The sequence below is a fragment of the Nonomuraea sp. NPDC049129 genome, from assembly GCF_040648495.1.
GTDB lineage: Bacteria > Actinomycetota > Actinomycetes > Streptosporangiales > Streptosporangiaceae > Nonomuraea.
The window spans coordinates 56,092-112,037 of the sequence record NZ_JBEZDU010000018.1; the positions used below are offsets into that span (position 1 = coordinate 56,092).

Genomic DNA, 55,946 nt, shown 5'->3' on the forward strand with positions numbered 1-55,946 from the left:
GCGCGCGACCTTCTCCCCCAGGCTGAGGGACTCATCGATGGTCCCGCCCCCTGCCGCCTCCTTCTTCCCGCGCGTGTAGAGGGAGCAGGCCAGGTCGGTGCACAGGTAGTGCCCGACCGAGTTGCCCTGGCGGCCGGCTTCGCCGGTTCGGCGCGCGGTCATCAGCGCTACGCCGCCGTTGGTGTGCGTGGTCAGGCACAGCGAGCACATGCTGCGCGAGGTGAAGCCGCGCGACGCGCCGGATGTCACCCGCAGCGCGATGCCAACGAGGGGACCGTCGCGTTCGGCGACCAGGTAGGCGCGTTCGGGCGCACCCGGATCTCGCCACCCGAGGAAGTCGAGGTCTTCCCAGGGATGGTCCGCGAGGTCTTTGGGGACGCTCAGCCGCTTGGTCTCTCCCTTGGAACAGTTCACGAATGATGTACGGATGTCGCGCTCGGTTATTGCTCTCATGGGCGGGGAGGCTAGCTTCCTTACAGGTATTATGCAAATACTTAAAGCATGTAAGTTAGCGGAGAAGGGCGGCACATGGCACGCGCGGGATTGACCGCCGAACGCCTGACCCGGGCGGCGGCGGACCTGGCCGACGAGATCGGCTTTCAGAACGTGACCGTCTCGGCCCTCGCGCGCGGTTTCGACGTCAAGCCCGCGGCCCTGTACTCGCACGTCAAGGACGTGCAGGATCTCAGGGCCAGGGTGGCGTTGCTGGCCCTGGCGGAGCTCGCCGACAGGGCCGGCGCCGCCCTGGCCGGCCGCGCGGGCAAGGACGCGCTGGTGGCCTTCGCGAACGCCTACAGGGGCTACGCGAAAGAGCATCCGGGCAGGTACGCCGCGATGCAGATCGAGCTCGACTCGGACAGAGTGGATACCAGCGCGGGGCGTCCGCACGCCGACATGACTCGCGCGATACTGCGCGGATACGCGCTGTCGGAGCCCGACCAGACGGACGCGGTACGCATGCTGCACAGCACGTTCCACGGCTATGTGAGCCTGGAGACGGCGGGCGGGTTTCGCCGCCACCCTCGTGACGTGGACGCTTCGTGGTACAGAGCGCTGGACGCCCTCGACGCCGTTCTCCGCAACTGGCCGCCGGCCTGAGCTTTTTCGCTGGCTGCTTCAGGACGCGGGTGCGATCATGGAGCGATGGCGACGACCTGGGACGAAGCGTTCGCAAAGCGGTACCAGGAATGGTCGGGTCACATGACGGCCGACGTGGACTTTTACCTCGATCTCGCACGCGAGGCGGACGGGCCGGTGGTCGAGCTGGCGATCGGGGACGGGCGGGTCGCGATCCCGGTGGCGCGGGAGACCGGCCGGCGGGTCGTCGGGATCGACGTCTCACCGGCGATGCTCGCGCAAGCCCGTACCCGTGCGGCCGAGGCCGGTGTGGAACTCGACCTGCGCGAGTGTGACATGCGCGACTTCGTCCTGGACGAGCCCGCGGCGCTGATCTACTGCCCGTTCCGATCACTCCAGCACCTGCCGACCTGGGCCGACCGTCGCCGTACCTTTGAGCGGGTCGCCGCCTCGCTCCGGCCGGAGGGGCGGTTCGCCTGGAACGCCATCGCCTTCGACCATCGGATCGCGGTCCAGCTCGACGGCGCGCGGCAGGAGAAGCCCGTACCGCACACCGTCCGTTACGCGGTTGGAGACAACCGCGTCGACCTTGTCCTCGACGACGGTGCGAAGAGCTCCTTCTGGTGGGCGACGAAGAACGAGTGGCTCGGGCTTCTGGATGTCGCCGGTCTTGAGGTGGAAGCGCTCTACGGCGGGTTCGCCCGCGAGCCGTTCACCGAGGACAGCCGAGAGTATGTGTTCGTCGGCCGCCGCCGGCCCTCCTAGGGCTCTTGTAGTCGTGGAGACCGGCGCGCGAGCATCGTGCCCATCGCGAAAGCGCTGAGCACGCAGCCGATCTGCGCGACCGCGAGCACGGGCAGGGGTCACGCCATTCCCCCTCCTCAAGATCCTCAGCGATCAGGCCCTCTTCCTGCAGGCGGTCGAAGGCGGCGTAGAGGGTTCCGCGCGCAACCGGACCCGGCCCTTGGAGATCCGCGCCGTCCATGCCACACTCACTGTTATAGAACTCTATGAAGAGTTATAGAACGAGGTGAGCGTGAGATGCGAGAGATGTCGCCATGGCGGGAGCCCGTCCCGGTGGGCGGGACGATGGGCGAGCCCCAAGCGCGGGGCCGGTTCGGCGAGTACGGCGGGCGGTACGCGCCGGAGTCCCTGGTGGAGGCGTGCCGCGAGGTGGACGAGGCGTTCCGGGAGGCGCGGGCGGATCCGGGCTTCCGCAGCGACTTGGCGGAACTGCTCGCCTTGCACGCCGGACGGCCGACCCCGCTCACACCGGCCCGGCGCCTGTCGCAGGAGCTGGGCGTGCGGCTCTACCTCAAGCGCGAGGACCTCACCCACACCGGGTCACACAAGATCAACAATGTGCTGGGCCAGGCCCTGCTCGCCACCCGGATGGGACGGCGCAGGCTGATCGCCGAGACGGGAGCGGGTCAGCACGGGGTGGCCGCCGCGACCGCCGCCGCGCTGCTCGGGCTCGAGGCCACGATCTTCATGGGCGAGCGCGACATCGAGCGGCAGGCGTTGAACGTCTTCCGGATGCGCATGCTGGGCGCCGAGGTGATCCCGGTCACCACGGGCAGCCGTACGCTCAAGGACGCGACCAGCGAGGCCATGCGGCACTGGGTGGGCGTCACCGGCGACTCCCACTACTGCGTCGGCTCGGTCATCGGGCCGGATCCGTACCCGTGGATGGTCAGGGAGTTCCAGCGGGTCATCGGCGACGAGGCCCGCGCGCAGTGCGCCGCCGAACTGCGGACCGGCGTACCGGACCACGTGGTCGCGTGCGTCGGCGGCGGCTCCAACGCGGCCGGTACGTTCGCCGGCTTCGCCGACACCTCGGCGCGCTTCGTCGGTGTCGAGGCGGAGGGTGGCGCCGGTGCGGCCCGCGGCAGGCTCGGCGTCCTGCACGGCTGCCGGTCGCTGTTCCTGCAGGACGACGACGGGCAGATCGTCGAGGCGCACTCCATCGCCCCCGGCCTCGACTACCCGGGGGTCGGCCCGGAGCACGCCCACCTGCGCGAGCTGGGCCGGGCCCGGTACCTCACGGTGACCGACGAGGAGGCGGTCGGCGCGGCGCTACGGCTGGCGCGCACCGAGGGCATCGTCCCGGCGCTCGAATCGGCGCACGCCCTCGCCTGGGTGATCCGCGCGGCGGACGACGGCGAACTGGCCGCCGGATCGACGGTCCTGATGACGCTGTCCGGTCGGGGCGACAAGGACATCTCTACCCTGAAGGAGCTGCTGTGACGGACATCCTGGCCCTGGGCGAGGTCGAACGCCACCTGCGTGCCCGCCGGGACACCGGTCGCGGTCTGCTCATGCCGTACATCACCGGGGGCGTCACCCCCGGCTGGACGCGATACCTGAAAGCGTTCGCCGCGACCGGCGCGGACGCGATCGAGGTCGGCCTGCCGTTCTCCGATCCCACGCTCGACGGCGTCACCATCCAGCAGGCGAGCAACGTGGCGCTGACCCGGGGAGCGAGCACCCGCCGGATCCTCGCCGACCTGGCCGAGGTCCAGAGCGTGGGCGTGCCGCTGGTCGCCAGCACCTACTACAACCTGGTGCTGCATGACGGGCCCGAGGCGTTCTGCGTCGCGCTGCGCCGGGCCGGCGTCGGCGGCCTGATCGTGCCCGACCTGCCGGTGCACGAGGCGGACGAGCTGACGGACGTGGCCGCCGCCGCCGGGATCGAGCTGGCCCTGCTGGCATCGCCGTCGACGCCGCAACCCAGGCTGGCGGAGATCTCGCGCCGCAGTCGCGGATTCGTCTACGCGGTGTCGGTGATGGGCACCACCGGCGAGCGGGCCGACCTCGCCGCCTCGGCGGCCGAGCTCACCGCGCGGATCAAACGCGGCACCGACCGGCCGGTCTTGCTAGGATTTGGCATTTCCACGCCTGACCAGGCGCGGGAGGCAGGCCGGTACGCCGACGGCGTGGTGGTCGGCGCCGCGGTCATGCGGCGGGTGCTCGACGGGGCGGGGCCGGACGACCTGACGGCCTTCCTCGCGACCCTGCGCCGGGCCCTCGACCAGGAGTGACGCACCAGGATGACCCCCGACGCCGGGCATGAGGCGAGATACCGCGCCATCGCCGCCGACCTAGCCGCGAAGATCCGGTCGGGACACTACGCCCCCGGTGAGGCCCTGCCCCCGCAACGGGAGCTGAGCACCTCCTACGGGGTGACCCTCATGACGCTGCGCCAGGCGTTGCGGGAGCTCAGCGACGAGAGGCTGATCGTGCAGCGGCCCGGCAAGGGCACGTTCGTGGCCCCGGCCCATCTGGCGTACCAGCTCGGCTCGCTCCGCAGCCTGGCCGACGATCTGCGGGAACAGGGCCACGATGTACGCACCGTGGTGGCCGGGCGGGCGATGCGCCGGGCCCCCGCCCGGATCGCCGCGGAGCTGCGGCTGCCTCCCGGCGAGACCGCCCTGCGGCTGGAGCGGGTCCGTGAGTTCGCCGGCCGTCCCGCCGTACACCAGGTGTCCTGGGTACGCCGGCCGGCGGCCGACCAGATCCGCGACCGCGACTTCACCGCCGTCTCCCTCTATACGGCGCTCGCCGAGGCGGGAGTGGCGGTGGCCCGGGCGTCCGAGGTGGTCCGGCCCGGCCTGCTCGACCCCGCCGCCGCGCGCCGCCTGCACGAGCCCGAGGGCAGTGCCGTGCTCGTCAGCACCCGGATCGCCTATACGCCCGACGCCGTGCCCGTCGTGTCCGATCATGCCACCATCCTGGGCACCATGATGGAGATCCGCACCGAACGCGCCGCGACCGGCCTCTCCCTCACCTGGCGCGCCACCAGCTAGGCGGTGGCGCGACGGCGAGAGTATGAGCCCGAGTATTACGACGGGTAGCACTCTCAGCGCATCGGCCATAGCATACGGATCATGGCCAAGGAGAGAACGTCCGTCAGCATCGCCCCGTGGATCCTGGAGGCGGTACGCAAGCACGCCGAGGCGAACGGGCTCAGCGTTTCCACCGTTTTGGAGCGCGGAGCCCTTCGCGAGATCGCCGCCACCCACAGCGCGGCCGCCCGCGCCAAGGTCTACGGCGAAAGCGCCCACCAGGAAGCCGACGAGCGGATCGTCGCCGACGACACCGCGCGGGCCGCCGACGAGCACCGCGGCGAGGCCGCGTGAGCCACCGATTCGGCGAGCTGTGGACCGTCCAGCTCGGCGACCGTGAGGAAGTCCGGCTCGTCGTGACCGGCGACTTCTACCACACGCTCTACAACGACAACGTGCTCACCGCGCACGTCGAGGCCGCCGACCTGGCGCACGCCCTGACCGCCTTCGTCGTCGACGTCGGCGACGACCGAGCCGCCATGATCGACCGCATCAGCACCGTGGCGGCCACCCGGCTCAAGAGCAAGGTGGGCGACCTGCCCGAGGCCCAGCTCGCCGCCGCGCGCAGCATGCTGGGCACGATCTTCTCCGTCACGGGATGACCCGCCGACGCCGCCAGCGCGTCGCGGACCGCGGCGGAGGCCGGCCTACCTCACCCGCCGCCCGAGGTCGGCGACAGGGACCCGGCTGAGCTGCACATCCTCCTTGTTCGTGCCGTACGCCGCGTACAGAGAGCCCTTCCACACGATGCTCTTCGGGTAGCTGTACCCGGCGTTCTTGTACAGGCCCTCGTAGCGGCGCGGCTGCAGGTCCTCGGCGGTGCGCAGGTTGTACGCCTTGTCGAAGGTCACCCCGTCGGCGCTGGTCAGCACCGTCAGCGGGTACCGGTTGCGGGTGCCGGTCGGGTTGCCCACCAGGTAGGCGGTGCCGTCCGGCAGGTTCCCCGCGCTCTGCTTGGTGCGCGAGTCGGGCACGTTGGTCTCCACCGACGCCGACCAGGTCTCGCCGTCGTCGGTGCTCACCGCGGCGAGCTTACGGAGGGTTCCGCCGCCCTGGTCGCGGAAGACCATCACGATCGAGCCGTCCGGGCGCCGGTACCAGCTCGGCTCCAGCTCGCGGCTCATCTCCGGGGTGTTCGGCTGGTTGGTGAAGTCGCCCTGCTTCCAGCCGGAGACGCCGAGCGGGTCGTCGGTGTAGTACGGCTTGACGAACAGGCCGGGCTGCATGTGGAACGCGGTCAGCACCCGCCCGCCCGGTAGCGCCTTCACGTCCTGCTCGATGATGCCGTTCACCGGCTGCCCGTCGGCGCCGGTCACCCGGCGGGGGCTGCTCCAGTGCCGGCCGTCCCCGCTGGTCACGTACTCGGTGTAGCCGCCGCGCGGGGTCAGGGCGCGTGGCCAGACGTTGAGGTAGGCGACGAGGGTCCGCCCGTTGGTCCACCAGCCGCCGCTGGAGGTGTAGCCGTCGGTGCGCGGCGCGGTGAGCGGGATCGGCTTCGACCACCTCTTCCCGTCTTTGCTGGTGGCGTAGGTGACGATCGTGTCGGGCGCGTCCTCGTCCACGGCGGAGCTCTGCCACTGCGCGTACAGCCGTCCCTTGAACGGCATGAGCACGACGCCGTGGTTGTACTTCCGGTCTTCGGCGCCGGGCGCGAAGACCGTGATGGTCTCGGCGCGCGCGGCGCGGTCCAGGCCGAGTGTGGCGGTGTTGGAGGTGTCGATGAGCCCGTCGGGCACCTTCAGCGGCGGGCCGTCCACGGTGGCGTGCGCCGGGGCGGCGGACAGGGCGAGGAGGGCCGCCAGGGCGAGGGCGGCGGTGCGGACAGGGGGGTGTGAACGCGTACGCGTCATGGCATTCTCCCTTTGGCTGGATGCGAAGCGATCAAGGTGGTCAGTGGTGGAGCGGGAGGTCGCGGGCGAGCCGCCGCAGGGCTTCCTGGTCGGGTTCCGGGATCGGCATGCGGGAGCGGCCGACCGGCCGTCCGGCGAGGCGGTGCACGGCGAGCATCCGCGTCGGCTCGCCGCGGATCGCGTCCACCACCTCGTCCACGTCGCCCTGCAGGCGCGCCACCGCGCCGGCGTCCGCGCGCTCCAGCGCGGCCCGCATCGCGACGAACGGCTTGGCGAACGCCGACGCCACCCCGGACACGATCCCGTCGGCGCCCGCCGCGGCCGCCCCCGCGTAGTCGGCGTCGCTGCCGGTGTAGATGAGGAACCCTTCGGGCAGGCGGGCCCGGTACCCGGCGATCGTGTCGAGCGATTCCCCGCTGACCTTCACCCCCACGACGTTCGGCAGGCCCGCGAGCCGCACCAGCAGTTCCTCGTCCACCGCCACGCCGGTGCGCGCCTCGAAGAGGTAGACGAACACGTCCAGCCCGCCGGCCTCCGCGCCGACGTCCCGGAAGAACGCGTAGACCTCTTCTGGTGGCGTCGGCAGGTAGAACGGGGTGAGCACGGCGATCTCGCGGGCGCCGGCCGCCCGCGCGCCCGCGATGAGTCGCGACACCTCGTACCGGCTGGCGGCCCCGACGTGCACGATCACGCGGATGCCGGGCAGCACCTCCACGGCGAGCGCCGCGACGGCGTTGCGCTCCTCTATCGACAGGGCCGGGAACTCGCCGGTCGTGCCGAGCACGAGCGCCCCCTGGACCCCGGAGCCCGCGACGTACGCGAGGATCTCACGGGTCCCGGCCAGGTCGAGTGCGCCGTCCTCGGCGAACGACACGGGTACGGCGGCGATGATGTCATGTGACGAGGTTTCAGTCATGGATCTTTCGCGGGAGATGGGGAGATTGAGGGATTCCGGGGGCAGATGAGCGGATCACCCGGCGCCGTACGCCTCGTCCATCGAGGCCAGCACCTGCTTGGCGTCCGCCTGTCCGGAGAAGAGCTGCTGGATCCCGGCGAAGTGAGCGGCCTGCACCTGCGCGTTGGGCCAGCCGGAGTCCGGGAAGGGCGCGGTGTGACCGGCGGCGATGATGTCGATCGCCGCCCGCACGGCCGGTGCCGCCTCGACCTCGGCCCCCTGGATCGCCGGGATGCCGGGCGCGGTGTCGAACCAGACCTTGATGGCCTCCGGCGTGGCCAGCCAGTCGACGAAGCCGAGGCCGTTCACCCTGTTCTTGGCCTTGTCGTTGACCGCGAAGCTCACGCCGATGCCCCGCGGGACCGGATTGGTGCCGCTGTCACCGCCGGGCAGCGGGAAGAACCCGAACTCCGCGTCCTTCGGGGCGGTCGAGGTGATCTGCGAGTAGGAAGCGAGCACCTGCACCACGCCGACGGCCTTACCGGTGTTGACCAGGTTGTAGGAGGCGGTCACGTCGGTGCCGAGCGGATCGGTGTTGAAGCAGCCCGCCTTGTTCATCTCCAGGTACTTGGTGAAGGCGGCCTCCCAGCCGGAGCCGGCGAAACGCGCCTGCTGCTTCGTCATCTTGTCGTTGAACGACGGGTCGGCGGCGTAGACGGTCGAGGCGACCAGCGCGTACGGGATGAGCTGCGTGACCCAGTCGGTCTGGATCCCCAGCGCGAAGGCGACCTTGCCCTTGGCCTGGACGTCCGCACAGAACTTGAGCAGCTCGGTGTAGGTCTCCGGCGTCTTCAACCCGATCTCCTTCAACGTGGCGACGTTGTAGATCGCGCCGATCGCGTCGAGCTTGGATGGCAGACCGTAAGTCTTGCCGCCGATCCGCATCGTCTCGGCGGTGCCGGGCTCGATCTCGGCGGCCCACGGCCGGTCCGACAGGTCGGCCAGGTAACCGGCCTTCTGCAGGATGGAGATGGCGCCGGGATTGCCGCTGCCCGGCCACACCGTGAACACGTCGGGCGCCGTCCCCGACGACAGCTGGGTACGCAGCGTCGTCTGGTACTGCGCGGTGTCGGCCACGGTCACGTTGATGTCGAGGCCGGTCTTCTTCTTGTACGCCTCGACCACCGCCTGCATCGGCGCCTGGTTGTTCGACGTCGTGGCGATGGTGAGCGCGTTGGTCTTGTCGTTGCCCGGCGCCTGCGGCTGCGACCCGCAGGCGGTCAGGGCCAGCGCCGCCGCGGCGAGAGCGGCGATCTTCCGGTTGAACATGCTGGTGGTACTCCAAGGGGGTCGAAGGGAAATCAGTGGGTCGGCGTCGCGGCTCCGGCCGGGAAGCGGAAGGTGTAGCTTCCCGACGCCAGTCGCAGCTGGGTGCACCCCGGCCGCTCCGCCTGGAGGGTGACCCCTTCCGATCGGGTGACGGCCTCGCCGCCTTCCGTGATCGTCGCCGCCGAGGGCACCGGGAGCACGGCTACGGCAGCCGCTCCCGGCGGTATCAGGACCGACCATTCGCACCACCCCGCCTCGTCGCGGTGCCAGGAGCTGGCGACGCGCCCGCGAGGGGTGTCGATCGCGCCGCGCGCCCAGTCGAGGGAGGTGTGCGGCTGCGGCGCGAGCCGGATGTCGGCGTACCCGGCCGAGCCGGGCGCCTGCCCGATGCCGAGCACCCCGGTGAACAGCCACTCGCCGACCGCGCCGAGGGAGTAGTGGTTGAAGCTGTTCATCCGCGGCGACTGGAAACCGCCATCCGGCGTCCAGCCGTCCCAGCGCTCCCAGATCGTCGTCGCCCCGTTGCGCACGGAGAACAGCCACGACGGGTACCGGTCGTCGTTGATCAGCGCGTACGCCAGATCCGAGCGGCCGATCGCGGTCAGCACCGGGCACAGCAGCCCGACCGTGATGAAACCCGAGGTGAGGGAGACGCCGCGGCGTTCGATCGCCGCCACGAGCCGCCCGGCGACGGCATCGCGCTGCTCCGCCGCGCACAGGTCGAAGGCGAGGGTGAGCAGGTAGGCGCCCTGGGTGTCGCCGTGCACCCGGCCGTCGAGGCCGATGAACTCCGCCCGGTAGGCCGCGCGGACGCGCTCGGCGAGGCCGGCCAGTTCCCGCGCCTCGGCGTCGCGCCCGAGCACGGCGAGGCTGCGCGCGGTCAGCTCGGCGCTGTGCGCGAAGTAGGCGGTGGCCAGCACGTCCTTCGGGGTCTCCGCGCCGACCTGCAGCCAGTCCCCGTAGTTGTTGCCGACGCGTTCGCGCCAGATCAGTCCGGGATTATGCCGTTCGATGTGCCGTACCCAGGCGACCATCGCGTCCACGGACTCCCGCAGCACGTCGGCGTCGCCGCTCGCGCGGTAGAGGTGCCAGGGGATCGTCACCCCGCCGTCGCCCCAGGCCGGCGCGCCTTCCCGCAGGTGGATGAGGCGGGGCGAGAGGTCGGGGAACGCGCCGTCCGCGGACTGGCCGAGGCGCACGTCCCGCAGCCAGCGGCGCAGCAGCGGGGCGACGTCGGCCAGCAGCAGCGCGGTCGGCGTGAACACCTGCGCGTCGGCCAGCCAGCCGAGCCGCTCGTCGCGCTGCGGGCAGTCGGTCGGGATTGACACGAAGTTGCCCCGCAGGCTCCAGGTGATGTTCGAGGCCAGCGCGTTCAGGTCCGCGCTGGAGGTCTCGAACGCGCCGGTCAGCGCGAAGCCGTTGTGCAGCACGACCGCCTCGACCTGCTCGGGGCCGAGGTCCCCGGTCAGGCCGGAGACCTCGGCGTAGCGGAAGCCGTGCAGGGTGAAGCGGGGCTCGAACACCTGCGCCGGCGAGCCGTCGGTCCAGAAGACGTCCACGGGTTCGGCGGTGCGCAGGTTCGCCGTGTAGAGGTCGCCGTGCTCGTCGAGCACCTCGGCGTGGGTGAGCTGGACCCGGGTGCCGGCGGGCTGGCCCGTCAGGGTGAGGGCGACGCGGCCGACCACGTTCTGCCCGAAGTCGACCACGAACCGCCCGTCGCCCCGCGGCGTCACCGCGACCGCGGGCACCCGGCCCGTCACCCGCACCGCCGGGTCGGCCTCCGGGACCAGCGTGGAGGTGTCGCGGGAGGTCACCACCGCCGCCGACCAAGTCGAGGTGTCGTGTCCCGGCAGCTCCCAGCCCGGTTCGGCGCGGCGCGAGTCCTCGTACTGGCCCATCAGCAGGTCGGCGTACAGGATGTCGCTCGGCGACTCCTTCCACCCCTCGCCGCTGACGATCGACCGGCGCGACCCGTCCGCCCCGTCCATGTCGAGCTGCACCAGCAGCGCGGGCTCGGTGCCGTAGTGCTGCGCTTGGTGGCGCCGGTCGGTGCCGATGAAGCCCACGTACCAGCCGTCGCCCAGCAGCGCCGCGACCGTGTTGCGGCCGGGCCGCAGCAGGGCGGTCACGTCCCAGGTCTGGTACGTGATCCGCTCCCGGTACTCGGTCCAGCCCGGCACCAGCTCGTCCCGCCCGACCCGGCGGCCGTTGACGTAGAGCCGGTACACGCCCTTCGCCGACGCGTGCACCCGGGCCGACGCCGGCACTTCGGTCAGGTCGAAGCCGTGGACGAAGCGGCGCACCGGCTGCAGCTTGTTCACCGTGTAGCTGATGTCGGTGTCCTGTGGCGGCGAGGCCGCCTGGCGGTAGATCGGGTTGCGGCCGATCCACGCGGCCCGCCACTCCCCCGCGTGCACCACCCCGGTGCCGAACCGGGCCCGCGCCATCGCCCGCGCGCCCGTCTCGTCCTCGACCTCGACCTCCCATTCGTAGGCCGACGACGTCACCAGCGGCCCGCCGCCGTAGCGGGCGCCGACAGTGCTGTCCGACTGCACCACGCCGGAGTCCCACACCAGCACCGCGCCGCCGGTCGGCGGCAGGTGCCGCACCCGGACGCGGTAGGAGCGCTGGCGCGCGCCACGCCGGTCCGACTCCAGCCGCCAGGAGAACGAGGGCGCGGGAACGACGCCCAGCGGCTCGTGCTGCCCGCCGGTCCGCAGCTCGTAAGGTCGCAACCCGGTCATCCCTGAGCCCTCCCGCGAAACCGCTGATGATCCTGCGTTGCAGCAGGAAGTAGACGACCAGCACCGGCAGGATGCTGATCACCAGGCCGGCGAACACGACTCCGTTCTGCAGCACCGTGATCGCGAGCGCGAAGAAACCTTCCGTTCACCGTTAACGGTGGTCAGTTAACCGTTAACAAAGAGCGCGCGTCAAGACCGGGAGCCCCGGGCCGGACTCCTGCGATACCTTCGGCCGTAGCCGAATCCAAGGGGTCTCTGGCATGCTCACGGTGGCGTTCTCCGCCTACGACCTGACCTCCATCAGGTTCGCGTACTCCCCGCTCAGGGAGGTCTCCGCCGGTATCCAAGCGCTGCGCACCCCCGCCGGGCGGCCCCTGCATCTGCCGTGGTTCAAGCAGGTAGGCCCCCTGATCGGCGGCGATCTGGCCCCGCTGCTCGACCTCATCACCGGCGCCGGCTATATCCCCGACTTCCTGTGTCCCGTCCCCACCAGCCCGACCCCGGACCTGGCCGGCGAGCTGGCGGTCCTGCGCGCCACCCCGCACGAGATCATCCGCACGGACCTCGACCGCATGGCCGCCGAGATCCCCGGCTCGCTGACCGGCTGCGCCATGGAGCTGTACCAGGATCCGGGCCCAGGCCTCGAACGGCTGGCGCACGTCATCGAGGCCTTCTGGCGACTCGCCATGGCACCGCACTGGCCGCGCATGCGCAATCTCCTCGAAGGCGACCTGCTCTACCGCACCCGGCAGTACGCCGAACGCGGCCCCGCCGGCGTGTTCGCGGACATGCACGCGGCCATCCGCTGGGAAGACCGCACCCTCTACCTGGACGACCGCCCGAAAGAGCTGTCCCGGACGCTGAACGGCGAGGGCCTGCTGCTGGCCCCGTCCGTCTTCGTCTGGCCCAGACTGCTCTACCGCACCGACTCCCCCGGCCAGGCGGTCATCACCTACCCCGTACGCGCCGTCGCCACGCTGTGGGAACGCGGCACCGCGCCCGCCCCCGACGCCCTGGCCGCCGTCATCGGCCGCTCCCGCGCGCTGCTGCTGGCCGAGCTCGACACCCCCGCCTCCACCACGGACCTGTCCCGGCGCACCGGCCTGTCCCCCGCCAACGTCTCCGAGCAGCTCGCCCTGCTGCTGTCCGCGGGCCTGGTCACCAAGCACCGCGTCGGCCGGGCCATGCTCTACGTACGAACCCCGCGCGCCCAGGCCCTGCTGGACGACTGATTCGGCGCACGCCGAATGTGTCGCCCCGCCCCGAGGGCCGCCCGCACCATGCACTCATGACGATCACGGCTCCCGCCCCCACCCCTGTGTTCCAGGGGCTGCCCAAGGTGTTCTGGCTGCTGTTCTCCGGCCAGCTGGTCAACAGGTTCGGCGGGGTCGTGCTGCCGTTCCTCGTGTTCTACCTGACCGGGCGGGGGTATGCGGCCGCGCAGATCGCCGCCGTCATCTCCGCGTACGGGCTGGGCGGCCTGGGCGGGCAGCCGCTGGGCGGCTACCTGGCCGACCGGTTCGGCCGCCGCGTCACCCTCATCGGCGGACTGCTCGCCACCGCGGCCTGCCTGATCCTCATCGCGGCCGCCGGCAGCCTGGCCTGGCTGATGACCGCGGCCCTGGCCATGGGGCTGGCGGGCGACGTCTACCGGCCGGCCGCCTCGGCGCTGGTCGCCGAGACCACACCACCGCACCTCCGCGCGAAGGCTTTCGGGCTCATGCACTGGGCGGTCAACGTGGGCACCGCCGCGGCCGGCGCCGTCGCCGGACTCCTGCTCGCCCACGGCTTCTGGCTCCTGGTCATCCTGGACGTGACCACCAGCGTCGCCTTCGCCGTGATCGTGGCCATCGGCATCCCCCGCGGCCACGACAAGGCCGCCGCCAGACCGGCGCGCAACGGCTACGCGATCGCGGCCCGCGACCGGGTGCTGCTGGCCGCGCTGGCCTTCCTGCTGCTCGGCCTGATCCTGTACGCGCAGGCCTCGTACGCGCTGCCCCTGGCCCTGGCCGCCGACGGGCTCCCGGCGTCGCTGTACGGGCTGCTCATCACCGTCAACGGCGCGATCGTCGTGATCTTCCAGCCGCTGTTCATCTCCTGGCTGTCGCGCCTGCCCCGGCTGCCGGTCCTCGGCGTCTCCATGACCGTGGTGGGCCTCGGCCTGGCCCTGACCGGTATGGCCAGCCAGCCGTGGCACTATGTGGTCACGGTGGTGCTGTGGTCGATCGGCGAGATCGGCATGGCGGGCTTCGAGGCGGCGCTGATCGCCGACCTCACCCCGGACGGCGCCCACGGCACCTACCAGGCCCTGTACGGCTGGACCACCGCCATCGCCCGCTTCGCCGGACCGGCCGTCGGCGCCGTACTGTTCCAGGCGGGGATGCTGTGGTGGGCCTGCGCCGCGACGGGCGTCGTGTGCGTGGTGTTCGCCTTCACCCTGATGCCCGCGGTCACACGGCGGGAAAGGCCGTAGGGGGCTCAGACCTGCGGCTTGCGCCAAACGATGCTGTAGCGCAACAGCAGGTGGCGGCGGTACAGGGAACCGGGCAGGATCTCCGCGGCCAACGCGCGCATCTGCGGATATGTCACCGGCGGCGGCCACACGGTAGGGGACGAATGCTTCCAGAGGCCCTTCCTGGCACGGTGGAAGGTGCCGACCGCGACGCCGGCCAGGTCGCGCGGCAGGTCCCTGGGCATGGTGCTGCGGGCGAGGCCGACGATGGCCAGGACGCCACCGGGACGCAGCAGATCGCGCATCCGGGCCAGCCCGCTGGCGGCGTCCAGGTGATGCAGGGTGGCCACCGACGCGACGACATCGAACGAGGCGGGCTCGAACGGATGAGTGAGGAAGTCGCCGAGGACATACTCGACGTCGTCCGATTGCTCATGGGCCTGGTCGATGCTGGGCGCGTCGAGATCGATACCGATGACCTCCGGCACGGCCCGCCGCAGTTCACGGGCGAGCATGCCTTCGCCGCAGCCGACGTCGAGAGCCCGCTGGGCGCGATCGGGGACGGCGTGGAGGATGCGGGGGTGGTAATGAATGTTGTGATTCCATCGCTTGCGGCCCGTATCTGGCATTTGATCATTTTGCCAGAATGACGCACGCCTGATGGGTCAGCGTTGGCGCTCTTCGGCCGTCTGCGGAGCGTGGTGGGGGGTGGCCAGGTCCAGCAGGACCATGGCGTCGTAGTCGGGGGTGCCGGGCTCGGCGACGTACACGGCCAGGCGCTGGCCGGGAGTGCCTTCCAGGTGCATGCTCTGGACGTCGAGGGTGATCGTCCCGACGTGGGGGTGGCGGAAGGTCTTGCGGGCGTTCTTTCGGCCGGTGACCTCGTAGCGTTCCCAGAGCTTGGCGAAGTCGGGGCTCTTGAGCAGGAGCTCGCCGACGAGGTTGGTGAGGTCGGGGGCGTCGGGGTCGGTGCCGGCCTGGGCGCGCAGCCGGGCGACGCAGCCGCGGATCTGGTTCTCCCAGTCGGGGAACAGCCCGCGGGCTGTGGGGTGGAGGAACAGGTAGCGGGCCAGGTTGCGTTGCTTGGCCGGCCAGTCGTCCATCCCGGCGTACAGGGCGAGCCCGCCGGGGTTGCAGGCGAGCAGGTCCATGCTGCGGCTGACGATGTAGGCCGGGTTCGGGCGCATGGTCTGCAGCAGGAGCTTCAGGTGCGGGCGGACCGTACGGCTGGGCGGGGGCGGCGGTTCGGGCGCGTAGCGGGCGGCCCGGCCGGCGAGGCTGCGCAGGTGCTCGTGTTCGTCCTCGTCCAGGCGCAGGGCGCGGCCGAGGGCGTCGATGACGGCCGGGCTGGGCCGGGTCTCCTTGCCGCGCTCCAGCCTGGTGTAGTAGTCGATGCTGACGCCGGCCAGGGTGGCGAGTTCCTCCCGGCGCAGGCCCGGGGTGCGGCGCAGGCCGGGGCCGGCGGTCAGGCCGACCTCGGCGGGGGTGATCTGGGTGCGACGGGCGCGCAGAAAGCGGCCCAGCTCGCTGCCTCCGGCGTCGTTGTGCTGCTCAGCCATGCTTTCAGTGTTACAGCCGCCGGCCGCGAACCGCGCGGCCGAGGGGGGCCCTGTCACACCCCTGAACACGGCTCCCCGGCACAGCACGGTCTGCCATCGGGCGAATGCGCAGAGCACGATGGCTGTTGGTGACGATGCCGCGCCGCCCGCGATTGGACGCGGCATGACGCCTCGTCAGGGCCCTTGTGTCCCTTCGGTACCCGCCATCAACGTATCGATCCATCGGAGATAGCAACGATGAAGCACATCAAACTGCGTGACCTGGACGTTTCCCGCATCGGGCTGGGCGCGATGGGCATGTCCCACGGCTACACCGGCTCCGGCACCGATGAGGCCGAATCCATCCGTACCATCCACCGGGCCCTGGAACTGGGCGTCACCTTCATCGACACGGCCGAGATCTACGGGCCGTACACCAACGAGGAACTCCTCGGCCGGGCCCTGAAGGGCCGCCGCGAGGAAGTGGTGCTGGCGACGAAGTTCGGCCTGATCGCGCACGCCGGCGCGGGCCCGTGGAACCTCGACAGCAGCCCGGCCAACGTCCGCACCTCGGTCGAGGAATCGCTGAAGCGGCTGGGCACCGACTACATCGACCTGTACTACCAGCACCGGGTCGACCCGAACACGCCGATCGAGGAGACCGTGGGCGCGCTGGCCGAGCTGGTGGAGCAGGGCAAGATCCGCCACATCGGCCTGTCGGAGGCCGGGCCGGACACCATCCGTCGCGCGCACGCCGTGCACCCGGTCACCGCCGTGCAGTCGGAGTACTCCCTGTTCACCCGGGGCCTGGAAGAGCGGGTGCTGCCGCTGCTGCGCGAGTTGCGCGTCGGCCTGGTGCCCTTCTCGCCACTGGGGCGCGGCTTTTTGACCGGGAAGATCCGTTCCACCGACGGCTTCGCCGAAGGCGACTTCCGGCACGGCAACCCGCGCTTCACCGGTGAGAACTTCCAGCACAACCTGCGCCTGGTCGACGAGGTCCAAGCCATCGCCGCCGAGGCCGGCGCCACCCCGGCGCAGGTCGCGCTGGCCTGGCTGCTGGCCCAGGGCGACGACATCGCTCCCATCCCCGGCACCAAGCGCGTGAGCCGGGTCGAGGAGAACACCGCCGCCGACGGCATCCAGTTGTCGGATGAGCAGCTCGCGGCGCTCTCCAGCCTGCCCCCGGCCGCCGGCGACACCCACACCGAGGCCGGCCTGCGGATGCTGGAGCGCTGACCCGCTCACCTTCAGCTGTGTCCACCACCCTTCCCGAAATCCAAAGGAGCACATCATGCGTGCAGCCGTGATGTACGGTGCCGGCGACGTCCGCGTCGAGAACCGGCCCGACCCGAAGATCCAGCAACCCACCGACGCGATCGTCCGCGTGGTCCTGTCCTGCGTGTGCGGCAGCGACCTGTGGCCGTACAAGTCCATGCCCGCCACCGGCACCGGACGCCTGATGGGGCACGAGTTCCTCGGCGTGATCGAGGACACCGGCTCCCAGGTGAGCGCCCTGAAGACCGGCGACCTGGTCGTCGCACCGTTCACCTACTGCGACAACACCTGCGATTTCTGCCGCAAGGGCCTGCAGCCCTTCTGCCGCCACGGCGGCCGCTACGGCCTGGACGGCGTGGACGGCGGCCAGGGCGAGGCAGCGCGGGTCCCCCAGGCCGACGGCACCCTGGTCAAGCTCCCCGTGGAAGAGAGCAGCCCGCTGCTGCCGTCCCTGCTGACGCTCTCGGACGTGCTGGGCACCGGCCACCACGGCGCCGTCACCGCCGGCGTGACCCGCGGCGACCGCGTCCTGGTCATCGGCGACGGCGCGGTCGGCCTGTCCGCCGTGCTCGCCGCCAAGCGCCTGGGCGCCGAACAGATCATCCTCATGGGCAGGCACACCGACCGCACCGACCTGGGCCGCGACTTCGGCGCCACCGACGTCGTGGCCGAACGCGGCGACGAAGGCGCGACCCGGGTGCGCGAGCTGACCGGGGGCGACGGCGTCGACCGCGTCGTGGAGGCCGTCGGCGCCCTGGAGGCCCTGCGGACCGCGTTCGCCGCAGTCATCGACGGAGGCACGATCAGCCGCCTGGGCATTCCGCAGTACGAGGACGGCCCCATCGGCCCCGCCATGATCATGCGGAACATCACCCTGACCGGCGGCGTCTCACCGGCCCGCGCCTACATCGAGGAACTCATGCCCGACATCCTGAACGGCGTCATCGACCCGGGCCGCGTCTTCGACCGCACCATCGGCCTGGAAGAGGTCCCCGACGCCTACCGCGCCATGGCCGACCGCGAAGCCCTCAAGGTCCTCATCCGCCCCTGATCTTCGACAGAGCGCCGGGCAAAAGCAGCCGCGCCGTCCTTCCCGGCATCCCACATATGGAGGCATGACCATGCCCACGAAGTACCCCGCTCCGGCGACCGGTACGGCGCAGGGCGGCGGGCCGGCCAAGGCGATCTGGGCGTTCGACGCCATCGGCACGCGCTGGGAGATCGAGACCCGCCGACTGCTGGACGGGCGGGTGCGAGCTGAGATCCAGGACCGGATCGAGCGGTTCGATCTGGCCTACTCGCGCTTCCGGCCGGACTCGCTGGTCTCCCGGATCGCCGCCGCGCAGCAGGGTGGCCGGTTCGTCTTTCCCGAGGACGCCGCCGCCCTGTTCGACCTGTACGACCGGCTGGCCGCTGTCACCGGCGGCGCCATCGACCCGCTGCTGGTGGGCCGCGAGCTGGAACTGCTCGGCTACGACGCGGCCTACACCCTGCGGCCCGTCGCGCCCGCGGCCTGGCCTGCCGGGCCGCGGCCGGTCTGGGGACGCGACACGGTGCGGGAGGGGACGGTGCTCACCACTGGCCGCCCGGTCGTCGTGGACGTCGGGGCCGCAGGCAAGGGGTACCTGGTCGACCTTGCCGCCGCTCTGCTCACCGAATCCGGGATCGGCGCATTCGTGGTGGCCGCGGGCGGGGACCTGCGCCATGCCGGGCCGCAACCGATCCGGATCGGGCTGGAGTACCCCGCCGACCCGTCCCAGGTGATCGGCGTCGCCAACCTGCGTGATCGGGCGCTGTGCGCCTCGGCCGTCAACCGGCGCGCCTGGGGGGACGGCCTGCACCACATCCTGGACGCCCGCACCGGGATCCCGGCCGCGGAGGTGGTGGCCACCTGGGTCGTCGCGGACGACGCCGCCCACGCCGACGCCCTGGCCACGGCCCTGTTCGTCACCGACCCGCGCACGCTGGGCCGCTCGTTCGCCTTCGACTATGTCCGGCTGCTAGACGACGGACGCGCTGAGATCTCATCCCGATTCCCCGGCGCCCTGTTCGGCCCCGAAGCACAGGAGGACCGCTCATGACCGCCCAGAACCGCACCGCCACGGCGCTGCTCACGATCGCCGCCTCGACCTTCGCGTTGACCGGCGCAGGCTGCTCGGCCGGCACCGAACCCGAGGTCGGTACCGCACCCCCAAGGCCACCCTCGTCGGCCCCCTCGTCACCATCACCGCCACCGGCGTCCGCGTCGGCGCGAGGAGATTCCCAGTACCGCGACGGCGCCTACACCGCCACCGGCACCTACGGCGGCGGGCCCTCCCACATCACCGTGACGCTCACGCTCGACGACGACGTGATCACCCGAGTGGCCGTCGCACCGCACGCTACCAATCCGACCTCCCGCGACTACCAGGAACGGTTCGCCACCGCCGTACCCCAGATGGTCGTCGGCAAGAACCTCGATGACGTCCGTCTGTCCCGCACGGCCGGCTCCAGCGGCACTCCGGTCGGTTTCAACGACGCCTTGGACCAGATAAAGCAGCAAGCGGCGAACTGACCCGCTCGGGCGCCGGCGGAGCGGCCTTTGCCGAACCAGGAGCCAGGGCGATCCGGCGCAGCCAGGCGCCAGGGAGATAACGCCGCCAATGCCGCAGCCGGCCCGACCAACAACGCTGCCGGCGTTCTTCTCTCACTGCGGAGAGAACCCCGATAACAGCGGTCGTCGCACGCTCGCCGTCGGGAACTCGGTGTCCGTATCGTGAGCATCGGGCGCGTCCGGCGGTCCGTTTCTCATATGGAGGGGTAGCGATGTTGCGTGCGGTGTTCGTACGAACCTTGAAGGCGGGTGTGACGTATGAGCAGTTCAAGGAAGCTTGGGTTCCGGAGAATACGGACGGCTATCCCGCGAAGGTCAGCGTCTCGCGCAATGTCGCCGACGACCGGCAGGTGATCACGGTCCTTGAGCTGGACATGTCCCTGGCCGAGTTTGAGGACAAGCGTGCGGCGCTGACCCGTCCGGACGCACTGGAGCGGCTCGCCGAGATCGTGGAGACGACCGAGTTGGCGGGCCTGTATGAGGGTGTACTCGATGAGAAGGATCTGTGACGATCGGGGGTGAGTGATGTCGTTCAAGGCCGAGCAGGTCGCGCGGCTGGCCGAGTCCGGGTGGTCGTGCTGCGAATCCGTGGCCGAAGCGGTGGCGCGGGCGGGGCTACCGGCGGTGACGCCTGACTACCTGGCGGCCGCGTTCTCCGACGATCTGTGGGAGGCCGCCGGGCGCGCGGTGCTGGCGCTTCGGAACCACTTCGCCTCGGCTCGCTTCGCGGAGGAGACGACGTACGGGATCCTGCTGATACCCGACCCCGACCGGCTGGACACCCGGCGCCCGATGACCGCGGCCATGCGAGCGGATCAGCTCGGCACGCCGACCGAGGACGTGTTCGACGCGCGGCTGCCGGCAGGCGTCCTCGGCGTCCGGCCCGGCAGGCCGTGGACCATGGTCGCCACGGTCACCGGGGTCTATGGGCCGTCTCTGGGTAGTCACCACCAGATCGTGGACGGGCCGGCGGCGTCGTTCACGGTGGCGGGCACGGACACCAGGGCGCTGATGATCCGTCAGCTCTGGGGCGCGCGAGTCCTGCAAAGCGGGCGTGACCTGCCCGACTACGAATCGAACGCGAGATGGACGTTCACGCTGTTCCCCGGCGAGGGCCTCACCGAAGGCCAAGCCGAATCCGGCACCGTACTCAAGGGCAAGGTGCGTTTCCGGCTCGGCAAGCCCGACCGCGGCATCGGATCGGCGCGCGTGGCTCCCGCCATCGCCGTCACCTAAGGCGCCGGCGGCCCATAGTGACGCATCACCATATAAGCGTCAAACTAGACATATGGGACGTGAGTCGCGGAGTCGCCATGACGCGATGCCCGACGTCGAGAGTGGGCTCGGATCGTATCTGCGAGCCAGGCGAGCCCAGGTCGCCCCCCAGGACGCCGGACTCAGCTCCTGCGGCCCACGCCGGACTCCCGGTCTGCGCCGTGAGGAGCTGGCCGCGCTCGCCGGCGTCAGCATCGACTACTACGCGCGTCTCGAACGCGGCAAGGAGACCCATCCCAGCACCGCGATCCTCGACGCCCTCGCCGGAGCCCTGCGCCTCGACGCGTACGGGCACCAGCACCTGTACGATCTGGCCGCACGAGCCACCCGCGGCACGTCGGAGGCGCCGCCCACCCCCACGTCGCGCGAGGTTCGCCGAGGCGTCCTGGTGCTCCTCGAGGAACTGCGCCCCAACCCGGTCTTCGTGCTCAGCCGCACGCTGGACGTGCTCACCTGCACCCCGAGCGGGCTCCGGCTCTTCGCCGGGCTGGACGCGCAGCCGCCGCAAACACGGAACATCGCCCGGTACGTGTTCCTCCATCCCCAGGCCCCCCACGTGCTGGACGACTGGGACGAGCAGGCCCGCGCCTGCGTGGGCCGACTGCGGGTGCTGGCCAGCACGGATCCCACCGCCCCCGGCCTGACCGGCTTGGTCGAAGAACTTCTGGTGAAGAGCCGGGAATTCGCCGACCTATGGAGCCGCTACGACGTCAAACCGCACGCCCAGGGGGTCAAGACCTTCCACCACCCCGACGTCGGTGACCTTCGCCTCGGTTACGAATCGATGCCGCTGGACGGCACCCTGGCCCAGCGTTTCGTCATGTTCTACGCCGAGCCGGGGACAACCGATCACGACAAGATGGTTCTGCTCGACATGGACAGGTCCGAACCCGTGACGGCCGACCCGTAATCAGCGCGCGCCCTTGCCCGAGCCGGCCGACCCGTGATCATCACGCGCCCTTGCCCGAGCCGGCCGACCCGTGATCAGCGCGCCCCCTCGCCCGAGTCGGACGGCAGGTGGGTCTAAGCGTCGCCGGCCAAGGTGTAACCGCGGGTGACCGCGAGGAGGCCGCCGTCCTCTCTGGTGGCCGCGACCAGGTGCGGTGGCCTGGGGATGAAGCCAGGCACCGCGGTCAGCCCGTCGGTCTCGCCGATGACGGTGAGGCGAATCCGGTCCGCTTCCTGTATGCGCAGGGTGATCTGGACTCCCTGGGCGGGGATGCCACGGAAGCGGATCTCTGAGGGCCAGGTTCCGGCTCGCGTACCGGTCACGGGCACGCTCGCCGACCCGAACCGGCCGGCTGAGGCGGTGGCCCGGGTGATCGGCTGGTCGAGCCTCAGCGTCACCGAGCGCGCGCCCTTCCCCGCTGTCACCTGCAGCTTGAGCGTGCCCTCGCGGCGGGCCAAAACGGTGGCTCGCGGGCCGTCGGCGGCGATCGCGGGTGCGGGGCCGGTCCACAGCGTGCCTCGTGCGTACCCGGCGGGCAGCGCGGAGGTGTCGTGGCCGGACACATACTGCTTGGTCCACTGTGGCGGGTCCGTGTCGGCGCTGACCCAGTGAGCGGTGCGGGTGTCGGCGTCCATCACGTAGGCCAGGTGCGTGCGCTGCGGCTGGCCGGCGTCGAAGTCGTCCGCCGCGAGCCCGGTGGCGACCAGTCCCGTCGTCAGGAGAAGGGCCACCAGAGACACGGGGAGGAGGACGGCGCGTTTCGGCCGGATGGCGAGATCGGGCAGGCGCTGGGTGGCGGGATCCGGCAGGCGGCGGGTGGCGGGATCGGGCAGGAACAGTTCCGCGATCGGCACCACGGTCAGTCCGAACAGTGCCAGTATCAGCGCGCTCACCCCGCCGAGTGCCAGCCCCATCCCGTCGAAGACGTCCCCGGCCAGTGACGGCAGCAGCATCGCGGCCGTGACCGGGCCCAGCATCGCCGCGGCCGCCCGCGCCCAGGCAGGTCCGCGCGACAAGGCGGCGGCCAGGCAGCCGAGCGAGCCCAGCAGCGCCGGCAGGGCGAACAGGAAGGACGCGCCGGGAGCGACCTGAGCGCACAGCACGCCCAGCCCGGCGAGCCAGGTCAGCGCCCCGACGGTCAGCGCCGCCGGACCGAGCCTGCGCCGCAGCACCAGATACCAGCCGAGAACCGCCAGCGCGCACAGGACCGCGATCGCCGCCTGGTACGGCCGCGGGCGGTGCAGCAGCCCGCCCATCAGGTCGTAGGCGGGCCGCCAGGCCACCAGCAGTTCCCACAATCCCTGCGCCAGGGCGGCCGACAGCACCAGGGGCACCACGGCCGAGACCGCGGCCATGATCAGCCGGGGCAGGCTCAGCAGCCGCCTGAGGCGGCCCAGCAGCGCCAGGCCCGCCACCGCGAGGAGGGCCAGCACCGCCAGCGGCCAGACGAGCCGGGCCGGGTAGGTGATCATGGTGCCGAGCGCGCGGAAGTAGGTGACGTCCTGATCGGAGGTCAGCGTCCGCAGGTCCGCGTTGCCGAGGGCGCGCGTCAGCGCCAGCATGTTGGTGCCGTGGTGTTGCAGGCTGCCCCGGTTGAGGTTGGCGATGGAGTCGCCCGCGGTGTGATACAGCGAGGAACGCTGGATGTAGGCGAAGTTCATGCCGGTGAAGCCGGCCTTGGTCAGCGGGGTGAAGTCGGTGTTGTTGGGCAGCAGCCGGTACACCTCCACCATGGCGGAGTGACCACGCGGCGCGGGGACGGCGTGGACGAAGGTCTCGACCAGGCGGGAGTTGCCGGCGGTGGTCTCGAACATCAACGAGGGGCCGCTGACTCCGCGGGCCTCCCAGTTCAGCAGCACACCGCCGGCTTTGCCCAGGGGGTGGTCGCGGACGAAGGCCTCGGCGCCGAGCACGCCGTCCTCCTCGCCGTCCGACATGAGCAGCACGATGTCGTTACGCATGCCGGGACCGGTGCGCAGCGCCCGGACGGTCTCGATCATCGCGGCCACCGCGGCGCCGTCGTCGGAGGCGCCCGGTCCCATGGCCGCGGAGTCGTAGTGCGCGGCGATGAGCACGGTGCCGGTCGAGCCCGTCCCCCGCAGCCGGCCCACGATGTTGTCGACCTGGCCGAACGTCGCCAGCCCCGCGGCGGACCGGCCGCCGACCGAACGCTGGATCTCGACCTGAAGCCCCGCCGCGCGCAACTGCCCGGCCAGGTAGTCCCTGGCCCGGCCGCTCGCCGGGCTGCCGATGGGCCGCGGTTCGGCGGCGAACTCTTTCAGGTGCGCCAGCGCGCGTTCGGCACTGAACTGCGCGCTCGGGGCGGTGGCCGGCAGGGGTTGCATGGTGCTGTCGGCCATGGCGGACAGCATGATCACCGCCATCAGGGTGAGCAGGGCCGCCAGCCCGGCCGGCAGCCGCCGTGGGACGTCGAACAACTTTCCGATCATGGCCAGGAAGGCTAAGCCCGGCCACTTGCCCCGCGGAATGAGGCGCTCACCCGCCCGTACCTGCGGTTTTCCGCAGCCCCCGGTCGAGCAGGGCAAAGCCACACCGGTGACCTGGAGATCGAGGACCGCATCGTGCCCGCCGATCCGGACGTGCCGGTGCGGATCTACCGCCCGCACCACCCGCAGGGCGCAATCGTCTGGTTGCACGGCGGTGGATTCGTCATGGGTGACCTGAACACCGAACACCCCTGGGCCGCCCGGCTCGCGAACGTCTCCGGCGCGGTGGTGGTCTCGGTGGGTTACCGGCTGGCCCCCGAGCATCGGTTCCCGGCCGCCTTGGACGACGTCTACGCCGCGCTGACCTGGACGGCCGAGAACGCCGCAGACCTCGGCGTCGACCCGGAACGGATCGCGGTCGGCGGCCACAGCGCCGGCGGCGGACTCGCCACCGCGGTGGCGCTGCGAGCGCGTGACGAGCAAGGGCCGCCGATCCGCTTCCAGCTGCTCAACCAGCCTGGACTCGACGACCGGCAGGAGACGTGGTCGGCGCGGCACTTCACCGACACCCCGTGGATGAATCGCGACAAAGTCACCGCAATATGGGGGCACTACCTGGGCTCCGCACCCGCCACGCCGTACGCCGCCCCGGCGCGAGCCTACGACCTGTCCGGCCTGCCACCCGCCTACATCGCCACCGCGGAATTCTGCCCGAACCGCGACGAAGACATCACGTACGCGCTACGGCTGCTGCAGTCGGGCGTGTCGGCCGAGCTGCACCAGTGGCCCGGCACCTTCCACGGGTCACAGGCGATCCTGTCCGCCGAGGTGTCGCAGCGGCAGATCGCCGAACTCGGCGCGGCCCTGCGCCGCGCCCTGGCCGAGTGAGGTGGCCCGCTCGGGTGGCCGATCGCGGACGGGAGAGGCATCGCTCCGTCAGAGTGACCTGCTCGCCTTGACGTTCTCGATTCCGAGGACATTCAGCAGAGCCAGGGCTTCGGCGCCGGGGGATCCCGGCGGCGCGCTGTAGAGGCCCGTCCGTAGTTTCCAGACCAAAACAACGCCAGGCAGTTGATCTAGGGCCGTACCTGGGATGACTGCCCTCAAGATGGCGGGTTGCCGGGAAGCACTTCGCCGTTTTCCGTGGTCCTGGCAGGTGGGATGCGAGATCAGCGCCGGTGCCGGCGGTGGTGCTCGTCGTTCTCGGCGGTGATGCGGGCGGCGGTCTCCTCGCCGAGCCGGACGTAGAGGCCGAGGGTGGCCAGGTGCCGGTGGCGGGAGTTGGCCTGTAGGTCGGCGGTGCCGCGGCCCTTGACGGCCAGGTGGGTCAGCCCGGAGTGGCACAGCTGGTGCAGGGTGTATCCGGTGCTGTGCGGGTGGTGGAGCTTGGATGCCTGTTTGAACAGGTACTCGGCGCGTGGGTAGGACAATCGGCCTCGGCCGGTGTCCGGGCAGATGTCGCCCAGGGCCGGCGCGCGGCGTCCGGCGGCGGGAGCGCGCCGGCCAGCGAGGAAGAGCGGGCCGCGGGTCCGTCCCTTGAGCAGGCGGGGCAGCAGTTGGGCGGTGCCGGGCCGGTCATGTCCGAGCGGGATCACGTCGGCGGCGATCAGGCTCACGCGTCCGCCCCTCCTCTGCCGCAGCAAATCCGGTATTTACCGCGGTCGCGATGGGGGCCGTTGCACTGAGGGGAAGTCGCAGCACGAAGCAAGCCCCGCCGCTTGGGGACTTCCTGGCGTGGAGGGTGCCCATGTGCGCCTGGGCGATGTCGCGGGCGATCGCCAGACCGAGGCCCGTGCCCTTGCGATCCAGGCGGCGTGCGGCGCCGAGGCGGGTGAAGCGTTGGAAGATTCGTTCCCGCTCGCACTCCGCGATGCCTCCTCCGTCGTCGGCCACCGTCATCTCGGCGTTGTCGCCCGCGCGGCTCACCCGGACCTCGACGATCCGCTTGGCGTGCCGTTGAGCGTTGTCGAGCAGGTTGGTGAGCAGCCGGGAGATCCGGATCGGGACGGCCTGGACGGTCACGCCCCGTTGCAGGCGGAGCTGGACCGGGAGGCGATCGACTCGTCGACAGACCTCGTCCCGGACCAGTTCTGCGAGGTCGACCTGCTGCGGCTCCACGGCCGGACCCGCCTCCATTTCGCCGAGCACTCGCAGATCGGTGAGGATCGCGTCCAACCGGTCGACGCCTCTCAGCGCCCTGGCGAGAAGGTCGTGGAGATCGGTCTGCTCGGGATACAGGTGGGCCGCCTCCAGCTCCACGCGCAGTCCCGCGAAGGCCGCGCGCAGCTCGTGTGAGGCGTCGGAGGCGAACTGCCGGTTCTTCTGAAGCTCCTGCTCCAGCTCTCTCAGCATGTCGGGAACGATCGGGATTGTCGTAGTTCGGCGCGCACAGAGCGAGTGTGGATCCTCGCAGCCATGCCGAGATGTTGGACACGTGATGGCGGTCGATCCTTTGTCTCGATCAGGATCGGCGAAATCGGGGCTGTTGGCGGGCATATTCACCGGCAAGCTGCTGCCGCACACCGCGCATCGTCCAGGTGCAGTACCGCTTTCATATATGTCCGGGGCGGTTGAGGAATCGGGGTTGGTCATGTCGCTGTCGTTTCTCTTCGGGCGCTCGGAAAAGTGACAAAGGACGAGGCCCGCCCCCACACGTGTGCGGGCCGGTCGTCCTCTGCCGTCAGGGAACGAGGATGAGTCGGATCGGGTCGCCGATCTTGTGCTCCAGCCGGTGGATCGCCTCGGCGGCGTCAGCGAGCGGGATGTGGTCGGAGATGGAGGGAGCCAGGTCGAGCCGGCCGTTGGAGGCCAGCCGCACCAGCTCGGAGACGGACTCGGGGGTGCCGCCGTAGTGGCCGCGTATCTGCTTGCCCATGTAGTTGAAGGTCAGGCCTTCGCTGAGGGTGAGCGGCTTGGGGGTGATGCCGACCAGGATGAGGGCTCCGTTGAGGCCGAGCACCGCGGCGGCCTGCTCGCGGACGGCGGCCACGCCGGCGCAGTCGAAGGCGAAGTCCAGGCCGCGGCCGGCGGTGGCCGCACGTACCTGGTCGGCGAAGTCCTCGGCGGCCGGGTCGAGCGCGATGTCGGCTCCGAAGCCCAGAGCGCGTTCCCCGGCGCCGGGCATGGGGTCGACGGCGATGATCGGGGCGGCTCCGACCAGGCGGGAGACGCGGAGGCTGTGCGCGCCCACTCCGCCCACGCCCCACACGCCCACGGCCTGCGCGGGGCGCACCCCGGCGGTGGCCACGACGGCGGCGTAGGAGGTGGAGACCGCGTCAGGGATGATCGCGGCCTGGTCGAACGGCAGCTCGTCGGGGATGGGGACGAGGGTGTCCTCGCGGGCGATGGCGTACTGGGCCCAGCCACCGTCGTAGTCGATGCCCCGGGTGTGGACCTGGGTGCAGGGGCGGCGGCGCGCGCAGTCCGCGCACTGCTCGCAGCTCTGTCCGGCCTCCAGGATGACGCGGGTGCCTACGGTCAGGCCACGCCGGAGGCCGGGGCCGAGGGCGTGGATGACACCGGAGACCTCGTGGCCGATGGTGACGGCGTCGCGGGCATTGGGGTACAGGGGGACGAGGGTTCCGTCGATCAGGTGGAGGTCCGACAGGCACACGCCGGCGGCCTTGACCTCGATGATCCTCCCCTGACGGCGCTCCTTGATCACGGTCTCGACCAGCTCGCGCATCAGCTGGATGTTTTCGCGGTACGTCTTGTCGCGGGTTTTGCGGAGCTTGGTCATCACCGGAAGCTCCTGCGAGCGCCGCATCGACTCCACCAGCGCGTGCAGCAGCGCCGTGAGAAAGGGGTGCAGTTCCTCGTCGCGGAAGGAGTCGGACCGGTAGCCGAACCCCGACAGGGCGATGGTGTCCAGCGTCAGCCGGGTGTAGTCGTCGGTCACCTTGACCAGCCGTCCCTGCCTGCGCTCCCACTTGCCCACCAGGTTCTGGGCGATCTCCAGCATCTGCCCGAAGTAGCTCTTCATGGCCCGCTGGCTGAAGGCCGGCATGAGGATCCGGTGCGCCATGCCCCAGACCTCCTCATCGTCATGGGCGGTGAACAGGCCCGCGCCGGCGTAGTCCCGGACGTGGCTCAGCGGCGGGAGGATCGGCTTGCCGAAGCGGGTCTCGTCGCAGACCTCCGCCACCAGGTCAGGGTCGTAGACGAAGACGTTGTTCTGGCCGGCGATGTCCATGCTGAAGAGGCCCTCGGGGAACTGCTTGGACAGCTCGCCGAAGTAGGCGACTGGATTGGTGCCGGGAATCTGGGGCGTGTGGCCGAGGATCGGGATCCCGCGCGGGGACCGAACGGGACGGAGCCCGGGCGCGGGCTGAGCGATAGGCAAGGACTTCTCCTTTCTGACGATTTCGTCATTTATGGACACTACCGTCAGTCATGTAATGAATTGTCAAAACAGAAGTGAGGAATCCGTCACTGTTGACGGTCTCTACTACAGTGGAACGCGCACCACCGCCCAAGGAGACATACAGATGGCCGACCCCGCACCGAGCCGCCTGGACCGGCGCAAGGCGCGCACCCGCGCCGCGCTCATCCGCGCAGCCCAGACCTTCATCGCCGACGGCAGAACCAACACGGCGATCCTCGACCTCACCCAGGCCGCCGACGTCGGCATGGGCTCCTTCTACAACCACTTCTCCAGCAAGGACGAACTCTTCCGAGCCGCCGTCGAAGACGCCCTCGGCCGACACGGCGCCGCGCTGGACGAACTGACCCGCGATATGGACGACCCCGCCGAAGTCTTCGCCTTCAGCTTTCGGCTCACCGGCCGCCTGCACCGCCGCCAGCCCCAGCTCAGCAAGGTCCTCCTCAACACCGGCCTGGCCATCGCCACCTCAGAACACGGCATCGCCCCACGCGTGCGACGCGACATCCAGGCCGGCGTCCAAGCCGGCCGCTTCACCGTCGGCGACCCCGAACTCGCCTTCACCATCGCCGCGGGCACCGCCTTGTGCCTCGGCCAACTCCTGCACACCCAGCCGGACCGCGACGACGCCCAGGCCACCGACCAGATCACCGAAGACCTCCTGCGCACCTTCGGCATCCCCGCCGACGAGGCGCACGAGATCTCCCGGCGTCCCCTGTCCGACCTGGACCGGCTCCTTCCCAGCGTCGTCGCGTAACCGAACCCGTCCGCGGCATGTGCGCCGCCGTTCGGCCGTCGTGCCTGCTGTCCCATATCGGGCGGCATGCACCGCAGGACCTGCTCGGCCTCCGCCGTCCCGAGCCGGAGAGCAGTGGCGTACTTGACCATCTGGTCTACTGCTGCTCGATCAGGTCCCAGCGGATCGGGCGGGTCAGTGAGGAGCCGAGGGCCGGCCAGCCGGGCGGGGTGTCGTCAAGGCGGTACAAGCGGATGCTGCCGATGTTCTTCAACCGGGGCAGCAGCCGGAATTCGAGCAGCTCGGTGAAGGCGAACCCAACCACGCTCGCGCCGTGCGTGTCGACGTAGTTCGACTCGATCTCGGCGTCCGTGCAGCGCCGCAGCAGGCCCTCGATCATCGCCGCGACCTCGGACGACGAACAGCTCTTGAGCTGGGAGTAGATGCAGACCTTCTTGCGCTCGACGTCCCAGTAGATCATCACGCCGTTGCCGCCGTAGCGAGCGTGGTATTCGGTCATGAAGTTCGAGGACCAGGACCCGAACTTCTTCGAGTCCGACGCGCACGCGGTGCCGCGACCCCACCATGCGGTGGCGCGGGCGGCGAAGGTGGCGTTCACCAGCCTGGTGACGGCGGCCCTCAGGTTGTCGACAGTGATGAAGTGCCGACGCACATGCCGCAATGCGGCCTCGCCCTCGCCGTGCTCGCCGGTCGCCGCAATCGCCCGGATGCCCATGTTCGTGCCCAGGGCGAAGAAGGCCAGCAGCAGGCGGCGCTGGAGGACGTCACGCTCGATGGTGATCCACGCTCGCCCTTGCGACTAGTGACCTTCACGCCGCCCGCCGAGCCGTCCGCGAGCGCGCCGGACAGCTGGTCCAGGCCCGCGGTCATGCGCTTCTTCAGATCTGCGATAAACGCCTTCGGGTTCAGCGGCTACCGGATCGCGGCGTAGTGCACGACTCGGGTGGCCTCGAAGTCACCGGGCAGGTCGTCCTCCGCGACGACCGCCTCGCGCCAGTCCTTGCGCACCACGCCGTCCATGGGCGCTTCGTCACCGGCGTCGTAGAAACGAGTCTTGCCGTCGACATCGGCGTACTTCTTCAGCAGCCTCATCGCGTCCATCACCGGCCGATACGCGGTGTTGTTGCACTTGAAGCCCAGCGTGTTCAGCAGCGGCGGCAGCATCTGCCGGTAGTACGAGCTGTAGGAGGAGCGCAGGGTGGTGCGGACCTTGGCCTAGAAGACCTTCTCGTTCGCCTTCGCCTCGGCCACCAGCTCGCGCAGCGTCTTCTCCCCGGCCACCGGGAACAGCGCCCGGCGTACGACCTCGTCGGGCTTGTCGACGGCGGCCGTCACCAGCTTGAAGAGGATGCCCTCCTTGCCGCGGACCTTCTTCAACTCGGCAGTGAGCTGCTTCTCCACCCGACGCTCGGCACGGGCGTTGATCTTGTGGACCAGGGCGTCGGTGATCTCCGCCTGCCGGGACGAGCACAGCGCCGCGAGCAGGGTGATCCGTACGTCCTCGCTCGTGTCGCGGAAGTCCGAGGGGTACATCTTGATCGCCCGTGCCCGCCAGGCGGCCACCAGCTTCTCCGAACAGTCCGTGAACAGCCCGTCGGGCAGCCCGAGCTTGCGCGCGTCGTTGAGCTTGGTGATCTCCGTCAGCAGGGAGTCCAGACCGACCGCGCCCGGGTCGCGCTTGAGCGCGGCCAGCAGCGCGGTACCCGCCTCGTTGTCCTCGGCCACCAGGGACAGCAGCCGAGCCGTGCCCGCCTCGCCGAGGCGGCCGATCGTGCGGGCGCAGAACGTCCTCTCCCACTTGCCGCGCGCCGCGACAAGTACCTTCTCGACCCGGGTCCGGCCCGGCGGCTCGATCTTCCGGGCCCGGCACTCGACCAGCAGGGCATCGCGCTGCCGGTCCTCCACCAGCTCGACCGGACAGACCTCCACGGCCAGCCACTCAGCCAGCACCTTCTCATCCGCGACCGTCGACGGCCTAAATCCCAGGGCCTCACGGATCTGCTTGCGGTGGTACTCGGCAGTCCGGCCGACCAGCGTGTACTTCGCGAAGTCATCCTTTGAGACGCGGGCAGTCGACGGTCAGCGGAGTCGCTGCATCCACAGCGAACTGATGTACTGGCCGTTCTTGGTGGCGTACTCGCGGAAAGTACCGACTTCTGTGAAGCCGAACTTGCGATGGAGGGCGACCGACGCGTCGTTTGGCATGGCGATTCCCACGACGATGGCGTGGATCGGCTCGTCGGCGATGCTTTCGAATAGGGCTCGATACAGCGACGTTCCCACGCCCCGGCTTCGGCAACCAGCGTCGAGAGAAACGCTGAGCTCAACAGTGTCCCGGAACGCCTCGTGATTCCGGTAGGGCTGACTGCAGGCGTAGCCGACTATCCGACCGTGACGCCGAGCGACCAGCAGCCGGTAGGGGCCTGTCGAGGAGAACTGCTCGAACCAGGCGCGCCGCTCGGCCACGCTGGTCGGTCGGGTATCGAAGGTTGCGATCGAGCTTGCCGCCACGTCGTTCAAGATGTCGACGATCCCGGAGAGATCGGTCTCATCCGCAATGACGATCTCAACGGGCTCTTGATCCGCAATCATGCGCACAGTGGTCATTCGTCACATCATGTCTGACTAGCCACCGCCCCGCTACCGCTGAAGCAGAAGCGCAAACCGATCGCCGCGCTCCCCGCATCGTCCGGCTATGCCCGAGCGGCCGCGACCTGGCGGGAGCACGGTTCCGCTCACCCCGTACCAGGACGACCACGGCCCGCAGACCCCGCAGTCCCGCAGCCGCATCCTGCAGATCCTCATCGGCGATCGGGGAGGTGGCCGCGTCGTCGGTCCGATGATCGGAGTCAGCCGCGGGTTCGGCGTCGATGACGGCCAGGTGCTCGATGAGTACCTGGGCGCTGGTCTCGGCGACGGCACAGATCGAGCCCAACGCCATCATCGTGGTCTCGTGCCGGCAGGAGGCGACCACACGCCGGCGGGCCTTGTCGTCACGATGTCCGCCGGCACCTTCGACCATGCCAGCCGCCAGGTTGCACAGGTCGACCGCGCAAGCCCGCTCGCGTGGCTCCCCGCTCGGGTCGGAGCGACCAGCCCTCAAGTAACTTTGGGTAACGTCTCAGAATCGCCACGTAGCGGTAAGTCGGGCTTTCGTGTCAGACCGCGTGGGATGGCCCCCGCGGCGGTCGCGGGGGCCGGTTTTCGGTGGGGCGACGGTCTCGCCACGGCCGCTACGGGCAGCTGATGGGGCTGCCGCTCGTGGGGGCGAGCGGCGAGCCCTCCAGGGTGGTGCAGGTGTCGGTGCCGTTCCCGCCGTCGCCCCCGTCGCCGCCGGTCGATGGGTTGGCCTCGCCGCGCAGCGTGTCCCTGCCGCCGTTGCCGTACAGGGTGTCGGAGCCGTTGCCGCCGAGCAGGGTGTCGGGGCCGTCCCCGGCCGCGCCGCTGCCGCTGCTGGTCTCGTCGCCATAGAGGGTGTCCGCGTTGTCGTCGCCGGCGGCGCCGTAGAGGGTGTCGGCGAGCGCGGTGCCGTAGATCCAGTCGTCGCCGCTCGTGCCGTTCACCACCGACTGCCCCTCGTAGACGGTGTAGCCGGCCGCGGAGGCGGCGGCTGCCGTCATCCCGCCGCACGTGGGCGCGGGTGGGACGGTGGCGTGGGCGGTCTCGGCGCCCAGGAGGGCTCCGGCTCCAGTCAGGGCCAGGCGGCGGTAGATGTCCAGGCTGGTGCGGGAGTCGTGGCCGCTGTAGGGCTGGATGAGGGCGTCGATGCCTTGGGTCTTGAGCCAGGCGAACAGGAAGTGCCCCAGCCGGTGCGGCGGCATGGTGAGGGTCAGTCCGGCGCTCTGGGCGTAGCGGGTGAGCATCGCGCGTACGCCGCGGGTGGAGTAAGGGGTCAACCAGCATCGAAACGAAAAGTCACGGTAGGCGGTCGCCTGCATTGACGCTGGCGTGACTTTCGTTCCGATGCGTCCGGGGGTTCCCGCGTTTCGAGGCTGATGTGGCAGCCGAACGAATGTCCCGCTCAAGGCGCCGGGTGGTCCGCCTTGCGGGACTGATCGTTCTACGTGCCCGGTAAGGGTCCTTGGGGCGCGATACGGCGGTGGTCTGAGGGCTTTCAGTCCAGCAGGGTGCGCAGCGCCAAGTCACCGATCTGCCGCAGCTCGTTGTGGCTGCGGCCGGCTGCCGCCTGGACGGCGATGCCGTCGGAGATCGTGTGAATGAGTGCGGCCAGGGCGGCCGGTTCGTAGCGGGAGGGCAGATCGGTGGCCTGCTCCAGCCGCCTGCGCAGCGCCGCCTCACCGGCTTTGCGCACCGCGATGGCGTCCTGGCGTACGGTGTGCGCGTCGGGTCCGCAGGCGTGCACGCTGTTGACGCACAGGCAGCCGTGGGGCGTGTTCTCGCCCGCGGTCAGGTCCACCGCTCCGTGGATCAGCCGCTCGACGACCTCGCGGCCGGTGGGCGCGTCCAGCGCGTCGGCGGTGTAGCCGCCGGGGCCGTCGAGGTAGCGGGCCAGGACCTTGCCGAACAGTTCCTCCTTGTTGCCGAAGGCGGCATAGAGGCTGGGCTTGTTGATGCCCATCGCGGCGGTCAGGTCGGACAGCGAGGTGCCCTCGTAGCCGTGCCGCCAGAACACCTCCAGCGCGCGGTCGAGTGCGGCGTCTGCATCGAACGAGCGTGGGCGTCCGCCGGGCATGCCGTCCTCCATGCTCTCTCCCGAATTTTATACCTCTCGGTACGTTACCTCTTGCCGGAGAGCGTCACGCTGCCCTAGTTTCATACCGAAAGGTACACAACTAAGGAGTGACGCATGATCCGAGTCGGAGTTGTCGGGGCCAGCGGTTGGGCGGACGGCTCGCACCTACCCGCGCTGGCCGCGCTTGAGGAGTTCGAGGTGACCGCGGTCGCGACCACCAACCAGGCCAGCGCGGACCGGGCGGCCGCCGCCCATGGCGTGCGGCACGCCTTCGCCGACGCGGGCGAGCTCGCCGCGCACCCCGATGTCGACCTGGTCGTCGTCTCGGTGAAGGCCTCCGGGCATGCCGCCGTGATCAGGGCCGCGCTCAAGGCCGGCAAGCACGTCGTGTCCGAGTGGCCGTTGGGTGTCGACGCCGACGAGGCGACCGAGCTGACCCACGCCGCCACCGCCGCAGGCGTCGTCCACGCGGTCGTCCTCCAGGGGCACCACTCGCCGAGCGCCCGCTTCGCCGCCGACCTGCTGGCCGCTGGCCGGATCGGCACGCTCGAATCGGTCGCGCTGGTGGCGGAGGGCGCCCCCTGGGGCGGCAGTCGAATCTGGCCGAACCTGGTGTTCGGCCTCGACCCCTCAGAGGGAACCAACATCCTGACCATCATGGCCGGCCACTTCCTGGCCACCCTCGAACGGGTCGCGGGCCCGCTGGCCGAGGTCTCGGCACGACTGCCCCGCACGCACGATCGCGTGCTGGTCGACGGGACGGAGCGGACCGTGCCCAACGCCACACCCAGCCACGTGCTGCTACACGGGTTGCTGACCAGCGGCGCCACCGCATCCGTCGCCGTGCACGGTGGCAACGGACCCATCCAGGACGCGTTCCTGCTCAAGCTCGTCGGCAGCGACGGAACATTGACCGCCACCCCGGCCCAGCGCGGGACGTTCATCCACTGGGGCGACTGGGACATCAGAATCGGAGACGACGTCCTAGCCATGCCCGACACCTACCGCACCGTCCCCGCCAGCGTCCGGTCCGGCCCGCCGGCCAACATCGCGGCCCTCTACCGGGAGGTCGCCCAGGCCATCACCGAAGACCGGCAGCCACACCCCAGTTTCGAGACCGCCCTGCGCCACCACCGGCTCCTTGCCGCCATCGAACGGTCCGCAGCCGATGGAACCCCCCGGGAAATCTCGTAACTCGCTCGGCTCGGCGCACACCGGCAGCGGCGAGGGCGACGGCAGCTGGGCGCAGATGCTCAACCCTGGACGGCATCGAGTTCTTCGTGCAGGACCCGGTAGCGGGCCTGATGTTCGGTGGCATGTGTTTCATAAGCGTTCACCTACGAAACAGCGGCCCGGCGTCCGACCGTCCAGGGCGTTCCCGCCCCGATCCTGTTCCATGAGGTGTCGATTTCCGAAGTCGACTGCACGGATTTCCGGAGTCTTCTGCACAAGCACTCGCATGGTCGGACCAACCCGCCGGAAACGGAACACCGGCCAGGACCGAGCCCGGCCAGTCCCGTCACCGTGCCGGACCGGCTCAACCCACTCGCGCCGCCTGGCCGACCCCTGATGGGCTTCGTCGCGCGCCGAACCAGCATTCCCGGCGGCCTCGAACCTTGCCCCGGACAGAAAGCCGCCGTCCGATCCGCTGCAGCCCGGACCGGGCGAACGTTGCCCGACGCGGCATTAGCGTTCGTCGATGATCTCGGCGGTCTCAGCGGTGGCGTCCGTGGTGACGGCGAACGCCGCCCCGGCCTCCGGCCAGCTCGGGGCGATGGCCATGACATTTTCCAGGTCCTGGATGCTCGACCAGTGCCAGATGTCCTGGTAGGTCCCGTCTTGGAGCCGGGTCAGCCGGGTTTCGGTGAGCTCGGGGTGGTCGGCCCGGATTCGGTTGATCAGCGCGGCGCGCCGGGTGAGCAGTTCGGCGAGGTCGACGGTGGCGGTGTAGCGGGTGGTCCTGATGACCGGCATGACTGACTCCTTGCTGGTGGCGATGAGCTGGAAGCCGAGCACCGACTCGCTGTCATAGAGCGCGTTGTTCTCCAGGTAGCGGTGGAGGTAGGGGACCCGGCTGAGGGTGTCGACGTTGAAGCGGCGCGTGATGGCGTCGATCATCGTTGCGCCCGTGTGGAGGTCGCGGTGGTGCTCGCGCCAGCGGGCCAGCGACCCCGCAACGCCGAAGTAGGTGTCGGCGATGGCCGCGTCGGCGCGCTCGTAGGCGAACTCGTCCACCAGAAGCGTTCCCCCGGGCTTGAGCAGAGCGGCGGCCCGGTCCAGGGCCATCTCCAGAGAGTGGACGTGGTGGAGGGAGAGCGAGAAGACGACCACGTCGAAGGGGTCGTCCTGGTAGGTGCAGATGTCGGCGACGCAAATCGACGGCCCCTCCAGGGCCGGATCGATGTCGATCGCGGTGACGTGATGGCCTGCGCGCCTCAGGCGGTCGGCGAGTTCGCCGTTGCCGCAGCCGGCGTCCAGGATCCGAGCTGGAGCGGGTGGAAGGTTGTCGTCGATGAACTCCATGCGCTCTACGGTCGACCACGAAAGCCATAAGGACAACTGCAGGCTTTGCAGATCTGGTATACGTTCAGTGCATGCCTGAAGCGTGGTCATTGCGAGTGCTGGTGCAGGTCGCGGAGCAAGGCTCGTTCTCGGGCGCCGCACAGGAGCTGGTCATGACGCAACCCGCCGTGTCCCGGCAGATCGCCTCGTTGGAGCGAGAGCTGGGCGTCGATCTGTTCCGGCGGGTCCCGCGCGGGGTCACGGCGACGGCCGCCGGGGACGCGGCGATCGAGGAGGCGCGGGAGATCCTCGACCGGCTGGACGGGTTGAAGGCCCGGATGAGCGCTTTCACCGCACTGCAGACCGGCCGCGTCCGGATGTCGGCGTTCCCGTCCGCCAACACCGCGTTCGTCCCGGAGGCGATCCGCAGGTTCCGGGCGGCGTACCCGGGCATCGAGGTCAGCTTGATCCAGGCCGGCGCCGAGGCGATCCGGACCGGCGATCTCGACCTGGCGCTGGTCACCGACTGGGACGAGATCGGCGACGAGATCGACCTGGTCCCCCTGCTCGAGGAGGAGCACCGAGTGGCTCTGCCGTCGCGGCATCCGCTGGCCCGCCGGTCCACCGTGCCCCTCCGGGAACTGCGGGACGAGACCTGGATCGAAGGCGCGCACCCCGACTGCCTCGGGCCGCTGCACCCCCTCGCCGAGGCCCTCGGAGGCCCACCGCGCATCGGCTTCACCTGCGACGACTGGACCGGCAAGCAGGCCCTGGTCGCCGCCGGGCTGGGCATCACCATCATGTCCACCCTCGCCGCGGCCGCGGTCCGCCCCGACCTGACGCTACGCGCCACCGACCCGGAACTGCCCCGGCGCCACGTCCTGGCAGCGGCGGACCCGCCGCGACTGCGCACCCCGGCCACCGCCGCCATGCTGACCCTGCTCACCACACTCGCGGCCAGGCGACCGCGTTCCGAGCAGGCCCTACCGCCAGAAACCGATGAAGTCGGCCGGTAAGGCTCCCCACACCTCCACTCCAGCCGCGGCCCCAGCCCCTGGCGAACCGGGGCGATAGACAGACCGCACAACCGGCCCACCGCCGTCAACCGCTGGACTGATCAGTGGGCCGCCGCTGATGATGCCTTTGACTGCAAGATGATCTTTGGGTTGACCTCTGTATCAACAGGCGGACGGGCACGCCTGAAGACCGCCACAGCGACGGGGACGCCTGGAAGCTGGCTGAGGCGCTGGCAGGGGCGGGCCGCATCGAGGAGCTGCAGGCGCGCGCCTACCGCAGCGACCAGCTCGCCAAATACGGGACGGTCGGTCTACCAGTTCCATGTCATGCGAGACACATCCGGCCGTGGGCTCATCCTTCACCCCCGGTTGCCCTTGGTATCGGTTGGCGTTGGTGCTTGTCAGCGTCCGACCGGCTCATCGCCGTTGTCAGTGGCGGCGAGGTAGCGGTGAAGAGAGGTCTTGGGGATGCCGGTCTTGGTGGCGATGATGCCGAGGGAGTCACCCTGGGCCTTCAGTAGCCGCGCGTATTCGATCTTGTCTTCCGGGTGGGCCACCGGCTGGCCAATCTGACGGCCGCTGGCCTCGGCCACGGCACGGGCGTGAGCCGCGCGTTCGGCGGTGAAGGTGCGTTCCATCTCGGCGAACAGGGCTAGCAGCAGGAAGGCGCGTAGTCGGCTCAAGCCATCGCGGTCGATGGTGGTGCCAGTCTTCTTGTCCATGTAGATCCGCTCGACAGGGATCCCCGCCGAGGCGAGCGCGTCGAGTTGCCGTTCGAGGGATTGCTTGCCGACGATGCGAAGCAACGGCCGTAGTCCCTGGCCGGTACCCGAGCCGCGAACTGTCCTTGGCCATGATCCAAAACCGTGATCATACCGAGACGCCAGTCGGCGGCTCCTGCGTTATCGCGGGTCAGACGCAACTTCGTGGAAAATTTCTGCATTGCTACCGGGACCCCTGAGGGCGCCACGACGGCACCGCCGGAGCCCAGTCAGGTTGCCGCACCTCGATGGGGAGGTGCCAGGTCCGCACAGCATGGCGTTGTGCCGGAAAAGCGGCAGGTCTTGCGGTGCCGAGGCGGGGATCAGCGCTCCAAGTGAGATGTGGGCTTCGATCGGCTCGTGGAACCGTTTCGGGTCGCGGTTGCCAAAAGCGAGCTTGAGTACCAGGGACGCGCCTTCGGGGAGAGGCTGAGGCTAGTCGGTGGCCCGCGCTCGCCACGTCCAAGATTTGATCAGCGGAACGGACTCCCCGACCGAGCGCGTCGCAGTCAACGGTGATCTCCCCGACGACGGCCTTGGTGCCGGAACTCCGTGGCGTCGGAAAGCGGCCGTCTGCGGCAGCCGCTCGAGGAGCGGGAGGATGCTCGGGCGGACGTCGCGCCGGTGCATTCCGGAACGGCTCGGCGCGATTCCCGCGAGGACGTGGAGGTGGTCGGACTCGGCGTACGTGAACCCGGCGAGCGGTATGCGGCCGACGTCGCGCTACTTCGCGATCGCCTCGCGGACGGCCGGGACGATCTCCTGTGCCCAGCGGGCCAGGACGGTGAGGTCAACGGCGCCGTGGCCGTCGGAGAAGAGCGTGAAGCCCGACGCGCCGTGCTCCAGCACGGCTCCGGTCAGCTCCTCGACCCACTGGCCGACGGAGCCGCCGAGCCAGCGGCCGTCGCGGTCGCGGGTGGCGGGCAGCGGCCGGTCGGTGATGCGTCCGGGGAAGTTGAAGACCGTACGGATCTCGCTCGGATCGCGGCCCACGGATGCCGCCGCCTCGTCGATGATCGGCCGGGAGGTTCGGTAGCGTTCGCTGAGCCAGTCGGCCGCGTGGCCGGGGATCCAGCCGTCGGCCACCCGGCCGGTGGCGGCCAGGGACTTCGCGCCGACCGAGCCGGTCCACACGGGCGGCGCGGCGACGGGAGCGGGCTCGATCTGGTGCACCTGGTAGTGGTTGCCCTCGTAGGTGACCGGCGGGCCGCCGCCCGACAGCAGCTTGACCAGGACGATCGCCTCTTCGAAGGCGTCCACGGCCGCGCCGGGCGTCAGCCGCGGCACTCCCATGTCGGCGATGCGGTCCCACAGCCCGCCCGCGCCCATGCCGAGCACGATCCGGCCGTCCGACAGTGCCGACAGCGACGTCACCGTCCTGGCCAGCATGGCGGGCGGCCGGGTCGGCAGGTTGGTGACGTTGGCGAAGCCGGCGATGTGCCGCGTACGCCCGAGGATGAAGCCGAGCGCGGCATAGGCGTCCAGACGCTCGCCTATGTAGGGATGGTCGGACAAGGTGAAGATGTCCAGCCCGTCCTGGTCGGCCTGCTGGACCATGCGCAACAGCTCAGGCATGTCGTCAATGCTGGAATGCGCGCCAAAACCGAAGACGACGTTATGTGCGGACAACGTTCCGCCTTTCTCTGCGAATGATCGTCAGCGCGCCCTGATGGGCCGCGGCGAGTTGAGTTCGTACTACGAACCATATTAGTTCGCAGTACGAACTGCAACTCCCCCGCAGGGGTTCAGCGCGGGCGATCCGGTTCCACGAAGACGGTGGGCACCTTGTTGTCCGCCACGATCCGGCCGAGCAGCGCGGCGAGCGTGTCGCGTTCGGCCGGGGCGAACCCCGAGGTCAGCTCCTCGACGCGGCGGCAGGTCTCGGCGTAGAACTCATCGACCAGCTTGGCGCCCCGTGGGGTGAGCGCCACCCGTACCGCGCGGGAGTCCTGCGGGTCGGGCCGGCGTTGGACCAGGCCGTTGCGTTCGCTGCGGTCCACCAGGCCGGTCAGGCTCGACTTGGCCAGGCCGAGCATCGCGCCCAGTTCGCTCATGCCGTACGGCTGCGGCATCAAGACGCACAACAACTGGCCCTGCTGCTGGGTGAGGCCATACTCGCGGGCGGAATTCGCGTACACGGCATTCACCAGAAAGGTAGACCGTACGAGTGCGGCCACCGTCCCGATCTGGCCGTCGACATCTTTACTCACCGGCCCAGGCTAACAAACTTCGTGGGACGAACTACCGCTACGGGCGAGCCGCCTGGTAATCGGGAAGTGCGGCCGGGGTGGTCCGGGGCGCCGGGCGCATGGTCAGCATCAGTACGGCCAGCCCGGCGAAGATGACCGCGGCGATGACGCCGGTGACGTGCACGCAGGTAGTGAACGCCTCCCGCGCGGCGTGCAGCAGTTCCGCGCCCTGGCCGGCGGGCAGGTGCCGGCTGGCGGCGACCGCGCCCGCCAGCGAGTCGGACGTGCCGTCCATCCGGCCGCGGTAGACCGCCGCGGCCACCACGCCGAGCAGCGCGAAGCCGAGCGAACCGCCGAAGTAGTTACTGGTCTCCGACATCGACGCCGCCGATCCGGCGCGCTCCGGCGGTACGGCCCCGACGACCAGCCCCGTGCCCAGCGCGAACAGCGGACCGGTGCCCAGCGCCAGCACGGTGATGCCGATCATCACCAGCGGCAGGGCGCTCGCCCCGCCGACGCCGACCAGCAGCAGGCTGCCCAGCGCTGACACCACCAGCCCGCCGGCGATGGCGGTCGGCTGCTTCATCCGCCGGGCCAGCGCGGGCGCGGCCATGGTGCCGACCGCCGTGCCCAGGCCCATGGGCGCGAACAGCAGCGCCGACGCGACCGGCGAGAAGCCCAGCACGCTCTGCAGGTACTGGGTCACCAGCAGGCCCGTACCGGCCATGGCGATGCCGGCGAAGACCAGCGCGATGAGTACGGCCGTGAACGGGCGGTTGCGGAGCAGCCGCAGGTCCAGCAGCGGCGTCTCCAGCCGCAGCTGCCGGCGGACGAACAGCACTCCGATGGCCGCGCCGACGACGAGGGCCACCGCCGGGACGACCGGCATGCTCTCGACCGGCAGCTGCTTGATCCCGTACACCATCAACAGCACCGCCACGAGCGAGAGCCCCACGCTGGTCAGGTCCAGCCGGCCGGCCCGGTCGGTACGGAACTCTGGCAGCAGGACCGGCCCGGCGAGCAGCAGCAACGCCATCGCCGGCACGGCGACCAGGAACACCGATCCCCACCAGAAGTGCTGAAGCAGGAATCCGGCGAGCACGGGCCCGAGCGCGCCGCCGGTGAACTGGCAGGTCGCCCAGATCGCGATGGCCTGCCCGCGCTGCCGTTGATCGTGGAACATGTTGGTGATCAAGGCGAGTGTGGACGGCATCAGGGTCGCGCCGGCGACACCCAGCAGCGCACGCGCGACGATCAGCATCAGCGGGCTGACCGAGAAGGCGGCGACGACCGACAGCACCGCGAACGCCGCTCCCCCGATCATCAGCAGCCGGCGGCGGCCGATCCGGTCGCCGAGCGTTCCCATCGTGATGACCAGGCCGGCCACCATGAATCCATAGCTGTCACTGATCCACAGTTGCTGGACGTTGGTGGCGCCCAGTCCGGCGCTCAGCTGTGGGAGCGCGAGGAGCAGCGCCGTCATGTCCATCGCGACGAGCAAGGTCGGCAGCACCAGGACGATCAATCCCAGCCACGCCCGGTTGACTCGCATATCCGAAACTCCCTGATTGTTCGGTCGACGTTTCGCCGGGTGGTCGGAGCGGTCGCGAGCTTCTTGACATCGCCGCGGTCGCGCGCCAGTGAAAAACTCGCGGGTAAGTTTTGGCGGGGGGATGTCAAGACGACGGCGGCGGCTCCGACCAACCGGTCGAAGGGCCCCGGCCGGGGCTCGCGACCACAAGGAGTACGAGATGAAGTTCCTGATCAGCATGCACATCAACCCGGCCGTGCTGGACGCGCTGACCGACGCGGAGAAGGCGGCGATCGGCGACGGCCACGGCGCGTTCATCGAGGCGCTGAAGAAGTCCGGCGAGCTGATCACCACCCAGGCGCTGGTCGACCCGTCGCAGGCTGCCGTGGTGTCCGTACGCAACGGCCAGCCGGTCGTGACCGACGGCCCTTTCCTGGAGGCGAAGGAGTATCTGGGCGGCTTCTACCTGATCGACTGCGAGAACAAGGAGCGGGCGATCGAGCTGGCGACGCAGATCCCGGACACCGCGATCGAGGGTCTGGGGGTAGAGGTGCGGCAGGTGATGTTCGCTGACGGACAATTGGAGGCATGACGACATCGGCCATCGAGGACCTGCTGCGTGAGCTCACGCCGCAGGTCCTCGGCATGTTGGTACGGCGGAACGGGCAGTTCGAGGCGTGCGAGGACGCCCTGCAGGAGGCCGTCCTCGCCGCCACCGTGCAGTGGCCGGCCGAAGGGCTGCCGGAAAACCCGCGCGGCTGGCTGATGACCGTCGCGTCCCGGCGGCTCATCGACCAGATGCGCAGCGACCACGCGCGCCGCGAACGGGAGTCGGCGACAGCCACCGAGGTGGTGCCCGAGGACGTGCCGGACACCGACGACACGCTCGTCCTGCTGTTCCTGTGCTGCCATCCGACGCTGACCGCGGCCTCCCAGACCGCCCTGACGCTGCGTGCGGTCGGCGGCCTGACGACCGCTGAGATCGCCCGTGCGTTCCTGGTGCCGGAGGCCACGATGGCGGCCAGGATCAGCCGGGCCAAACAGCGCATCAAGGCGGCCGGCAGCTCGTTCAGCCTGCCGGAAGGCGCGGAGCGCGAGGAGCGGCTGCGGGTCGTCCTGCACGTGCTCTACCTGATCTTCAACGAAGGTTACACCGCCTCCTCGGGCAGCGAGTTGCACCGCACCGACCTCGCGCACGAGGCGATCCGGCTGGCCAGGAGGGTGCACGCGCAGCTGCCCGAGGACGACGAGGTGACCGGGCTGCTCGCCCTGATGCTGCTGACCGACGCCCGCCGGGAGGCACGTACGACGGCGACCGGCGACCTGGTGCCGCTGGACGAGCAGGACCGTACGAAGTGGGACCGCGCGCTGATCGACGAGGGCACCGAGCTGGTCAAGGCGTCACTGGCCGGCCCGGCGCTGGGGCCCTACCAGTTGCAGGCCGCCATCGCCGCCACGCACGACGACGCGGACACGGCCGCGGCGACCGACTGGGCTCAGGTGCACGCGCTGTATCTGGTCCTGGAACGGATCGCGCCCAACCCGATGGTCACCCTCAACCGGGCCATCGCGCTCGCCGAGACCGAGGGCCCGCAGGCCGGGCTGGCCCTGCTGGCCACATTGGACAGTGACGAGCGGATGGCCGGGCATCACCGGTTGCTGTCCGTACGGGCGCATCTGCTGGAGAAGGCGGGCGACACGGCGGGGGCGTACGAGCACTTCCGGCTCGCCGCGAAGTCCACGGCCAGCATCGCCGAGCAGCGCTACCTGGAGTCCCGGGCCGGCCGGTTGCGCACGTCCTAGGCGGCATGTCACAGATGGGCGGGCTGTCTCGTCTCGGGTTCCGAAGACAAGCTCTGGGATCCGGAAGGTGATGGTCATGCGGGTGTTCGTGGCGGGCGGGGCCGGGGTGTTGGGGCGGCGGCTGGTGCCGCAGCTGGTGGCGCGTGGCCACGAGGTGACGGCGACGACGACGAGCACGGCCAAGCGGGGCCTGCTGGAGCGGCTGGGCGCCGAGGCGGTCGTAATGGCCGGGCTGGATGCGATGTCGGTCGGTGAGGCGGTGGCCCAGGCCCGGCCGGACGTGATCGTGCACCAGATGACCGCCATCTCCGGCAAGCCGGATATCAAACACTTCGACCGCTGGTTCGCCACCACCAACCGGCTGCGCACCGAGGGGACGGACCACCTGCTGGCCGCCGCCGAAGCGACCGGCGTGTCCCACTTCGTCGCGCAGAGCTATGGCTCCTGGAACGGCATCCGCGAGGGCGGATGGGTGAAGACCGAGGAGGAGCCGCTGGACCCGACGAGCACGGGCAAGGGGGCGGCGGCGATCCGCCACCTTGAGGACGTGGTCGTCAAGGCCGGCGGCGCGGTCCTGCGCTACGGCGCGTTCTACGGGCCGGGCGCCACCGATGATCAGGTCGAGCTCGTGCGCAAGCGGCAGTACCCGGTCGTCGGGAACGGCGCCGGCCACAGCTCATGGGTGCATCTCGACGACGCGGCGAGCGCCACGCTCCTGGCCGTGGAGCGCAAGGTGAAGGGCGTGTTCAACATCGTCGACGACGAGCCGGCCCCGGCCCGCGAGTGGCTGCCCTACCTGGCGGCGTGCGCGGGGGCGAAGCCGCCGATGCGGGTCCCGGTGTGGCTCGCGCGGCCACTGGCCGGGAGTACGGCGGTGGCGATGATGACCCAGGGGCGCGGCTTCTCCAACGCCAAGGCCAAGCGGGAGCTGGGCTGGCGGCTGCGCTATCCCTCCTGGCGGCAGGGCTTCAAGGAGGAGCTGGCGTGACGCGCGCGGAGGAGTTCGTGGAGCTGCGGCCGCTGCTGTTCTCCATCGCCTACCGGATTCTGGGCAGCGTGAGCGAGGCCGAGGACGCGGTCCAGGAGACCTGGCTGCGCTACGAGGCATCCCCGACGCGACCCGCCTCGACCAAGGCGTTCCTGTCGGCCACGGTGTCCCGGATCGCGATCGACGTGCTGCGCTCGGCACGCGTCCGGCGGGAGGAGTACGCCGGGCAGTGGTTCCCCGAGCCGCTGCTCGCCGACCCGTACGAGGATCCGGAGCGGTCGGCGGAGCTGGCCGACTCCGTATCGATGGCGGCCCTGTTGCTGCTGGAGCGGCTCAGCCCGCTCGAACGGGCGGTCTTCGTGCTGCGGGAGGTGTTCGGGTTCGGCTTCGGGGAGGTCGCCTCGGCGGTGGGCAGGTCGGAGGCGGCCTGCCGCCAGCTCGCCGTGCGGGCGCGCCGCCACATGGACGCGGGCCGCGCCCGGTTCGCGGCCGATCGACGGGAGCGAGCGGCGCTCGCCGAGCGATTCTTCGACGCTTTCCGGGAAGGGGACGTCGACGGCCTGCGGAAGCTGCTCGCCGCCGACGTACAGATGATCGGCGACAGCGGAGGCAAGGCCCCGCTGTGGGGCAAGGGCGTCTTCGGCGCCGCGAACGTGGCCCGGACGCTGGCCGCGATCGTCGCGCCGTTCGCCCGGATCGGCGGCGTCGTGGAGCCGCACGAGGTGAACGGCCGGCCGGGCGCCATCTTCCGCGACCGGGACGGCAACGTCGTCAACATCCTGGCGCTCGACACCCTCGACGGGCAGATCCAGACGATCCGCGCGGTGCTCAACCCCGACAAGCTGCGGCACCTGGGCCCGGTGGCGGACGCCTGGGCGGTGGTTCGCGAGGCGAACCAGGCCCGCCGGCCCACGAACTGACCATACGCGCCGACCTGATGCTGTCGTAACCAAGGAAGGACAGCCGTCATGTTCATCACAGTCTTCGGAGCCAACGGTCCGACCGGCCGCCTGTTCACCGGCCAGGCACTCGCGGCCGGGCATCGGGTCACCGCGGTCACCCGGCAGCCGGGCTCCTTTCCGCTGCGCCGGCGCCGCGGGGACCCGGCCGCCGGGCAGCGCGTGGCGCGGGACGGCCACCTCCGTGCTGGTCGCCGCCTCGCCCCTGCTCGACGGGGTCAGCGGCCGGTACTTCGAGGACTGCGAGGAGGCCGAGCCCCGCCACCCGGACGACCCGCACGGAGGCGTCGCGGACTACGCGCTGGATGCCGACCAGGCCGCCGGCCGGCGGGAGGTCTCCGTCACGTCGCCGGATTCCCGGAAGAATGGCCCTGACCTGCGGGGGAAGTGGGTTCCTAAGGCTGTACCGCGAACGCCCGAAGGAGTACATCGTGAGCGCCACCACGCCCCGCTCGTCCGGCCGACCGCTGGCGCTGGTGACCGGCGCGTCGGCCGGGATCGGCTACGAACTGGCTCGGTTGTTCGCCCGCGACGGCTACGACCTGGTGGCCACCGGCCGCAGCATCGGCGCGCCTTCCTCGACACCGACCTGGACGACGAACTGGACCTGATCTCCCTGAACATCGCCTCGGTCGTCCACCTGGCCAAGCACGTGGCCCGGCACATGGCCGCCAACCGCAACGGAAGGATCCTGATCGCCTCATCCCTGCCCACGCCGTACGAGACCGTCTACGGGCCCTCCCGCGCCTTCACCTAGCCGAAGGCCTGCGTGAGGAACTGAAGGAGCACGGCGTGAGCGTGACCGCCCTGCTGCCCGGAGCCACCGACTTCGCCGGTGAGGCCGACGCCCAGGACGCCAACACCTTGTCGCGCTACGACCCAGTCAAGCAGGTGGCGTTGCTGGCCTGTCTGACGCACACCGCCCGGATGCGGGCCCGCGACGACCTGGCCGAGATGTTGTGCAAGCGGATGGCCTCCCACGTCAAGCGGGCCAAGGCGGAGCTTGAGGAGATTCGCGCCCGCCAGCGCGCGACCAGCGAGCGGCTGATCGGCACCTACCGTCAGGTGCTGGAACGTCTCGACCCCGGCAGCGAGGCCTCGGCCGCCGGAGTCGAGGCGGTGGCGCGGGCCATGGAGGCGGTGACCTCGTGCGCCGGTAACGCCGGGCAGGTCCAGGCGCTGGGCGAGATGCTGTCGGCGCTCGTGGTGCAGACCCACAGCGTGCAGGCGGTGCGGGCGGCGGTGGAGCAGGCCGGCGGGTTCGCCGCGTAGCTGGCCGACATCGAGGAGGTGGCCGCCTTCCACGGCGAGGCGCACGAGCTGCTGGTGTACCGGTTCTTCAAGAAGGACCGGCCGGCGCTGTTCGAGCTGGCGGGCAAGCTGCGGCTACCTGGCAGAGGAACCGCGTACCGGTGACGTGGCCGTGCTCGGCTCGAACGAGTACGCCGACTGGGGTGCCCACCTGCTGCCCTGGGAAGAATGCCAGCCGAAGCTGGCCGCCTTCTGCGAGAAGGTCGGCCTGCCCGACACCCCCGCCGGCTTCGTCGCCCACCTCAAGGACGCCCACCTGAGCGCGGCCGCGCACCTGGACGCCGGCTACCTCGACAACGCCGACCTGGTCATCGACGAGGGTGGTGTGCCCACCCTGAAGCGCCGCCGCGGTAAGGGCAGCGATGCGGAGGCCGAACGGCTGACGGCCGCGATCGAACGGCGGATGCCCGAACGCTCGCTGCTGTCCATCGTCGCGCGCACCGCCCACTGGCTCACCTGGTATCGCCACTTCGGCCCCGCCTCCGGCTCCGACCCCAAGATCAAGGACAAGCTGGGGCGGTACTCACTGGCAGTGTTCACCGGCGGCATCAACATCGGCCCGTACGAGGCGGCCAAGCACATCGCCGGCGTCACCGCCCGCGAGCTGTCCATGGTCCGCAACCGGCACATCACCCTGAAGAAACTGAACGCCGCGATCGCCGATGTGGTCAACGCCTTCGCCGAGCTGGACGTGGTCAAGGCCTGGGAGGACGGCAGCACGGTGGCCGCCGACGGCACCCAGGTGGACACCTACATCGACAACCTGCTGGCCGAGACCAGCATCCGGTACGGAGGATTCGGCGGCATCGCCTACCACTACATCTCCGACACCTACGTGGCGCTGTTCTCCCGGTTCATCCCGTGCGGGGTGTGGGAGGCGGTGCACCTCATCGAAGGGCTGCTGGCCAACACCTCCGACATCCAGCCCTCCACCGTGCACGCCGACACCCAAGGCCAGAACTTCCCGGTCTTCGCCCTGGCGACCTTGTTCGGGTTCGACCTGATGCCGCGCATCCGCAACTTCAAGGACCTGATCTTCTTCCGCGCCTCTGAGAAGATCGTCTACCCGCACATCGACCAGCTGTTCGGGGAGAGCGGCCGCAACGTGATCGACTGGAAGCTGATCGACAAGCACTGGATCGACCTGATGCAGGTGGCGATCTCCATCAGCGAGGGCCGCCTGTCCTCGGCCACGCTGATGCGGCGCCTGCGGTCCAACTCCCGCAAGAACCGCATCTACAAGGCCTTCCGCGAGGTCGGCCGCAGCGTGCGCACCGTCGCCTTGTTGCGGTATCTGGCCGATCCGGCGCTGCGGGCGCGGGTCACCGCGGCGGCCAACAAGGTCGAGTCCTACAACGGATTCTCCAAGTGGCTCGGGTTCGGCGGGGTGCTGGCCGACAACGACCCCGAAGAGCAGGAGAAACTGATCAAGTTCAACACCCTGCTGGCCAACCTGGTCGTCTTCCACAACGCGCTGGACATCTCCGACATCGTGCGGCAGCTGGTGGCCGAGGGCTGGAGTATCACCGCCGATCAGCTCGGCCAGATCGCTCCCTACCTGCGGGCCCACATCAGCCGCTTCGGCGCGTACGCCACCGACGAGCTCCGTCAGCAGGCGGATCCGTTCGACCCCCTGCTGAAGGAGGTGGACTTCACCGACGTCGAACTGGCCGCTTGATCACTGAGGTGTTGGTGTCGGTTGGCGAACTGTCTCTGTGTGGTGAAGACAGGGCGGGCGGTCTTGTCGTCCCGATCGCCGCCCCGGCCCGATCTCCTTGGCAGGGCTACTTGGAGCGCTTGTTCTTCTTCCTGGATGCGGCCGCGTTGGAGACCGCGCGTCAGAAGCGTCGGCGGCACAATCGGCTGGGCTTCGCGGTGCAGTGGCGGACGGTGCGGATACTCGGCACGTTCCTGGAGGACCCGGTGGACGTGCCGCGTGTGGTGGCCGAGTACGCGGCGAGCAACTGGGTGTCGATGATCCGTCGTGCTTGAAGGAGTACAGGGAGCGGCTGCAGACCCACTATGAGCACGCGTGGGAGATCTGGGACCTGCTGGGATTTCGGGACTTCGCCGATGCCGAGGCGCAGGTCACGGCGTTCGTCGCCTGGCGGGTGGCCGCGACGCGGGACTCGCGACGGGAGCTGTTCGATCGGGCGGTGCTGTGGTTGATCGAGGAGCGGGTTCTGTTGCCGGGGATCTCGACGCTGGCGCGGCTGGTGCGGGAGGTCCAGCAGTCCGGCCTGGAGAACATCAACGCCGCGGTGGTGGCTCCGGGTACCGGCGCACATGCGGCGGGAGTTGATCGGCACGCTGGAGGTGCCGGACGGCAAGCGGGTCTCGACGCTGGAATGGATGCGCACGCCGGTGACCGAGCTGTCGGGGACAGGGATGAGCGACGCGCTCGATCGCACCTCCTACGTGCTGGGGCTGGGCGCCGGGGTGGTGGATCTGTCGGCGGTGGCGCCGGTGAAGCTGGCCGAGCTGGCCTCTTATGGACTGCATGCCAAGGCCGCGAAGATCAAGCAGTTGCAGGGTGAGCGGCGGGTGGCCACGCTGGTGGCCACCGTGCGGGAGCTGGAGAGCTCGTCGGTGGACGATGCGTGGGGCTGCACGGCGGCCGGTTCGCCGATCCTGGCGGCGCTTGCGCGCGCTGCCGAAGCTGATGGCCGCGCGCAAGCCCGGCACCGAGCACATCAAGGGCTTGCAGGTTGGTGACCACCTCCGGGCGATGGGAGGTGACACGCATCCCATCGCCCGGAGGCCCTCGTCAGGTCAAGCACTCAGCGGAGTGTCACCAACCTCCGGCCTCGATGCGAAGCGGCCCTCGACGATGAAGAGCGCCTTGCACACGGAGAGCAGGCGGCGCCTACGGCAGGGAACGCTTCGTCTGGGTGCGCGAAGTGGCCTCCTCCAGCTCACCTTCCACCACCTCCAGGTCCTTCAGCGCAACCGTCGCTCGCAGCGTCTTGCTGCCCGTCTCCGGGAGCGTGAAGTAGACGGCGAGGCAGACAGCGACGACCACGATCATGTAGAGAGCGACGTACTTGGGTTGCCCGGCGCCGACGAACGCGGCAGCAATCAGGGGGGCGGTGCCGCCGAAGATAGCGATCACCAGCTGGTGGGAGAAGCCGATGCCGGCCACCCGGACCGACGCGGGGAACAGCTCCGCCTGGATGGTCGGGTACACCGCCTGCCAGATGCCCAGGACGAGCCATCCTGATGCGGCCACCACGACGTAGACCCAGAAGCCCGGCCGGTCGAGGAGGAGGAGCAGAGGGTAGAAGAGCACGATCATGCCGGCCGCACCCACGATGGGGAAGATCTTGCGCCGACCGAGCCGGTCCGACAGCGCGCCGCAGATCGGCACGACGATGACCAGAAGGGTGAGCCCGATGACGCTGCCGACCAGGGTGGAGCTCTTGTCCCGTCCGCTGGTGAGCTCGGCGTAGGTGGGCAGGAACGTCGCCCAGGTGTAGTAGGCCACGGCCGGCGCGGACAGCGCCGCTGTCTGCAGCAGGGCCTTCGGATGCTCACGGAGCAGAGCCAGCATCCGTGCCGGTGCCGACTTCTTGTCGACGAGGGAGCTGGCCTCGAACTCGGAGGTCTCGTCGGCGCGGGCCCGCAGGACGAGACCGACCACCCCCAGGAGGCCGCCCACGAGGAAGGGGATGCGCCAGCCCCAGGCCTCGAGCTCGTCCGGAGCGAGGGCTGTGGCGAGGATCGCGGCGGCACCGGTCGCGGCGAGGGTCGCCAGGCCGCTCGCCATGTTCGAGATGGACCCGAACAGACCTCTCCTGTTCGGCGGGGCGTGCTCGACCATGAACGAGATGGCGCTCTGCTGCTCGCTGCCGGCCGATATACCCTGCAGGATCCGGGCCACCACGAAGAGGATGGGCGCCGCGTAGCCGATCGTGCCGTACCCGGGGGTGAGCGCAATGATCAGGGAGCCGAGCGCCATCCCGGACACGGACAGGGTCAGGATGGCCCGCCGGCCGTAGCGATCGGCTAGCGGCGAGACGATGACCCCGCTGAAGGGGCGGATCACGAACCCGATTCCGTATGTGAGCAGCGCCGCCATGAGCGAGGCGAACGGGGAGTGGCTCGGAAAGATCTGCGGGGCGAACACCGCACTCAGCAACCCGTAGAGGTACCAGTCGTACCACTCGACGAAGTGGCCGATCGTGCCCGCCACCATGTTGACCGGGCGGCGAGGGCGATCCAGAACTTCAGAGGGCCCCGGAGGGCTTGAAGGCCCGGAGCCGTCTGGTGAGTTCGTCGTCATTGAGAGCTCCTTGGAGGGTGTGATGCCGTGCTGGGCATCGTCAGGGCTTGTTCGTCGAGGACATCGCCGTTCCCGTCAGCAGGCCCCTGTCGAGGGGGCGAAAGTCAGCGGTTGGGCAGCGCCTTGGTGTTCCTGGACCGGTCGAGCTCGTCGAGCCTGGCTCCGGCCGTACGAGTCGTCATCGGCACCCGTCCAGGTCAGCACAGGCCGCCTGGCACCGATCTGCCACGAGACCCGTGCCGGGGGTGCGGAACCCGGCGAGGCGGATCTCAGGGGCCGAAGGTTCTGCGAGCTCCATGAGCGTCTCCGATGAGATCGGTTGCTGAGATCGGTTGCAGAGACAGTAAGGAGCATGCGACCATTTGTCAATCACACTCTCGGCCAAGGGAAACAGGTGTTCACCAAGCTTGCGACACTGCGCACGATCGACGAGTCAGGCGCTGTGCTCATCGTTCGGCTACCCGACGCGGACAGCGCGGAGCGCGTTGCGCACGCCGCGATCGAGGGCGGATTCCGCGCCCTGGAGATCACGCTCTCCATCCCAGGGGCCGTCGAGCTCATCCGACGGTTGGCCACCCGGTACGCACCGGACGGTGTCGCCGTGGGAGCGGGAACCGTCCTCGACGGCCACGCCGCGTACGAGTGCATCCGAGCCGGTGCTGCCTTCTTGGTCAGCCCGCAGCTCAACTCGGAGATGATCCGGGTCGCCAACCGCTACCAGGTGCCGACGATCAGCGGGGCCTTCACCCCGACCGAGATCCTCGAGACCGCTGAGGCGGGTGCGGACATCGTCAAGATGTTCCCGACCGAGAACGCGGGTATCCCGTACGCCAAGGCCGTGCTCGCGCCGCTGGCGCACCTGCCGATCATGCCCGCCGGTGGTGTAACTGTCGAGAACGTCAAGGAGTGGTTCGCCGCCGGTGTGGCGGGCGTCGGTGTGGGCAGCGCCGTAACCAAGGCGTGGCAGCCTGACGGCGACTTCACCCGGGTGACCGCCGCCGCCCGCGACCTCCTGGCAGCGGTGCGGGAAGCGCGCGGATGAACGCGCCGATCCTGCGCATCGTCATCGGCACGGCGGGCTCCGGCAAGTCGACGATCGCCCAGCGCCTCGCCCGGCAACACGGCGCCGCCTACCTCGACAAGGACACGATGAGCGCACGGTTCGTCGAGTCCGCCCTGGTGTCGGCCGGGTACGACCCCGGCGACCGCGAGGCCAACCAGTTCTACCGCGACAACATCCTGCCCCTCGAGTACGACTCGCTGCTCGACGTCGCCGGGGCCAACCTTCGCCTCGGTTGCCCCGTGGTGATCGACGCACCCTTCAGCCCCTACCTGTCCGACCCAACCTTCATCACCGCGGCCGCGGAGCGCTTCGACTGGCCGCCGGTCGACGTGGAAGTGGTACGGGTCCGCGTCTCCCCGAGGACGCTGCAGGACCGACTGCGCAAGCGTGGCCTCAAACGCGACCAGGTCAAGCTCGCCCATTGGGACGAGTACTGGGCCGTGCACGGCGGGCTGCGGTGCGCGTGGACCGGCGTACGGCTGTCAGAGCTCTCCAACGACGCGCTGGAGGCAGGGACCGCCTCGGACGTGACGGCCCCCTCGGTTGACTTCGAGCACGGAGGACGCGGCACGGACGGAGGCAACCGATGATCAGCGGAACTACCACACTCATCGCGCACCTGGGCTACCCCACGCACACGTTCAAGTCGTCGCTGATCTGCAACCCCTGGTTCGAGAAGAACGGCATCGACGCCGTCGTCGTCCCGATGGGGATCAAGGCCGAGGACTACCCGGACTTCTTCCGATCGATCTTCACCCTCAGCAACATCCGCGGTGCGCTGGTCACCATGCCGCATAAGGTCACCACCATGGAACTGGTGGACGAGATCAGCCCGGCCGCCGCAATCGCCGGCGCGACGAACGCCGTCCTGCGACGGGAGGACGGGTCGCTCATCGCCGACCAGTTCGACGGCGCCGGCTTCGTCCGCGGCATGCTGCGCAAGGGGTTCAATCCGAGTGGGAAACGCGCGCTGATCGTCGGCAACGGCGGGGTCGGTTCTTCGATCGCTGCGTCGCTGGCCAGCCTCAGCGTGGCCGAGATCGGCTTGTTCGATCCCTACGCAGCCGCCTCTGAAGCGCTCTCTCAGCGCATCGGCCTGCACTACTCGGACGTGAAGGTCGTGGTGGGGTCGAGGGATCCCGAGGGCTACGACCTGATCGTGAACGCCACCCCCATCGGAATGGAGGACGGCGATCCTCTGCCTGTCGACGTCGACCGCGTCGCCCCCGATTCGTACGTCGGAGATGTGGTGCTCAAGACCGACATCACGCCGTTCCTGCAGGCAGCCAAGAACAAGGGCTGCACGATCCAGGTCGGCAGCGACATGTTGTTCGAGCTGATTCCCGCCTATCTGGAGTTCTTCGGCTTCGACGACGCCGCACCGGACGACCTGCGCAGCCAACGGTGACGACCACGGCTTATGGAAGGTGCGCGTTGCCAAGGAAATAGGGGTGTAACCAAGGTAAGCCCAAAAGCCACAATCGTCGTATCAGCGGATGGGCTGCTTTCCCAAGCTGGCCGATGTCCCGGAGATGGTGGCGGAGTTCGTCCGGCGCGTGGTGGAACTGCCGGAGGGAACCATACCGGTGCATGCTCGCCGCGCACCAGCGAACAGCACCGGGCGTTGATCCGCCAGCGAGTCGGTCTCACCTACGATCAGGCTCAGGCCCGCAAGGTCGCCGACGAGGTGATACGGACCGAGGCCGCGGCGAAGAACGACCCGGCCGACCTGATCAACACCGCGTTGGAGAAGCTGGTCGAGACCGGGCTGGAGCTGCCCGCGTTCTCGACGCTGGATGCGATGGCGTCGGCGCTGCGCGCCGAGGTGAACAAGGTGATCTGCGGGATAATCTACGAGCGTTTGAGCGAGGCGCATCGCGAGCGGCTGCTGAAGCTGCTGACTGAGCGTGGCCTGGACGGCAAGACGCTGTTCAACCGGCTCAAGCAGAGCGCCGAACGGGCCAGTTGGTCGCATTTCAAGGACCTTGCCAAGCATTTGGCCTGGGTCGATGGCCTGGGCGACAGCACGGTGTGGGTGCAAGAGATGGCCGCGGGCAAGGTCGCCGACTTCGCCGGGGAGGCAGCCGCGGCCGATGCCGGAGTGCTGGGCGATTACGCGGTGATGAAGCGGGCGGCGGTGCTGGCTTGCCTGGTGCACAAGGCGCGGATGCGAGCCAGGGACGAGCTGGCCACGATGTTCGTCAAGCGGGTGGCGGCGAAGGTCAAGCGGGCCAAGACGGAACTGGAGGAGATCCACCGCCGGCAGCAGTCCCTGGTGGAGACATTGATCGCCAACTACCACACGCTGCTGCGGCAGGTCGATGACGGCGGTCCAGTGCAGGCCGGGCGTGCCGAAGCCGTAGAGCTGAGCGGTGAGGTGGTGCAGGCGCTGGCCGGACTGGACGATGGGGCTGACGTGGCCGAGGCCGCGCGCCGGTTGAACGGCCGGCTGGTGGCGGCCCTGATGGCGTTGACCGGCGCGGTGCGGGTGCAGGCCGGCGCGCTGGGCGCGGTGAGCGCCGCGGTGGACGGGCTGGGAGGGTTCGCCCAGCAGTATGAGCAGATCGAGAAGGTCTCAGCCCATCATGAGGACAACTGGGAGGTGCTGCTGTACGGGCAGTTGCGCAAGGACCGGGCGGTGATGTACGAGCTGACCGAGCTGCTAGAGCTGCGAGCCACCAGCGCCGATGACCGGGTGCTGCGGGCGCTGGAGCACGCGCGGCGGCATCGCACTGCCCGCGACTACCTGCCCGAAGTGGACGCCGACGGCCAGATGATCGACGTCTCCTTCGCCGCCCAGAACTGGCAGAAGGCGGTGCGGGACCGGCACCGGCCCGGGATGCTGGTGCGCCGCCATTTCGAGGCGATGGTGTTTTGCTACCTGGCCGAGGAACTGCGCACCGGGGATGTGGCGGTGATCGGGTCGGAGGAGTACGCCGACTGGAGCCGGCAACTGCTGAGCTGGGAGGCGATAGAGGCCAAGCTGCCGCAGTACCTGGTGGACGTGGGCCTGCGCGAGGCCGGCGATGCGCGGCCGTTCGACGCCGCCGCCTTCACCGCCGAATTACGCGAAAAGCTGACCGCGGCGTCGGCCGCGGGCGACGGTGGCTATCCCGATAACGAAGACCTGTTCATCGACCCCAAGACCGGCGTGCCCACGCTGGCCGCCCACCGAGCCGACGAGCAGCGGCCCTCGGCCCGCAAGCTGGAGCAGGCGATCAAGGCGCGGATGCCGGAACGCTCGCTGCTGGGCATCGTGGCCCGCACCGCGTACTGGATCGAATGGTGGCACCGCTTCGGCCCGGCCTCGGGCAGCGATCCCAAGCTGACCGACCCGTTCGGCCGGTACGTGATCACCATGTTCGTCAAGGGCACCAACATGGGCCTGTACGAGGCCGCACGGCACATCCCCGGGGTCAGCGGGCACGAGCTGTCCATGGC

General features: G+C 69.9%; 56 protein-coding genes and 3 pseudogenes (2 of these 59 only partly in view). 36 read left to right on the forward strand and 23 right to left on the reverse strand.

Annotation, left to right across the window (positions count from 1 at the left end; genetic code table 11):
- A protein-coding gene (locus tag AB0B64_RS41435; protein WP_357955124.1) for an FBP domain-containing protein crosses the window boundary here: on the reverse strand, positions 1-453 show its 5' portion. The gene continues 51 nt to the left of window position 1, outside the view; the window shows 453 of its 504 coding nt (coding positions 1-453); the start codon lies at positions 451-453; its stop codon lies off the left edge, out of view.
- Positions 454-528: 75 nt separating this feature from the next.
- Here AB0B64_RS41435 and AB0B64_RS41440 point away from each other — a divergent pair, with 75 nt between their 5' ends.
- From AB0B64_RS41440 to AB0B64_RS41470, 7 genes are all read left to right on the forward strand, one after another.
- A complete protein-coding gene (locus AB0B64_RS41440) occupies positions 529-1,098 on the forward strand; it encodes a TetR-like C-terminal domain-containing protein (RefSeq protein WP_357955126.1) in 570 nt (189 codons plus the stop codon).
- 45 nt (positions 1,099-1,143) lie between these two features.
- Positions 1,144-1,842: a class I SAM-dependent methyltransferase gene (locus AB0B64_RS41445; RefSeq protein WP_358184959.1), complete on the forward strand. Its 699-nt coding sequence runs from the start codon at positions 1,144-1,146 to the stop codon at positions 1,840-1,842.
- A gap of 276 nt (positions 1,843-2,118) precedes the next feature.
- A complete protein-coding gene (trpB, locus tag AB0B64_RS41450) occupies positions 2,119-3,324 on the forward strand; it encodes a tryptophan synthase subunit beta (protein WP_358184962.1) in 1,206 nt (401 codons plus the stop codon).
- On the forward strand, positions 3,321-4,118 hold the full coding sequence (gene trpA, locus AB0B64_RS41455) for a tryptophan synthase subunit alpha (protein ID WP_358184964.1): 798 nt from the start codon (positions 3,321-3,323) through the stop codon (positions 4,116-4,118). The genes trpB and trpA overlap by 4 nt, the downstream gene beginning before the upstream one ends.
- A 9-nt stretch (positions 4,119-4,127) precedes the next feature.
- Entirely contained in the window at positions 4,128-4,883 is a 756-nt protein-coding gene (locus tag AB0B64_RS41460; protein WP_357955132.1) for a GntR family transcriptional regulator, read from the forward strand.
- Between the two features lie 81 nt (positions 4,884-4,964).
- Entirely contained in the window at positions 4,965-5,216 is a 252-nt protein-coding gene (locus AB0B64_RS41465) for a hypothetical protein (RefSeq protein ID WP_357955134.1), read from the forward strand.
- Positions 5,213-5,524 carry a type II toxin-antitoxin system PemK/MazF family toxin gene (locus AB0B64_RS41470; RefSeq protein WP_357955136.1) on the forward strand — a complete coding sequence of 104 codons (312 nt, stop codon included), beginning with the start codon at positions 5,213-5,215 and terminating at the stop codon, positions 5,522-5,524. The genes AB0B64_RS41465 and AB0B64_RS41470 overlap by 4 nt, the downstream gene beginning before the upstream one ends.
- Before the next feature lie 45 nt (positions 5,525-5,569).
- Here AB0B64_RS41470 and AB0B64_RS41475 read toward each other — a convergent pair whose 3' ends face one another.
- Genes AB0B64_RS41475 through AB0B64_RS41490 form a run of 4 tightly spaced genes read right to left on the reverse strand, consistent with a single transcriptional unit; the run spans position 5,570 to position 11,740 of the window.
- On the reverse strand, positions 5,570-6,772 hold the full coding sequence (locus AB0B64_RS41475; RefSeq protein WP_358184969.1) for a sialidase family protein: 1,203 nt from the start codon (positions 6,770-6,772) through the stop codon (positions 5,570-5,572).
- A 40-nt stretch (positions 6,773-6,812) separates the two neighbouring features.
- Positions 6,813-7,688, reverse strand: coding sequence for a dihydrodipicolinate synthase family protein (locus AB0B64_RS41480; RefSeq protein ID WP_358184972.1), 876 nt, complete (start codon positions 7,686-7,688; stop codon positions 6,813-6,815).
- A gap of 54 nt (positions 7,689-7,742) precedes the next feature.
- Positions 7,743-8,996: an extracellular solute-binding protein gene (locus tag AB0B64_RS41485; protein WP_358184975.1), complete on the reverse strand. Its 1,254-nt coding sequence runs from the start codon at positions 8,994-8,996 to the stop codon at positions 7,743-7,745.
- Between the two features lie 32 nt (positions 8,997-9,028).
- The gene (locus tag AB0B64_RS41490) at positions 9,029-11,740 is read right to left on the reverse strand and encodes a family 78 glycoside hydrolase catalytic domain (protein ID WP_358184978.1); all 2,712 of its coding nucleotides are present in this window, start codon (positions 11,738-11,740) and stop codon (positions 9,029-9,031) included.
- A gap of 260 nt (positions 11,741-12,000) precedes the next feature.
- Between AB0B64_RS41490 and AB0B64_RS41495 the strand changes: the two genes are divergently transcribed.
- Positions 12,001-12,972 (forward strand): DUF5937 family protein, encoded by a 972-nt coding sequence (locus AB0B64_RS41495; RefSeq protein ID WP_358184981.1) that lies wholly within the window; start codon positions 12,001-12,003, stop codon positions 12,970-12,972.
- 56 nt (positions 12,973-13,028) lie between these two features.
- Complete coding sequence (locus AB0B64_RS41500) at positions 13,029-14,213, forward strand: MFS transporter (RefSeq protein ID WP_358184984.1); 1,185 nt, start codon at positions 13,029-13,031, stop codon at positions 14,211-14,213.
- Between the two features lie 5 nt (positions 14,214-14,218).
- Here the strand turns inward: AB0B64_RS41500 and AB0B64_RS41505 are convergent, their stop codons facing one another.
- Both AB0B64_RS41505 and AB0B64_RS41510 read right to left on the reverse strand, forming a co-directional pair.
- A complete protein-coding gene (locus AB0B64_RS41505) occupies positions 14,219-14,821 on the reverse strand; it encodes a class I SAM-dependent methyltransferase (protein WP_358184987.1) in 603 nt (200 codons plus the stop codon).
- A 36-nt stretch (positions 14,822-14,857) separates the two neighbouring features.
- Positions 14,858-15,751, reverse strand: a complete 894-nt coding sequence (locus AB0B64_RS41510) for a helix-turn-helix transcriptional regulator (RefSeq protein ID WP_358184990.1) — start codon at positions 15,749-15,751, stop codon at positions 14,858-14,860.
- Positions 15,752-15,988: 237 nt separating this feature from the next.
- On the opposite strand from AB0B64_RS41510, the gene AB0B64_RS41515 reads away from it, so the two are divergent.
- From AB0B64_RS41515 to AB0B64_RS41545, 7 genes are all read left to right on the forward strand, one after another.
- Positions 15,989-16,966, forward strand: coding sequence for an aldo/keto reductase (locus AB0B64_RS41515; protein ID WP_358184993.1), 978 nt, complete (start codon positions 15,989-15,991; stop codon positions 16,964-16,966).
- 55 nt (positions 16,967-17,021) lie between these two features.
- The gene (locus tag AB0B64_RS41520) at positions 17,022-18,056 is read left to right on the forward strand and encodes an alcohol dehydrogenase catalytic domain-containing protein (RefSeq protein ID WP_357955158.1); all 1,035 of its coding nucleotides are present in this window, start codon (positions 17,022-17,024) and stop codon (positions 18,054-18,056) included.
- 64 nt (positions 18,057-18,120) lie between these two features.
- On the forward strand, positions 18,121-19,086 hold the full coding sequence (locus tag AB0B64_RS41525) for an FAD:protein FMN transferase (protein ID WP_358184996.1): 966 nt from the start codon (positions 18,121-18,123) through the stop codon (positions 19,084-19,086).
- Positions 19,083-19,559 (forward strand): hypothetical protein, encoded by a 477-nt coding sequence (locus AB0B64_RS41530; RefSeq protein ID WP_358184999.1) that lies wholly within the window; start codon positions 19,083-19,085, stop codon positions 19,557-19,559. The genes AB0B64_RS41525 and AB0B64_RS41530 overlap by 4 nt, the downstream gene beginning before the upstream one ends.
- A gap of 251 nt (positions 19,560-19,810) precedes the next feature.
- Positions 19,811-20,107 carry a hypothetical protein gene (locus AB0B64_RS41535; protein ID WP_358185002.1) on the forward strand — a complete coding sequence of 99 codons (297 nt, stop codon included), beginning with the start codon at positions 19,811-19,813 and terminating at the stop codon, positions 20,105-20,107.
- A gap of 16 nt (positions 20,108-20,123) precedes the next feature.
- Complete coding sequence (locus AB0B64_RS41540) at positions 20,124-20,834, forward strand: hypothetical protein (RefSeq protein WP_358185006.1); 711 nt, start codon at positions 20,124-20,126, stop codon at positions 20,832-20,834.
- Between the two features lie 85 nt (positions 20,835-20,919).
- Positions 20,920-21,783 carry a helix-turn-helix domain-containing protein gene (locus AB0B64_RS41545; RefSeq protein ID WP_358185009.1) on the forward strand — a complete coding sequence of 288 codons (864 nt, stop codon included), beginning with the start codon at positions 20,920-20,922 and terminating at the stop codon, positions 21,781-21,783.
- Positions 21,784-21,896: 113 nt separating this feature from the next.
- On the opposite strand, the gene AB0B64_RS41550 is transcribed toward AB0B64_RS41545, so the two are convergent.
- Positions 21,897-24,272, reverse strand: a complete 2,376-nt coding sequence (locus tag AB0B64_RS41550) for a M28 family peptidase (RefSeq protein WP_358185012.1) — start codon at positions 24,270-24,272, stop codon at positions 21,897-21,899.
- 132 nt (positions 24,273-24,404) lie between these two features.
- On the opposite strand from AB0B64_RS41550, the gene AB0B64_RS41555 reads away from it, so the two are divergent.
- Positions 24,405-25,157, forward strand: a complete 753-nt coding sequence (locus tag AB0B64_RS41555) for an alpha/beta hydrolase (protein WP_358185017.1) — start codon at positions 24,405-24,407, stop codon at positions 25,155-25,157.
- Positions 25,158-25,438: 281 nt separating this feature from the next.
- On the opposite strand, the gene AB0B64_RS41560 is transcribed toward AB0B64_RS41555, so the two are convergent.
- Together AB0B64_RS41560 and AB0B64_RS41565 are read right to left on the reverse strand one after the other, a co-directional pair.
- A complete protein-coding gene (locus AB0B64_RS41560; protein WP_358185020.1) occupies positions 25,439-25,885 on the reverse strand; it encodes a hypothetical protein in 447 nt (148 codons plus the stop codon).
- Positions 25,845-26,621, reverse strand: coding sequence for a HAMP domain-containing sensor histidine kinase (locus AB0B64_RS41565; RefSeq protein WP_358185023.1), 777 nt, complete (start codon positions 26,619-26,621; stop codon positions 25,845-25,847). The genes AB0B64_RS41560 and AB0B64_RS41565 overlap by 41 nt, the downstream gene beginning before the upstream one ends.
- An 82-nt stretch (positions 26,622-26,703) precedes the next feature.
- On the opposite strand from AB0B64_RS41565, the gene AB0B64_RS41570 reads away from it, so the two are divergent.
- Positions 26,704-26,898 (forward strand): hypothetical protein, encoded by a 195-nt coding sequence (locus AB0B64_RS41570; RefSeq protein WP_357955178.1) that lies wholly within the window; start codon positions 26,704-26,706, stop codon positions 26,896-26,898.
- A gap of 51 nt (positions 26,899-26,949) precedes the next feature.
- Here AB0B64_RS41570 and AB0B64_RS41575 read toward each other — a convergent pair whose 3' ends face one another.
- Complete coding sequence (locus AB0B64_RS41575; RefSeq protein WP_358185026.1) at positions 26,950-28,611, reverse strand: cytochrome P450; 1,662 nt, start codon at positions 28,609-28,611, stop codon at positions 26,950-26,952.
- A gap of 145 nt (positions 28,612-28,756) precedes the next feature.
- Here AB0B64_RS41575 and AB0B64_RS41580 point away from each other — a divergent pair, with 145 nt between their 5' ends.
- Positions 28,757-29,407 carry a TetR/AcrR family transcriptional regulator gene (locus AB0B64_RS41580; RefSeq protein ID WP_357955185.1) on the forward strand — a complete coding sequence of 217 codons (651 nt, stop codon included), beginning with the start codon at positions 28,757-28,759 and terminating at the stop codon, positions 29,405-29,407.
- A gap of 136 nt (positions 29,408-29,543) precedes the next feature.
- On the opposite strand, the gene AB0B64_RS41585 is transcribed toward AB0B64_RS41580, so the two are convergent.
- Positions 29,544-30,122, reverse strand: coding sequence for a Tn3 family transposase (locus AB0B64_RS41585; RefSeq protein WP_358185030.1), 579 nt, complete (start codon positions 30,120-30,122; stop codon positions 29,544-29,546).
- Between AB0B64_RS41585 and AB0B64_RS41590 the strand changes: the two genes are divergently transcribed.
- Entirely contained in the window at positions 30,048-30,338 is a 291-nt protein-coding gene (locus AB0B64_RS41590; RefSeq protein ID WP_358185271.1) for a hypothetical protein, read from the forward strand. The two genes, AB0B64_RS41585 and AB0B64_RS41590, sit on opposite strands and share 75 nt — an antisense overlap.
- Here the strand turns inward: AB0B64_RS41590 and AB0B64_RS41595 are convergent.
- From AB0B64_RS41595 to AB0B64_RS41615, 5 genes and pseudogenes are all read right to left on the reverse strand, one after another.
- Positions 30,320-30,571 (reverse strand): hypothetical protein, encoded by a 252-nt coding sequence (locus tag AB0B64_RS41595; protein WP_357955189.1) that lies wholly within the window; start codon positions 30,569-30,571, stop codon positions 30,320-30,322. The two genes, AB0B64_RS41590 and AB0B64_RS41595, sit on opposite strands and share 19 nt — an antisense overlap.
- Before the next feature lie 51 nt (positions 30,572-30,622).
- Positions 30,623-31,459, reverse strand: a pseudogene (locus tag AB0B64_RS41600) (DUF4158 domain-containing protein); the annotation flags it as partial.
- 27 nt (positions 31,460-31,486) lie between these two features.
- A complete protein-coding gene (locus tag AB0B64_RS41605; protein ID WP_357955191.1) occupies positions 31,487-32,014 on the reverse strand; it encodes an N-acetyltransferase family protein in 528 nt (175 codons plus the stop codon).
- A 626-nt stretch (positions 32,015-32,640) separates the two neighbouring features.
- Positions 32,641-33,303, reverse strand: a complete 663-nt coding sequence (locus tag AB0B64_RS41610) for a hypothetical protein (RefSeq protein WP_358185033.1) — start codon at positions 33,301-33,303, stop codon at positions 32,641-32,643.
- 218 nt (positions 33,304-33,521) lie between these two features.
- The gene (locus tag AB0B64_RS41615; protein ID WP_357955197.1) at positions 33,522-34,112 is read right to left on the reverse strand and encodes a TetR/AcrR family transcriptional regulator; all 591 of its coding nucleotides are present in this window, start codon (positions 34,110-34,112) and stop codon (positions 33,522-33,524) included.
- A gap of 102 nt (positions 34,113-34,214) precedes the next feature.
- Here AB0B64_RS41615 and AB0B64_RS41620 point away from each other — a divergent pair, with 102 nt between their 5' ends.
- Positions 34,215-35,294, forward strand: coding sequence for a Gfo/Idh/MocA family oxidoreductase (locus AB0B64_RS41620; RefSeq protein ID WP_358185036.1), 1,080 nt, complete (start codon positions 34,215-34,217; stop codon positions 35,292-35,294).
- Positions 35,295-35,786: 492 nt separating this feature from the next.
- Here AB0B64_RS41620 and AB0B64_RS41625 read toward each other — a convergent pair whose 3' ends face one another.
- On the reverse strand, positions 35,787-36,623 hold the full coding sequence (locus tag AB0B64_RS41625) for a class I SAM-dependent methyltransferase (RefSeq protein ID WP_358185038.1): 837 nt from the start codon (positions 36,621-36,623) through the stop codon (positions 35,787-35,789).
- 71 nt (positions 36,624-36,694) lie between these two features.
- Between AB0B64_RS41625 and AB0B64_RS41630 the strand changes: the two genes are divergently transcribed.
- Entirely contained in the window at positions 36,695-37,618 is a 924-nt protein-coding gene (locus AB0B64_RS41630; protein WP_357955203.1) for a LysR family transcriptional regulator, read from the forward strand.
- Between the two features lie 401 nt (positions 37,619-38,019).
- On the opposite strand, the gene AB0B64_RS41635 is transcribed toward AB0B64_RS41630, so the two are convergent.
- From AB0B64_RS41635 to AB0B64_RS41650, 4 genes are all read right to left on the reverse strand, one after another.
- Positions 38,020-38,424, reverse strand: a complete 405-nt coding sequence (locus AB0B64_RS41635; RefSeq protein ID WP_358185041.1) for a hypothetical protein — start codon at positions 38,422-38,424, stop codon at positions 38,020-38,022.
- 678 nt (positions 38,425-39,102) lie between these two features.
- Entirely contained in the window at positions 39,103-40,008 is a 906-nt protein-coding gene (locus tag AB0B64_RS41640; protein ID WP_357955207.1) for an LLM class flavin-dependent oxidoreductase, read from the reverse strand.
- A 116-nt stretch (positions 40,009-40,124) separates the two neighbouring features.
- A complete protein-coding gene (locus tag AB0B64_RS41645) occupies positions 40,125-40,589 on the reverse strand; it encodes a MarR family transcriptional regulator (protein WP_357955208.1) in 465 nt (154 codons plus the stop codon).
- Between the two features lie 37 nt (positions 40,590-40,626).
- On the reverse strand, positions 40,627-42,120 hold the full coding sequence (locus AB0B64_RS41650; RefSeq protein ID WP_357955209.1) for an MFS transporter: 1,494 nt from the start codon (positions 42,118-42,120) through the stop codon (positions 40,627-40,629).
- 199 nt (positions 42,121-42,319) lie between these two features.
- On the opposite strand from AB0B64_RS41650, the gene AB0B64_RS41655 reads away from it, so the two are divergent.
- The 10 genes and pseudogenes from AB0B64_RS41655 (at position 42,320) to AB0B64_RS41700 (ending at position 49,875) form a co-directional block, all read left to right on the forward strand.
- Positions 42,320-42,691, forward strand: coding sequence for a YciI family protein (locus tag AB0B64_RS41655; RefSeq protein WP_357955210.1), 372 nt, complete (start codon positions 42,320-42,322; stop codon positions 42,689-42,691).
- Positions 42,688-43,902 (forward strand): DUF6596 domain-containing protein, encoded by a 1,215-nt coding sequence (locus tag AB0B64_RS41660; protein WP_358185045.1) that lies wholly within the window; start codon positions 42,688-42,690, stop codon positions 43,900-43,902. The genes AB0B64_RS41655 and AB0B64_RS41660 overlap by 4 nt, the downstream gene beginning before the upstream one ends.
- 76 nt (positions 43,903-43,978) lie before the next feature.
- A complete protein-coding gene (locus AB0B64_RS41665; protein WP_357955214.1) occupies positions 43,979-44,890 on the forward strand; it encodes an NAD(P)-dependent oxidoreductase in 912 nt (303 codons plus the stop codon).
- On the forward strand, positions 44,887-45,810 hold the full coding sequence (locus AB0B64_RS41670) for an RNA polymerase sigma-70 factor (RefSeq protein ID WP_357955216.1): 924 nt from the start codon (positions 44,887-44,889) through the stop codon (positions 45,808-45,810). Before AB0B64_RS41665 ends, AB0B64_RS41670 begins: the two co-directional genes overlap by 4 nt.
- A gap of 223 nt (positions 45,811-46,033) precedes the next feature.
- Positions 46,034-46,606 carry a hypothetical protein gene (locus AB0B64_RS41675; protein ID WP_358185048.1) on the forward strand — a complete coding sequence of 191 codons (573 nt, stop codon included), beginning with the start codon at positions 46,034-46,036 and terminating at the stop codon, positions 46,604-46,606.
- Between the two features lie 35 nt (positions 46,607-46,641).
- The gene (locus AB0B64_RS41680) at positions 46,642-47,121 is read left to right on the forward strand and encodes a hypothetical protein (protein ID WP_358185051.1); all 480 of its coding nucleotides are present in this window, start codon (positions 46,642-46,644) and stop codon (positions 47,119-47,121) included.
- 18 nt (positions 47,122-47,139) lie between these two features.
- A complete protein-coding gene (locus AB0B64_RS41685) occupies positions 47,140-47,265 on the forward strand; it encodes a hypothetical protein (protein ID WP_358185054.1) in 126 nt (41 codons plus the stop codon).
- A gap of 7 nt (positions 47,266-47,272) precedes the next feature.
- Positions 47,273-48,838, forward strand: a complete 1,566-nt coding sequence (locus AB0B64_RS41690) for a transposase (RefSeq protein ID WP_358185057.1) — start codon at positions 47,273-47,275, stop codon at positions 48,836-48,838.
- 14 nt (positions 48,839-48,852) lie between these two features.
- Positions 48,853-49,328: pseudogene (locus AB0B64_RS41695) on the forward strand (DUF4158 domain-containing protein); the annotation flags it as partial.
- A 130-nt stretch (positions 49,329-49,458) separates the two neighbouring features.
- Positions 49,459-49,875: a hypothetical protein gene (locus AB0B64_RS41700; RefSeq protein WP_357955473.1), complete on the forward strand. Its 417-nt coding sequence runs from the start codon at positions 49,459-49,461 to the stop codon at positions 49,873-49,875.
- 151 nt (positions 49,876-50,026) lie between these two features.
- Here AB0B64_RS41700 and AB0B64_RS41705 read toward each other — a convergent pair whose 3' ends face one another.
- Positions 50,027-51,442 carry an MFS transporter gene (locus tag AB0B64_RS41705; protein ID WP_357955226.1) on the reverse strand — a complete coding sequence of 472 codons (1,416 nt, stop codon included), beginning with the start codon at positions 51,440-51,442 and terminating at the stop codon, positions 50,027-50,029.
- Positions 51,443-51,836: 394 nt separating this feature from the next.
- On the opposite strand from AB0B64_RS41705, the gene AB0B64_RS41710 reads away from it, so the two are divergent.
- The 4 genes and pseudogenes from AB0B64_RS41710 to AB0B64_RS41725 form a co-directional block, all read left to right on the forward strand.
- Positions 51,837-52,484, forward strand: coding sequence for a bifunctional 2-keto-4-hydroxyglutarate aldolase/2-keto-3-deoxy-6-phosphogluconate aldolase (locus AB0B64_RS41710; protein WP_357955228.1), 648 nt, complete (start codon positions 51,837-51,839; stop codon positions 52,482-52,484).
- Complete coding sequence (locus AB0B64_RS41715; RefSeq protein ID WP_358185060.1) at positions 52,481-53,095, forward strand: AAA family ATPase; 615 nt, start codon at positions 52,481-52,483, stop codon at positions 53,093-53,095. The genes AB0B64_RS41710 and AB0B64_RS41715 overlap by 4 nt, the downstream gene beginning before the upstream one ends.
- Complete coding sequence (locus tag AB0B64_RS41720; RefSeq protein WP_358185063.1) at positions 53,092-53,913, forward strand: hypothetical protein; 822 nt, start codon at positions 53,092-53,094, stop codon at positions 53,911-53,913. Before AB0B64_RS41715 ends, AB0B64_RS41720 begins: the two co-directional genes overlap by 4 nt.
- 12 nt (positions 53,914-53,925) lie before the next feature.
- Positions 53,926-55,946 (forward strand): annotated as a pseudogene (locus tag AB0B64_RS41725) (Tn3 family transposase) (it continues 954 nt past the right edge of the window).

Bases quoted from the DNA above. Each gene is read 5' to 3' on its own strand.
- AB0B64_RS41505 (WP_358184987.1), bottom strand. From the start codon at position 14,821: ATGCCAGATACGGGCCGCAAGCGATGGAATCACAACATTCATTACCAC.
- AB0B64_RS41510 (WP_358184990.1), bottom strand. From the start codon at position 15,751: ATGGCTGAGCAGCACAACGACGCCGGAGGCAGCGAGCTGGGCCGCTTT.
- AB0B64_RS41665 (WP_357955214.1), top strand. From the start codon at position 43,979: ATGCGGGTGTTCGTGGCGGGCGGGGCCGGGGTGTTGGGGCGGCGGCTG.
- AB0B64_RS41445 (WP_358184959.1), top strand. From the start codon at position 1,144: ATGGCGACGACCTGGGACGAAGCGTTCGCAAAGCGGTACCAGGAATGG.
- AB0B64_RS41720 (WP_358185063.1), top strand. From the start codon at position 53,092: ATGATCAGCGGAACTACCACACTCATCGCGCACCTGGGCTACCCCACG.
- AB0B64_RS41475 (WP_358184969.1), bottom strand. From the start codon at position 6,772: ATGACGCGTACGCGTTCACACCCCCCTGTCCGCACCGCCGCCCTCGCC.
- AB0B64_RS41615 (WP_357955197.1), bottom strand. From the start codon at position 34,112: ATGGAGGACGGCATGCCCGGCGGACGCCCACGCTCGTTCGATGCAGAC.
- AB0B64_RS41480 (WP_358184972.1), bottom strand. From the start codon at position 7,688: ATGACTGAAACCTCGTCACATGACATCATCGCCGCCGTACCCGTGTCG.
- AB0B64_RS41530 (WP_358184999.1), top strand. From the start codon at position 19,083: ATGACCGCCCAGAACCGCACCGCCACGGCGCTGCTCACGATCGCCGCC.
- trpB (WP_358184962.1), top strand. From the start codon at position 2,119: ATGCGAGAGATGTCGCCATGGCGGGAGCCCGTCCCGGTGGGCGGGACG.
- AB0B64_RS41650 (WP_357955209.1), bottom strand. From the start codon at position 42,120: ATGCGAGTCAACCGGGCGTGGCTGGGATTGATCGTCCTGGTGCTGCCG.
- AB0B64_RS41580 (WP_357955185.1), top strand. From the start codon at position 28,757: ATGGCCGACCCCGCACCGAGCCGCCTGGACCGGCGCAAGGCGCGCACC.
- AB0B64_RS41495 (WP_358184981.1), top strand. From the start codon at position 12,001: ATGCTCACGGTGGCGTTCTCCGCCTACGACCTGACCTCCATCAGGTTC.
- AB0B64_RS41565 (WP_358185023.1), bottom strand. From the start codon at position 26,621: ATGCTGAGAGAGCTGGAGCAGGAGCTTCAGAAGAACCGGCAGTTCGCC.
- AB0B64_RS41490 (WP_358184978.1), bottom strand. From the start codon at position 11,740: ATGACCGGGTTGCGACCTTACGAGCTGCGGACCGGCGGGCAGCACGAG.
- AB0B64_RS41550 (WP_358185012.1), bottom strand. From the start codon at position 24,272: ATGATCGGAAAGTTGTTCGACGTCCCACGGCGGCTGCCGGCCGGGCTG.
- AB0B64_RS41520 (WP_357955158.1), top strand. From the start codon at position 17,022: ATGCGTGCAGCCGTGATGTACGGTGCCGGCGACGTCCGCGTCGAGAAC.
- AB0B64_RS41715 (WP_358185060.1), top strand. From the start codon at position 52,481: ATGAACGCGCCGATCCTGCGCATCGTCATCGGCACGGCGGGCTCCGGC.
- AB0B64_RS41620 (WP_358185036.1), top strand. From the start codon at position 34,215: ATGATCCGAGTCGGAGTTGTCGGGGCCAGCGGTTGGGCGGACGGCTCG.
- AB0B64_RS41595 (WP_357955189.1), bottom strand. From the start codon at position 30,571: ATGCTGCCGCCGCTGCTGAACACGCTGGGCTTCAAGTGCAACAACACC.
- AB0B64_RS41535 (WP_358185002.1), top strand. From the start codon at position 19,811: ATGTTGCGTGCGGTGTTCGTACGAACCTTGAAGGCGGGTGTGACGTAT.
- AB0B64_RS41545 (WP_358185009.1), top strand. From the start codon at position 20,920: ATGCCCGACGTCGAGAGTGGGCTCGGATCGTATCTGCGAGCCAGGCGA.
- AB0B64_RS41625 (WP_358185038.1), bottom strand. From the start codon at position 36,623: ATGGAGTTCATCGACGACAACCTTCCACCCGCTCCAGCTCGGATCCTG.
- AB0B64_RS41540 (WP_358185006.1), top strand. From the start codon at position 20,124: ATGTCGTTCAAGGCCGAGCAGGTCGCGCGGCTGGCCGAGTCCGGGTGG.
- AB0B64_RS41515 (WP_358184993.1), top strand. From the start codon at position 15,989: ATGAAGCACATCAAACTGCGTGACCTGGACGTTTCCCGCATCGGGCTG.
- AB0B64_RS41485 (WP_358184975.1), bottom strand. From the start codon at position 8,996: ATGTTCAACCGGAAGATCGCCGCTCTCGCCGCGGCGGCGCTGGCCCTG.
- AB0B64_RS41660 (WP_358185045.1), top strand. From the start codon at position 42,688: ATGACGACATCGGCCATCGAGGACCTGCTGCGTGAGCTCACGCCGCAG.
- AB0B64_RS41705 (WP_357955226.1), bottom strand. From the start codon at position 51,442: ATGACGACGAACTCACCAGACGGCTCCGGGCCTTCAAGCCCTCCGGGG.
- AB0B64_RS41465 (WP_357955134.1), top strand. From the start codon at position 4,965: ATGGCCAAGGAGAGAACGTCCGTCAGCATCGCCCCGTGGATCCTGGAG.
- AB0B64_RS41630 (WP_357955203.1), top strand. From the start codon at position 36,695: ATGCCTGAAGCGTGGTCATTGCGAGTGCTGGTGCAGGTCGCGGAGCAA.
- AB0B64_RS41460 (WP_357955132.1), top strand. From the start codon at position 4,128: ATGACCCCCGACGCCGGGCATGAGGCGAGATACCGCGCCATCGCCGCC.
- AB0B64_RS41440 (WP_357955126.1), top strand. From the start codon at position 529: ATGGCACGCGCGGGATTGACCGCCGAACGCCTGACCCGGGCGGCGGCG.
- AB0B64_RS41605 (WP_357955191.1), bottom strand. From the start codon at position 32,014: ATGACCACTGTGCGCATGATTGCGGATCAAGAGCCCGTTGAGATCGTC.
- AB0B64_RS41585 (WP_358185030.1), bottom strand. From the start codon at position 30,122: ATGGGCATCCGGGCGATTGCGGCGACCGGCGAGCACGGCGAGGGCGAG.
- AB0B64_RS41525 (WP_358184996.1), top strand. From the start codon at position 18,121: ATGACCATGCCCACGAAGTACCCCGCTCCGGCGACCGGTACGGCGCAG.
- AB0B64_RS41500 (WP_358184984.1), top strand. From the start codon at position 13,029: ATGACGATCACGGCTCCCGCCCCCACCCCTGTGTTCCAGGGGCTGCCC.
- AB0B64_RS41655 (WP_357955210.1), top strand. From the start codon at position 42,320: ATGAAGTTCCTGATCAGCATGCACATCAACCCGGCCGTGCTGGACGCG.